The following is a 57,671-nucleotide window of genomic DNA, read 5'->3' on the forward strand; positions in this document are numbered from 1 at the left end:
TCCCAGTATGTAAGACCCCTTGGAGAACACGAGGTTGATAGGCTCGGGGTGGAAGCGCAGCAATGCGTGCAGCTGACGAGTACTAATCGGTCGAGGGCTTATCCTACTGTTCCGATCTAGGAACAAACGGCAAGCCGCACAGGCAAGAGCATTTCTAGCGCATATTCGTTTCGCATCCGGTTTTCAGGGCGCAAGCTCTGTGAACGTACTGGACAAGCTCCAGTCGAAAAGTGGCGTGGCGGCGTAGCTCAGCTGGCTAGAGCGTTCGGTTCATACCCGAAAGGTCGGGGGTTCGATCCCCTCTGCCGCTACCATACCATCTATCCCGTGGAGGCTTAGCTCAGCCGGGAGAGCATCTGCCTTACAAGCAGAGGGTCGGGGGTTCGATCCCCTCAGCCTCCACCATTGATTTAACCACATGGAGCTGTGGTGTAGAGGCCTAACATGCCTGCCTGTCACGCAGGAGACCGCGGGTTCGAATCCCGTCAGCTCCGCCATTTTAAATGGCAATCTTTACGGCTCGGTAGCTCAGTCGGTAGAGCAGAGGACTGAAAATCCTCGTGTCGGCGGTTCGATTCCGTCCCGAGCCACCATTCATTTCCGGTATAAGCAAGCCATCAGGTGTGCAAGCTACCGGGGATCGGGTTCATAACGTGGAGGCTTAGCGAAGTGGCCAAACGCGACAGACTGTAAATCTGTTCCCTCTGGGTTCGGTGGTTCGACTCCATCAGCCTCCACCAGTTTACCCGAGCCATTAGCTCAGTTGGTAGAGCACCTGACTTTTAATCAGGGTGTCGAAGGTTCGAGTCCTTCATGGCTCACCAGTTTTTAATTCTAGACAGACGCAATGACGTCTGTTTTTTTGCATTTCAGGATCATTCTCCGATTTCCTTCGAATGAACAGGCCGCCGACTAGGGAACGTTAAGCGCATCCCGACAGTCCGGAGGCATCCACATGAAATATCCGTACACATTCACCTGCGCTTTTTTAATCGTGATGATCTTGGTTCCTTTTGTTCGAATTCTGGCCTTGAAAATCGGGTTTGTCGACAGGCCTAACAGCCGCAAAATACATAAAGTGCCGATTCCCCTGAGCGGCGGCGTTGCGATCTATCTGGGTGCTGTGCTTACTTGCGCTATTTTTGTCCAGCATGCGGCTCTGTTCAGGGCGATTTCCACGGGCGGAGCGCTCCTGGTGGCGATCGGGCTTATCGACGATGCTTTTAAATCTAGAGGCAAGGATTTTCCCATATGGCCTCGACTGATCCTCTATATCCTTGTATCGTATATTCCTTGCGCCTTCGGTATCACGATCCAGGGCGTCTCGACCCCTTCCTTATCGTCGATGATTTTATTCAGCGACGGCTGGAGCATTTTGTTTACGATGCTTTGGGTATTCGCGCTTATAAATATGATGAATTTTATCGACGGCGTGGACGGGCTGGCTTCGGGCATATCCGTCATATCGGCATTGACGCTGTTCGTCGCTTCGATCGTCGGCCACCAAGAGACAACGGCATTCGCCGCGCTGGCGATCGCAGGCTCCTGTCTGGCCTTTCTCGCTTATAATTTCCATCCGGCGAGGATCTTCATGGGAGACGCGGGAGCGACCTTTTTAGGTTACATGCTGGCGGTCATCGCGATGGACGGCACTTTAAAAGGCGCGACGTTTCTGTCGCTTCTTGTGCCTCTTCTTGCGCTGGGGGTGCCGATCCTCGATACGGCGATCGTTTTCGCAAGACGTCTGATCAAGGGGAAGGGGCTGCACCAGGCCGACAATCTCCATACGCATCATAGTCTAATGAAATGGGGGCTGTCGCAGGTTCAGACGGTCTCGTTCCTGTATCTCATCGCAGCGGTGTTCGCTTTAATGTCCGTCGTGGTACTGCTCCTGCTACGAAGCGGCTGATCGACGCAGCTTGGCCCGGCCGCGAGCCGATGTGGTACAATGTGGCTAACGCCAGGCAAACGAGGGGCTCGCAGGATGAACAATACGAGGCTTCAACAGTTGCAGCAGTTGATGAACGGGTCTGTCGAGATCGATACCATATCCAAAACGGAATGGGTGAAAGCAGGGGGCGCCAAGCTTCCCGAATCCGGAGATCAGTTAGATCTGGAACAAGGCTTCTTGCTCGTAACCAAGGTAGATAACCATCATGTACAGGTTCTAAGGATGCAGGCAGAGCTTACCTTGCTGGAAAAGGAGCTGCTAAGCTGGCTGGCCAAGCAAGGATCGATGTCGAAGTCGGGCAGCACCAGCGCATCGGAGTTGGAGCGCCAAGCCCGCAAGCTGGGGGATTGGCTGCAGCAGTCGATCGACGCAGGCGAGTGGCGAGCTGAGATTCCCGAACGGTTCGAGCTGCACCACCGGCTGTTTGACGGGATGATTCCTTTTTTGTTGATGAGCGAACAGGCTGAAAACCGCGAGCCCTCTTACGTTGAATTGGAAAAGGTATTCCGCTCTTATCTGTCGGACGAAATGCTCCTCATACCGCTGCGGGAGAGAGAGTGGCTTATACTGGGGACGGACAGGCTGCTCGCAGAGGTGGAGACCAACGAAGGCGATATGATTGAACGCGGCGAGACGAAGGAAGCCCTCGTGTCCTTGGCGACCGGCCTTCACCAGATGATCACCGAGGAATGGGGCGGCGACTGCCATGTCGCGGTCGGAGAGCCGATCATCCCGACCGAGAGCCTGGTTTACGCCGTGGCGACGCTGCGGGAGACGATCAATCTGGGACGCAAGTTCCATATGGGCATGCATGTACATATGCCATGGCTGGTTCACCTGGAGCGTCTTCTCAGCGGCATTCCCGAGCCCGTGCGATCCAGATTTATGGATGAGATGTCCGGGAGGCAGGACCTCTTCACGGATCCGGAGACAGTGTCGACGCTGGATGCCTTTTTTGCCATGGACTGCAACGTGAGCGAGACGGCGAAGCGCTTGTTCATTCACCGCAATACGCTCCTATACAGGCTGGATAAGCTCAAGCAGGAAGCAGGCTTGGACGTCCGCTCCTTTAACGATGCCATATTGGTGCGTCTGCTTATGCTATTGTACAAAGTTACGAAAAGGAAATGAATTTTTTGTACGGATTGTGCATAGTCAGTCGTCACGGTCTAAGGTAAGATAAGAACGTACCTTAAACGAAGCGTTAGGGGGAACTTCCAATGGCAGGCGTACGTTTAGAGCATGTATACAAAAAATATCCGGGTTCCGACAAAGCATCGGTAACCGACTTTAATCTCGACATTGCAGACAAAGAATTCCTCGTGCTGGTCGGCCCGTCCGGCTGCGGCAAATCGACGACGCTGCGTATGATCGCAGGCCTCGAAGAAATCTCCGAAGGCAAGCTGTACATCGGCGACCGCGTCGTGAACGACGTTGCACCGAAGGACCGCGATATCGCGATGGTATTCCAGTCCTACGCGCTGTACCCGCACATGAACGTATATCAGAACATGGCATTCGGTCTTAAGCTCCGCAAGTTCCGCAAGGACGAGATCGACCGCCGCGTTCGCGAAGCTGCGCGCACGCTCGAGATCGAGCACCTGCTCGACCGCAAGCCGAAGGCGCTTTCCGGCGGTCAACGCCAACGTGTCGCCCTGGGCCGCGCAATCGTTCGCGAACCGCAAGTGTTCCTGATGGACGAACCGCTGTCGAACCTCGACGCCAAGCTGCGTACGCAGATGCGGGCGAACATCTCCAAGCTGATGAAGCGTCTTGAGACGACTTGCATCTACGTAACCCATGACCAGACGGAAGCCATGACGATGGGCGACCGTATCGTCGTCATGAAGGACGGCTTTATTCAACAAGCAGCTACGCCGGATGAGCTCTACAACCACCCGGTCAACCTGTTCGTAGCAGGCTTCATCGGCGCGCCGGCAATGAACTTCATCACCGGCCAACTGTCGGAAGAAGGCGGCGCCGTTCGCTTCAAGGCGACGGGCATCAACGTCGTTATTCCGGCCGGCAAGGCGCAACTGCTTCGTGACAAGGGCTACATCGGCCGCGAGATGATCGTAGGTATTCGTCCTGAAGATCTGCACGAAGAGCCTGTCTTCATCGAAGCATCTCCGAACTCCGTCATCAGCGCCAGCATCGAAGTTTCCGAGAACCTCGGTCACGAGATGTTCCTGTATCTGAACGGGCTTGGCAAGGACAACGTCATCGCTCGCGTCGACGGCCGTTCCCAGCTGCAAGAAGGCCAAAACATCAAGCTGGCGATCGATATGAACAAGATTCATATCTTCGACAAGGATACCGAGCTCAACATCCTTGAAGCTTAATTCTCGGCTATTATAGATGATCATCAAAAAGAAGCCCGGCTTACCAACCCTACAGGGTTAGGCAGCCGGGCTTCTTTTTGTCGTTCGTTAGATTCCCGCGCCGTCCGCGAACTGGAATTCCTCGCCGGTCTCGAATTGACTGAGCACTTTTAAGCGCAGCGCCTGGAAGTCCGGGCTCGCCTTTTTACGAGGATGGGAGAGCTCGACGGGGACGATCGCACTGATCTCGCCAGGCCTGGGCTTCAGAATGATAACGCGGTTGGCAAGGAAGATCGCTTCATCGATGTCGTGGGTGACGAAGATCATCGTCGTCTTGTTGTTGCGCCAGACTTCGAGCAACACCTCTTGCATATGGGCACGCGTAAAGGCGTCCAGCGCTCCGAAGGGCTCGTCAAGCAGCAGAATTTGAGGCTGCCTGAGCAGGGCACGCGCGATGGATACCCGCTGCGCCATCCCGCCGGACAGCTCGCGCGGATAGGCTTTCTCAAAGCCCTTGAGCCGTACAAGCTCGATCAATTCGTCTACTTTTCGACGCACTTTTTTATCATTCAGAGACAAATCGGAAGCGATATTCTTCTCCACGGTCAGCCATGGGAACAGACGATGCTCCTGAAAAATAAAGCCTTTATCGATGCCCGGCTTGACGATGGGCGAGCCATTCAGGCTGACATGCCCGGCATACTGCGTATCGAGTCCCGCAACAATGCGGAGCAAGGTGCTCTTGCCGCATCCGCTCGGACCGATGACCGTAATAAACTCGCCCTCGCGCACGTCCAGATCGACATTTCTGAGCGCGGTCACCGTCCCCTTCGCGCCGACGAATTGCTTGCTAAGATGCTTAATCTCCAGCGAGACATTTCCCATAATTTAAGCCTCCCCATGTGAAGAGTGAATATAACATACAAAGTCTATAAGAATAATATGTTAACCGTAACATCCGGGTACTTGCCCTGTCAATGAACCCATCGATAGATAATTCCTATTTTACAGCTAGGAATTAAAGTGTTTATAATCTGGGCAATACAGGAAACCAGAATTTCAGCTGAATGGGCAGGGAGGGAGCGTTGATGAACAGTCGTATAGCGGATTCGCGGGAAGCAGGGGCTCCGGGGCGCTGGGTACAGATCGGTCTGGGTCTCCTGCTGCCGGTGGCGGTCATCGCAGTATGGCAAGTGCTGGCCGAGCGGGGATATCTGTCGGAGCTCATGTTTCCCGCGCCGGCGGTCATAGCCGGTTCGTTCGTCGATCTGGCGGCATCGGGCGATTTGTGGACGAACTTCCGCTTCAGCGCGATTCGGGCGTTATCCGGATTTCTATTGGGTGGAGGGCTGGGGCTGGCATTCGGCATCCTGGTCGGTCTGTTCCGCAGATCGGAAAAGCTGCTGGACCCGACGATCCAGATGATTCGGATGGTTCCGAGTCTCGCCGTCGTGCCGCTGTTTATTCTCTGGTTCGGAATCGGTGAGGAATCGAAGGTGCTGTTGATCGCCAAGGCCGCTTTTTTCCCGATTTATATCAATTCGTTCCTCGGCATTCGGCAGGTGGACAACAAGCTGTTCGAAGTCAGCCGCGTCCTCGGGTTTAACCGTGTGCAACAAATCATGCGGCTCGTCATCCCCGCTGCGATACCGAATATTTTGCTCGGCGTAAGGCTGTCGCTGGGATTGGCTTGGCTGGGGCTGGTCGTAGCCGAACTGATCGCCTCGACATCGGGCATCGGCTACATGATATCGGATGCGCGCCAGTTCGCGGACACGCCGGTCGTGTTCGTCGGCATCTTCGTATTTGCGCTCGCCGGGCTCGTGTCGGACACGGCCGTGCGGCTGCTGGAGCGCAGAATCGTGCGTTGGAAAGACACCTACAGCGGATAAAGGAGGCGTGAGAGATGAGCGAGAGAGTCGAAGCATGGATCGCGCCGGCCGGAAAATTAAAGGAGAAACGGGTTCGAGGCGCAGCCTTTAAATTACGCGCGGCGCTGGCGGATGTCGCAACCGGTTGGCTCGTGCCGGTCGCGGTGATCGCGGTCTGGCAGCTGGCCGGAAGCCTGGGCTGGATCTCTTCGGAATTTCTGCCGGCGCCGGCGAAGATCGCGGCCGCATTCGCAGACTTGGCGGCGAACGGCAGTTTGCTCCATCACATGGGAGACAGCATACGTCGGGCGGGGATCGGATTTTTGTTCGGGGGCGGGCTGGGTCTGGGGCTTGGCATATTGACGGGCTTATTCCGGCGGGCCGAATACCTCCTCGATCCCAGCGCGCAAGTGTTGCGGCTCGTGCCGCATCTCGCGATCGCGCCGCTCATCATATTGTGGTTCGGATTCGGGGAGATCTCCAAAGTGGTCATCATCGCCGCCGGTTCGTTTTTCCCGCTGTACGTCAACACCTTCCTGGGCATTCGCCAGGTGGACAACAAGCTGTTCGAGGTGTCGCGGACGCTCAGCTTCAGCCGGTTTAAACGAATCTCAAGACTGATCCTGCCGGCGGCGTCACCGCAAATTCTGCTAGGCTTGCGTACTTCGCTCGCCGTCTCCTGGATCGGGCTGGTGGTAGCGGAGCTCATTGGTTCTACCTCGGGGATCGGCTTTCTGATCAACGAGGCCAAGCAGAACGGCCAACCGGAAGTTATTTTCGTCGGCATTCTGATCTTCGCGATCGTGGGCAAGCTGCTCGACTCAGCCGTCAAATCAGTCGAACGCCGGACGCTGAAATGGCAGGACGGATACAAAGGCTAAGCGTTCGAGGGCCGGTAAAGAGGGATCGGGCAACGCCGATTGAATGAACATCAACCATTCCGAGGAGGAACAAATATGACGAGCACAGCTACAAGAGCTTCTGTCGAACGGATCACGGACGTACTGGTAATCGGCGGCGGACCTGCGGGAACCTGGGCGGCTATATCGGCGGCTTCGAAGGGCGCGAAGGTGACGCTGGTCGACAAAGGTTACTGCGGCTCGAGCGGCGCCACCGCGCCGTCGGGCACAGGCGTCTGGTACGTCGAGCCCGAACGCGAGAAGCGCGAAGAAGCGAAAGCCAGCCGCTATGCAATGGGCGGACAGCTGGCCGAACACAGTTGGATGGACCGCGTGCTCGACCGCACGTACGAAAACATGAACAAGCTGGGCAATCTCGGCTATCCTTTCCCCGTCGATGAAAATGGCAATCCGCACAAGCGCAGCTTGCAAGGACCGGAGTACATGCGCCTCATGAGAAAGCTCGTGCAGCGCGCAGGCGTCAAAATTTTGGACCACAGCCCCGTTCTGGAGCTGCTCGCGGACGAGCACGGCGTAGGAGGCGCGGCCGGCGTGAACACGCAGACCGGCGAGACATGGGAAATACGGGCGGGCGCCGTGGTGATCGCCACCGGCGGGTGCGCCTTCCTGAGCCGCGCGCTTGGCTGCAACGTGCTTACGGGAGACGGCTATCTGTTCGCCACCGAGGCGGGAGCGGACCTGTCGGGAATGGAATTCTCGAACGCCTATGCGATCTGCCCGACGTTCTCTTCGGTTACGAAGACCGCGTATTACAGCTATGCCACCTTTTACTACGAGGACGGGACGGTCGTCGAGGGCGCAGGCTCGAAAAAGGGCCGGTCGGTCATCGCGCGCAACCTGCTGCAAGGCAAGCAAGTATACGCCAAACTCGATCAGGCGCCGGAGGACTTGAAGCCGCTGCTGCGCGTCGCGCAGACGAACTTCTTCCTGCCGTTCGACCGCAGGGGCATCGATCCGTTCAAGGATCTGTTCCCGGTCACGCTCCGGCTGGAAGGTACGGTCCGCGGCACCGGCGGCATTCGCGTCATCGATGAGACGTGCGCCACGAGCGCGCCCGGTCTGTACGCTGCCGGCGATGCGGCAACGCGCGAGTTGATCTGCGGCGGTTTTACCGGCGGAGGCAGCCATAACGCGGCTTGGGCGATGTCCTCGGGCTCGTTTGCCGGTGAAGGCGCGGCAGCTTACGCGCTGAAGCTTGGCGAGACGGCGGGATCGCGCAATCTGAGGGGCCTGTCCTCTCAATCGTTGAGAGATCACCAAGAAGCGGGCGCGGCTGCGCGTACGGAAGAATACGTGCACGCCGTGCAGGACGAGGTAAAGCCGTACGACCGCAACTTGTTCCGTACGGAGAAGGGACTCGGCGACTCGCTCGTCAGGCTCGACGATCTGTGGCGGCGCCAGCGCGAAGCGGGGATCGGGCGGACCGCCGAAGGCGTGAAGGCGCGCGAGGCCGCCGCGATGACGGCAACGGCCCGCTGGATGTACCATTCGGCGCTGGCGCGCACGGAGACGCGCGGCATGCACAAGCGAGAGGATTTCCCTACGGGCGACGCCGGCCAGCATCATCGCCTCATCAGCGGCGGACTCGACCGGGTATGGGTCAAAAAGGAAGAAGTGGCGAAGGAGCGTGTGTCGGTATGATCGAGGTCGTCAGCGAATCCCGTTGCGTATCGTGCAACCAATGCGTCTCCGTCTGCCCGACGAACGTGTTCGATCGCGGCGAGGACGGGATTCCCGTCATCGCGAGGCAGGACGATTGCCAGACTTGCTTCATGTGCGAGCTGTACTGCCCGGTCGACGCGCTCTACGTATCGCCGGATTCGGAAGGCGTGATGGGCGTTACCGAGGAGGAAATCGAGCGTCAGGGCCTGCTTGGCGGCTATCGGGAAAAAGTCGGTTGGGGCAAAGGACGCGTCCCGGTCGCGAAGCATCAATTCATGTACCAGCTGTCACGGCGATCAGGATTCTAGGGAGGAGCAATCGGAGATGAAACAGAGACAAAGACGGATCAAGGGGGGCAGCCGGCGCAGATGGTCGCTCTTGCTGCTGGGGACAATCGTGGCGCTGACGCTCGCGCTGCAAGGCTGCGGGAACAAGAACGAAGAAGGAGCCGCTTCTTCGTCGGCTGCGTCGTCGCCGTCGGCAGCCGCTTCCACGGCAGCTGCGCCCACTGCGGCTGCATCGTCGCAGGCCGCTTCGACCGCAAGCGCGGAGCCGGAGCGCCATGTGCCGGAGGTTATCAATTACGGCTACATCGGCCTGAACGACCAGAATCAGACGACGGGCGCGGAAGGCTGGGGCTTTTACAAAGGCATCATTCAAGAAGAGCTGAAGAAATACGGCGTCAAGGAAGTGAAGCTCGCGGGCTTCCCCAACGGACCGGACCAGACGGAATCGCTCATCAGCGGGAGGCTTGACTTCGGCAGTCTCGGCGACACGCCGGCGATCATCGCGCGGGCGGGCGGCGCAAAGACGCGTCTCATCACGCAGCCGGGTACCCGTACGATCGGCTATCTCATTGCCAAGAAGGACGGCCCCAAGACGCTGCAAGATCTGAAGGGCAAGACGATCGCCATTCAGAAGGGCTCCTTTATGCACCGCTATATCGTGGGACTGCTCAAGGATGCGGGCGTCACCGACTATAAGCTCGTGCACATGCTGATCCCCGACGCGCAAGCCGCGCTGGCTAACGGCAGCGTGGACGCGATGACCAATACGGGCGTTAACGCCCTGACTTCGCTGGCGAACGGGTATCCGCAGCTGGATATCTCGTCGGATCATCCCGAGCTGCTCGGCACGAGCGCGACGGTGGTGTCGGAGGCATTTCTTGAGAAGTTCCCGGATTTCCCGAAAGTATGGAACGCTGCGCGCGAGAAGGCGCTGGCCGACTTGAAGCAGCATCCGGACGAGTACTACGAATATATCGCGGGCATTCAGAAGACGACGGTCGAGAACGTGAAGAAGCTGAGTCCGATCGAGGATATCAAGGACACGGCGTTCACGGATGACGGGCTTGCGCTGATCGAAGGAACGAAGAACTTTCTGGTCGAGGAGAAGATTGCGAAAAAGGACTTCGATATTAGCGGTTGGGTGCTGAAGGCCGAATAATCGTTGAATGGGAGGAAACGTGCATGAGCGAGCAGACGATCACGACTGCAGCCTTCCGGCTGCCGCTGGATAACGGCTTGTACATCCGCGGCGAAGTGAAGACGGCCGGCGAGGGCGCAAGCAGACCGGCCGTTATCGTGAGCCACGGCTTCAGAGGGCATAAGAATTGGGCGTTCTGGCCGGAGACGACGGACCGGCTCGCCGCGGAAGGCTTCTATACGGTGAGCTTCGATTACTCCCGCGTCGCTGCGCGGGAAGCGGGTGCGAGCGAGGCGCGAATCGCGGAGGCAAGCACGCTGTCGCGCGAGCTGGAGGAGCTGACGATCGTGGCGAACGCGCTGCGGGCGGGCGAACTGCCGCTGGCCGATCAAGCCGATGCGTCGCGGCTGGGACTGATCGGGCATAGCCGGGCGGGCGGCGGCGCGATCGTGCATGCGGCGGAGCAGGACGGCATTCGGGCGCTGGTCGTCTGGAACGGCGGCTCGTCACCCGCGCGCGGCGGCGAAGAAGGAGGCCGCACCCTTCTTGAGGCGGCACTCGACGCTGACCAGGTGCGGCATGCAGACCGTTATGTGATTGAAGAGCGGTTGAAAGAGGTGCGGGCGGAGGTTCTCGTCGTGCAGGGCGGCGCGGACCGCGAGTCGCTGCTCGCGCAGAACCGGATATTCAAGCAAAATGCGCCGCACTTTCAGTTCCACGATATCGAGCGGGCGGACCATACGTTTAACGCAGTGCATCCTTATGCAGGCACGACGCCCGAGCTGGAGGAAGCGCTGGCCGTGACGATCGGCTTTTTGCGAAACCGATTGGAGCTTTAAAAGAAGCGGACACCGGCGATACGTCGACGGAAGCGAGAAAGCGGGGGGATGCGCATGACGATCGAGCCGGGAACAACGTTGACGGCTGACGTGCTGGTGCTTGGCGGCGGGCCGGCCGGCGCTTGGGCCGCCTGGAGCGCGGCTGCGGAAGGGGCAAGCGTCGTGCTGGCCGACAAAGGCTATGTCGGCACGAGCGGCGCCACGGCTCCCGGGGGCACGACGCTGCTCGTGATCCCGCCGGTCGCGGAGCTGCGCGAACGCGCGGTGCAGGCGAGGCTCAAAGCCGGCGGCTATCTGTCCGAGAACGCCTGGATTCACCGTGTCCTCGACGAGGTCGAGATCCGGCTGAGGCTGCTCGAGGATTGGGGATATCCGTTCCGCAAGGACGAGAACGGCGCGACGCTGCGCACGCATCTGCACGGACCGGAGTATATGAAGCTGATGCGCCGCGCCTTACGCAAGGCGGGGGTCCGGATCCTGGATCAGTCGCCCGCGCTGGAGCTGCTGGCGGACGAGCACGGCATCGGCGGCGCCAGAGGCATCGACCGGCTGACCGGACGTTCCTGGGAGGTCCGTGCGCATGCAGTTGTCGTCGCGACCGGGGGATGTACCTTTTTAAGCAAAGGCCTGGGCTGCAACGTGCTCACCGGGGAAGGGCTACTGATGTCGGCGGAAGCCGGGGCGGAGCTGTCAGGAATGGAGTTCAGCAGGCAGTATGCGCCAAGCTACGCGGACGGCAGCGTGACCCGAGGCCGCATGCTGGCCTGGTCGACGTTGTACGATGCGGTCGGACGGCCGCTTCACGCGGGAGACCGCACCTTCGGCAGCCTGCACAAGCTGCTGCTGGAAGGGCCGGTCTACGCTTCCATCGACTTGGCGGATACCGAAGAGAAGCGAAGGTTCCTGCGTCAGGCGCATCCGATCTTCTTCATGCCGCTCGAGCGGGCGGGCATCGATCCGTTCAAGGATAAATTTCCGCTGACGCTGCGCTACGAAGGCACGATGCGAGGCACGGGCGGACTGCGATTGACGGGGGAGGATTGCCGGACGACGGTGGCGGGCTTGTACGCGGCCGGCGATGCGGCATCGCGCGAACGCGTGATGGGCGCGGTCAGCGGAGGCGGCGCCTACAACGCGTCATGGGCGATCTGCAGCGGGAGCTGGTCGGGGCGCGGCGCAGCTCGTCATGCGCTGGCCGCGGGGAAAAGCGGCGGTCCCGATAGCCGAACGCTGCGGCCTGTCGGACGGAGAGGGCTTGAGGCCGGCCGGGAGACGGACGCGCCGATCGACGCGAAGGCGCTGGTCGAGGCTATTCAGCGGGACGTGCTGCCGCTGAACATCAATTTCTACCGCAGCGAGTCGGGCATCGCCGGTGCGCTGGGACGGCTCGACGCGCTGCGCGAGATGCTGCGCGGCAACGTGCCGGATACGGTGCAGGGGCGCGTGCGTGCGCGGGAGGCGGCCGGCATGCTGGCGGTTGCCCGCTGGATGTACACCGCCGCGCTCGCGCGCAAAGAAACGCGCGGGCTTGCGGCGCTCGCCGAATATCCGGCGCTCGATCCGGGGCAGACGCATCGCCTGGTCCTGTCGGGCATCGACGAGATTAAGGTCGGGACGGAGCGGGTGCCGCATGCGGGCGAGCTCGAACGGGCGAACGCGCATGCGAAGGGAGAAGCGTCATGATCGAGCTCGTCAGCGCGGAGCGCTGCATCGGCTGCAAGCTGTGCGTGAAGGCTTGCCCGACAAACGTCTTCGATATGGACGAAGGCGCGAAGCTTCCCGTCATCGCCCGTCTTGAGGATTGCCAGACCTGCTTCATGTGCGAAGCGTATTGTCCGGCGGACGCGCTGTATGTGGCACCGCAAGCCGAGGCCCGCGCGGAAGCCGATGAGGCCGCGTTGGCCGCGTCGGGCACGCTGGGCAGCTGGAGGAGGGAGATCGGTTGGTCCAAGGGAGCGGAGACGACGATGGCGGAGCGGGATACGACGCCTTTTTTCGAAACGTTCACCGAACGGTACCGGCAAGTTTGAGCCATGCCGCAGGGGATCGGGCGATGACGGATCCGAATAAGCCTCAAAAGCCGAGCCAGCCTCTCTTCGAGAGCGCTGGCTTTTGCATGCCCAGGCTTGCGGCTGGCGGCATGTCGTGCTCCGGATTGCCCGCAAAGACGCGGTTTACATTGATTTCCGCGCTTATTTTCGATACGATGAGGAAGATGAACAGAGCGTTGAAGGGAGCTGTACGATGGCTAAAAAAGTAAGGGTATCCGAGCTCGTGCAGCAATTTCAACTCGAGGTCGTCGCCGGCTCGGAAGGCATGCGGCGCACGATCGTGACGGACGACTTGAACCGGCCGGGCCTGGAGATGGCCGGATATTACGATTATTACCCGGCGGAGCGGACGCAGATTCTGGGCAAGACGGAGCTGGCTTTTCTCGAGAAGCTAACTTCCGAAGAACGCCTGGAGCGGATGCGGCAGATCTGCGCGGAGGAGACGCCGTGCATTATCATTACGCGCGGGCTCGATGCCCCCGAAGAGCTGATTCAGGTGGCGGAGGAGCGCCATTTTCCGGTGCTGCGTTCCACGACCGCGACGACGACGCTGCTGAGCCGCATCACCAACTTTTTGGAAAAGAAGCTGGCGCCTACGACCACGATTCATGGCGTTCTTGTGGACGTCTACGGGGTGGGCATGCTCATCACCGGCGGCAGCGGCATCGGCAAGAGCGAGACCGCGCTTGAGCTCGTGAAGCGCGGCCATCGGCTCATCGCGGACGACGCCGTAGAGATCCGGCAGACCGCGGACAACTATCTTTACGGCAGCGCACCGGAATTGATCCAGCACCTCCTCGAGATCCGGGGGCTCGGGATTCTCAACGTTATGACGCTGTTCGGGGCGGGCGCCGTGCGCAACACCAAGCAGATCGGACTCGTCATCAAGCTTGAAAATTGGCAGCAGGACAAGCAATACGACCGGCTTGGATTGGACGAGGAGACGACGCGAATCATCGACACCGATGTGCCGCTCGTGACGGTTCCCGTTCGTCCCGGACGCAACCTGGCGGTCATCCTGGAGGTAGCGGCCATGAACTTCCGTCTTAAGCGGATGGGCTACAACGCGGCCCTGCAATTTACCAACAAGCTCACCGAAGCGATCGCAGACGAAGACAACGAATAAACCGCGCTCGCGGCCTCTCGGTCGATTGCGTTAGAGACGGAGGATACTCATGTTGCTGCCCATGCGGCTCGAATCGATTGCGTTTCACCTCGGCCCGATCCCCGTGCACTGGTACGGGCTTATTCTCGGCACGGGAGCCCTCGTCGGGCTGCTGCTCGCCATCTGGGAGGGCAAGCGCTTCGGCTTGTCGGCCGACTTCTTCCTGGACCTGATGCTGTACGGCGTGCCTTCGGCCATCGTCGGCGCCAGGTTGTACTACGTGCTGTTCAAATGGGACTACTACAGCAAGCACCCGGGCGAGATCATCCAGATCTGGAACGGGGGCATCGCCATTTACGGCGCGCTGATCGGCGCCTTCGTCTGCGGATTTTTCTACTTCCGCAGCAAGGGCTATACGTTCATGCGTATCGTCGATATCTGCGTGCCGTCGCTGCTGGCAGGTCAGATGATCGGACGCTGGGGCAACTTCGTCAACCAGGAAGCCTACGGCGGAGAAGTCACGGGTACATATCTGAGCAACGAGCTTCACCTGCCGGCTTTTATCGTCAGACAGATGTATGTCATCGACGCGAACGGAGCCGGCGCCTACCACCATCCCACCTTCCTTTACGAGTCGCTGTGGAGCCTGGTCGGTCTCGTCATTCTGTTCATTTTGCGCCGTCAGAAGTTCATGCGCGTAGGAGAGATGTTTTTCTCCTATTTAATCTGGTATTCGATCGGCCGCTTCTTTATCGAGGCGCTGCGCACGGACAGCCTGGCCTTCAAGGGACCGGACTGGCTGGCTTCGCTGATCAACGGTCTGTGGACGCCGATGAAGTGGATATTCGGGGATCAAGGCTACCTCGATCCGGCATACGGCAACGTTCGCAGCTCGCAGCTGCTCGCGGTGATCCTCGTCGTCGCGAGCATCGTGGCCATTATCGTGCGCCGGGCGATGAATCCGGACAGAACGCGGTATTTGGACCCGCTCGCAAGAAACAAGGCGGTCGAAGCGGACGCGGCGGACGCGTCCCTCGCCGAAGCGCCTGCGGCTGCCGGCCGGACGGTCGAAGAGACCGTGTCGGATGCGGATCCGGCCGATACGGAAGAAGAGAGGAAGCCTGCAGATGAGTCACAATCAGACAGAAGGCAAGAACGGGACCCGGATTGACGCGGTGCTGTTCGACCTCGACGGCACGATCGTCGACACGAACGAACTGATCATCCAATCTTTTCTATATTGTCTGCAAGGGATCGTCCCGCCCGAATTCGGACGCGAGCAGATTATCCCGATCATGGGGCAGACGCTGCTCTCGCAGCTGCAGCAGTTCTCGGGGCGCGAGCAGGTCGACGATCTGATTGCAGGATACCGCGAGTACAACATCAAGCATCACGACGACATGGTGTCGCTGTTCCCCGGCGTGCTGGAGGTCGTCCCTTTATTGAAGCAGGGCGGGCTCAAGCTGGGAATCGTCACAACGAAGATGCGACTGACGACGGAGCGGGCGCTCAAGCTGCTGGGGCTGTACGAATACATGGATACGATCGTGACGCTGGACGACGTCGAGCATGCCAAGCCGCATCCGGAGCCGGTGCAAAAGGCACTGCGGGCGCTTGACGTCGCGCCGGAGCATGCGATCATGGTCGGCGACAGCACCGTGGATATGGGTTCGGCGCTGGCCGCCGGCGCTTACGCCGTCGGCGTCTCCTGGTCGCTCAAGGGAGAAGCCCCGCTGCGAGAGGCAGGCGCGCACCGCATCGTTCACGATATGCGCGAGCTGCTGCCGCTAAGCGGGTTGGAGGGATAAGCCTTGCGGAAAGTCGAGCGGTACCCGGTCGAAGGCCCCAACGCTTTATGGCAGGTGTATCGTACGGTGTCCAGGCTGAAGGCGGTCAGGAACTTTGTCTTTATCCAGATCGCACGGTACTGTCCCGAGCTCTCGGTGAAGAACTGGATCTACCGCCGCGTGCTGGGCATGAAGGTAGGCAAAGAGACGTCGTTTGCGCTGATGGTGATGGTGGACGTCTTCTTCCCTGAACGGATCACGATCGGCGACAACTGCATCGTCGGCTACAACTCCACGCTGCTGACGCACGAATACCTCATTAAAGAGTACAGGCTTGGCGATATCGTCATCGGTTCGCATGTGATGATCGGAGCCAACGTGACGATTCTGCCCGGCGTGACGATCGGAGATCATGCGGTTGTCGCGGCCGGATCGGTCGTGCACCGGGACGTACCGGCTCACGCCAGAGTCGGCGGCAATCCCCTGCGCGAGCTCGGGAGAGCTGGCGAATCTTCGGGAGATGAGCAAGGCTGACCCGGCTCGGCGCGCTTGGTGAGGTAACCAGTGAAGAACGCGTGGCAGGGACAGGCCGGACGAGCTGGGATCGGCGGGAACCGGGGTTGGCGAGCAGGCCGGCCGGCGGTTCTTTTTGCTGTCGCTTGCAGGAAACATGCCGAAGCTGCCCAGCTTGACGCTTGCAGGCGTTCGTGATAAAGTGAGACTTAAATCTTTACTTTGGCAGTATGGTAACATGGTATCGCTTTAACGTATTAAAGTTTATGAAGAAAAAGTATTGCATTAAATTGAAGTAAAAGGCGGCTTTGGCCGCCTCATTATAGCGAGGTGTTTTGTCGTGTCCAAACCCAAAGGCTTCGAAAAGCCGATCGGCGTCAAGGACTATCTGCCCCATGCGGTCGCCAAGCTGAGGCGTATCGAGCATGAGGTATTGGCGTGCATGCGAGGCTGGGGCTACGAGCAGATTCTGACCCCTACGATCGAATATTACGATACGGTAGGCGTGGCGAGCGCGACCTCTGATCAGAAGCTGTTCAAGCTGCTCAATCAGCGGGGGACGACGATCGTGCTTCGCTCCGACGTTACGGCGCCGATCGCGCGCGTTGCTTCGTCGCTGCTCAAGGATCATCCGTTTCCGCTGCGGCTCAGCTACCACGCGAACGTCTTCCGCGCCTTCGAGGAGGAAGCGGGACGCGAAGCGGAGTTTTTCCAGACCGGCGTCGAATTGATCGGCGATCCCTCCCCGGAGGCCGACGCGGAAGTGATCGCGCTCGCCATCGCCTCGCTGAAGGCCGCGGGCGTGCCTTCCTTCAAGATCGCGGTCGGCCACGTCGGCTTCCTGAACGGCCTGTTCGAGGATACGCTGCCTGGACGTGCGGAAGCGCAGGAGCGGCTGAAGGAGTGCCTGCTGCAGCGCGATTATGTCGGCTACCGGACGGCGCTTGGGGAGCTGCTGCTCGAGGAATCCGTGCATCGCGAGCTTGAGGGATTGTTGCGGCTGCGCGGCGGCCAAGAGATTTGCGAGCGGGCACTGGAGCTTCGCGTGAGCGACGGCGCGCGCGAGGCGATCCGCCATCTGTGCGAAATGTGGGACGTACTCGGCGCCTATGGCGTCCAGGACCATGTCCTCATCGACCTGACGATGATCGGCGACATTTCCTATTATACGGGCATGACGTTCGAGGGCTATGCGTCTCAGCTCGGCTTCCCGGTGTGCAGCGGCGGACGTTACGACAACCTGCTGGCGCAGTTCGGCAGGCCGGCGCCAGCGACGGGATTTGCGCTCAAGACGACGCGCATGCTCGAGGTTGCCGAGGTCGGCCAGGAAGAGCCGGTACGCGCGCTCATCCGCTACGCGCCGGCACGCAGAAGCGAAGCGCTGGAGAAGGCTGCCGGCTTGCGGGCGGAGGGGCTGGCGGTCGTGACCGAGGGCATCGCGCAGACCGGCGAGGACCGGAGCGCGGACGACGGAGCTGGAGGCGCGCTCGCCTCGGCGCAGAATGGGCGTTACGAATATAAAGGCACCGTTTACGATCAAGTGTTCACGTTCGACGAGAAGGGAGGGGATCCGCAATGACGGACGGCAACGCAGTATTGAAGGTCGCGATGCCCAAAGGGCGTATCTACAAGCAGGCGAGCAAGCTGTTCCGGCAGGCGGGACTCCCGATTCCGGAGGACTTCGACGACTCGCGCCGGCTCATCATTCCGGTGCCGGAAGCCAATATGGAGTTTATCATGGCCAAGCCCGTTGACGTGCCGACCTACGTCGAATATGGCGTCGCGGACATCGGCATCGTCGGCAAGGACGTGCTGATGGAAGAGAACAAGGATGTCTACGAGCTGCTCGATCTGGGTATCGCCAGGTGCCGGATGTCGGTCATCGGGCTGCCGGACTGGGCGCCGGACATTCATCCGCGGGTGGCGACGAAGTATCCGCGGGTAGCGTCCCAGTATTTCCGCGAGCGCGGCCAGCAGGTAGAGGTCATCAAGCTGAACGGCTCGATCGAGCTGGCGCCGCTCATCGGCCTGGCCGATCGGATCGTGGACATGGTCGAAACGGGCAAAACGCTCGAGGAGAACGGGCTGGTCGAGAGGGAGACGCTGTTCCAGGTGACAAGCCGGCTGATCGCGAATCGCGTCAGCTACAGGCTGCAGAACGCGGCCATCCAGTCGCTGTGCGACAGACTGTCCGATACGCTCGCCGCGAAGACCTAGCGCTTGGCATTGGATTGGCTTTGGCTTTGGCTTTGGCTTTGGCTGGGGGCAAGGATAAGCAATTAAGAAATGGCAGGGGGAGAGCGCATGTACAAAGGGCCTGCGAGCGGCTTTAAGCTGGAGCGGGAGAGCGATTACGGCTCGCCGGAGCAAAATGCGGCGGTCGCCGAGATCGTAGCGGCGGTCCGTTCCGAAGGAGATGCCGCGCTGCTGCGGTACACCGAGGCATTTGACCGCGTGCGGCTGGAATCATCGCAATTGCGCGTGACGGAGTCGGAGATCCAGTCCGCGTACGAACGCGTCGAGCCTGAATTTCTGGATGCGCTGCGCCGGGCGGCGGCGAACGTCACTGCGTTTCACGAGAAGCAGAAGCGTCAATCGTGGATCGACGTGCAGCCGGACGGCACGATGCTCGGGATGTCGCTGCGCCCGCTCGCTCGGGTAGGCTTGTACGTGCCCGGGGGCAAGGCGGCCTACCCGTCGTCGGTGCTCATGAACGTGCTGCCCGCCAAGGTCGCTGGCGTGCCGCAGATCGCGATGGTTACGCCGCCCGCCACGGGCGGACGCGAGGGCATCGACCCGTACATTCTCGTCGCGGCCGCCGAAGCCGGCGTCACCGAGATGTACCGGGTCGGAGGCGCCCAGGCCGTAGCCGCGCTGGCGTACGGCACGGAGAGCATCCCGGCCGTGGACAAGATCTGCGGCCCCGGCAACATCTACGTGGCGCTGGCGAAGCGCGCCGTGTTCGGCGCCGTCGACATCGATAGCATCGCCGGGCCGAGCGAGATCGTCGTGCTGGCGGACGACAGCGCGGATGCGCGCTTCGTCGCCGCAGACATGCTGTCGCAGGCAGAGCATGACGAGATGGCGTCGGCGATGCTCGTGACGCCGTCGGAGAGGCTTGCGCGCGAGGTCGAAGCGGAGCTCGCGCGGCAGGTTGCCACGCTGCCGCGGCGCGAGATCGCCGAGCGGTCGCTCGAGCAATACGGCGCGATTCTGACGGTGAACGACCTCGCGGAGGGAATCGACGTCGTGAACAAGCTGGCGCCGGAGCACCTGGAGATTATGACCGAAGATCCGCTCGAGCTGCTCGGGCGCATCGAGAACGCGGGCGCGATCTTCCTCGGCCCGTACAGCTCGGAGCCGGTCGGCGATTATTTTGCGGGACCGAACCACATTTTGCCTACGAACGGCACGGCCAGGTTCTCCTCGCCGCTGAACGTGGACGATTTCGTCAAGAAGTCGAGCCTCATCCGGTACAGCCGCGAGGCGCTGCGCCGGGACGCGGCGGGCATCGCATCGCTGGCGCGGCACGAAGGCTTGGAAGCACATGCGAGAGCGGTAGAAATTCGCTTCAAGGAAGGCGGAGATCAATAAATGGCACAGGACAACAACATCGCGGCCGGAGCTAGAAGCGCCGAAGTCGCGCGCAAGACGAACGAAACGGACATCAAGCTGGCATTCGGCGTGGACGGCTCGGGCGACGTGAACCTGGAGACGGACGTTCCTTTTCTTAACCATATGCTCGATCTGTTCGCCAAGCACGGCCAGTTCGACCTGAAGGTCGAGGCGCGCGGGGACGTCGACATCGACGATCACCACACGGTGGAAGACATCGGCATCTGCCTCGGGCAGACGCTGCGGGAAGCGCTCGGCGACAAAGCCGGCATCAAGCGCTACGCCAGCGTATTCGTGCCGATGGACGAGGCGCTTGCGCAGGTCATCGTCGACGTAAGCAACCGTCCGCACTTCGAGTACCGCGCGGAATATCCTTCGCAGACGGTGGGCAGCTTCAGCACGGAGCTCGTGCATGAATTTCTGTGGAAGCTGGCGCTCGAGTCGCGGATTACGCTGCACGTCATCGTTCACTACGGCAAAAATACGCACCATATGATCGAGGCGGTGTTCAAGGCGCTGGGACGCGCCCTGGACGAGGCAACGCAGATTGATCCGCGCGTGAAGGGCGTGCCGTCGACGAAGGGAGTGCTGTAAGATGATCGCGATCGTCGACTACGGCATGGGCAACCTGCACAGCGTGAGCAAGGCGGTCGAGCGTCTGGGGCGCGAGGCGCTGGTCACGTCTTCGCGGGAGGAGATTCTCGCGGCGGACGGCGTCATCCTGCCGGGCGTCGGCGCTTTCGGCGACGCGATGCGCAACCTGCGAGAGACCGGGCTGGACGCGGTCGTCCGCGAGTCGGCGGCTGCGGGACAGCCGCTGCTGGGCATCTGCCTGGGCATGCAGCTGCTGTTCGCGGAGAGCGAGGAGCACGGCACGCACGAGGGGCTCGGCCTGCTGCCGGGCCGAGTCGTGCGGTTCCGCGGCGACTACAAGATCCCGCATATGGGGTGGAACGAGCTTAGCTTCGAGCAGCCGTCGCATCCGCTGTTCGAGGGGCTCGCGCCGGGACATGTGTACTTCGTTCATTCGTTCCATGCGCTGCCGGAGCGGCGGGAGGATCTACTGGCGACGGCGGACTATCATCAGCCGGTGACGGCGATCGTCGGGCGGGACAATGTGAGCGGCATGCAGTTCCATCCCGAGAAAAGCGGCGATCTGGGCGTGGCGCTGCTGCGCAGGTTCGTGGAAATCGCGGAAGGCGCGAAGGCTTAAGAACGTAGCTGATGCTTGAACGTGTTATAAGCGAGAAAAGCGAGGCAGCAGAAAATCAAGCGCGCTGTAAACACAATAAGTGAGCTTGCAGTGGCTGGTCGTACGAGGGCATGTGCGCTAACCACAAAGCGCGCGGCTGCAGGCTCGAGGAATGTCAACAAGTTGGAGGTCATCCCTTTGTCCAATTTCATCATCTACCCGGCCATCGACATCCGCGGCGGCAAAGCCGTCCGTCTGGTGCAGGGCGACTATAACCGCGAGACGGTGTACAATGACGATCCGGTGTCCGCGGCCAAAGATTGGGAAGCGCAGGGCGGCGAATGGGTGCATCTCGTCGATCTGGACGGCGCCAAAGCCGGCCACCCGGTCAATGACGAGCTGATCGGCCGGATCGCGCGTTCCGTGCAAGTGCCCGTGCAAGTGGGCGGCGGCCTCCGGACCGAAGCGGACGTGGAGCGGCTGCTGTCGCTCGGCGTATCGCGCGTTATTCTGGGGACGGCGGCGATCGAGGACCGCGCCTTCGTATCGAAGGTGCTGGCGAAGCATGGCGGCAAGGTGGCGATCGGCATCGACGCGCGCGACGGCTTTGTAGCGACGCGTGGCTGGCTCGAGACGTCGCAGGTGCGCGCGGAAGATCTGGCCCAGGAACTGGCCGCCGAAGGCGCGGAGACGTTCATTTTCACCGACATCTCCCGCGACGGGATGATGGGCGGACCGAACGTCGAAGCGATCGTACGCCTGGCGCAAATATCGGGCCGCACGGTCATCGCTTCAGGCGGCGTCAGCAGGCCGGAGGATCTGGCGAACCTGTCGAAGCATGCGGCGGACGGCGTCGGCGGCGCGATCGTCGGCAAAGCGCTCTATACGGGCAGCATCTCGCTGGCTGAAGCGGTCGCTGCTTACAAATAAGCGGAGGTGCGACATGGCCGGCGCCGGACAGGCGTCGCCATATCGCAGTTAGAGCCGCGCACGACGCGGCTGACAAAACGATTAGCTGCATCACTGCAGCGTATCGCAAACGCCAGGCGTTCGCCGGACGACACGTCTTAGGCGGGCGCTTTGCGGACTGGAGGCAAGCTTATGTTGGCAAAACGCGTCATTCCCTGCCTCGACGTCAAGGACGGGCGGGTCGTCAAAGGCGTCAATTTCGTTAACCTGCGCGATGCGGGGGACCCTGTCGAGCTGGCAGAGATCTATGATCGCGAAGGCGCCGACGAGCTGGTGTTTCTCGATATCTCGGCTTCGGTCGAGGGCCGCGCCACGATGGTCGACGTCGTGCGCAGGACGGCAGGCGAGATCACGATTCCGTTTACCGTGGGCGGCGGCATCTCTACGGTCGAGGACATGAAGCGGCTGCTCCGCGCCGGAGCGGACAAGATCGGGATCAACACGGCGGCGATCCGCAATCCCGATCTCATCTCGGACGGCTCGCGCGTATTCGGCGCGCAGTGCATCGTTGTCGCCATCGACGCAAAGTACAACGTCGAGTGGGGCGAATGGGAGATCTTCACGCACGGCGGACGCAATCCGACGGGCATCCGGGCGGTCGCCTGGGCGCAAGAAGCCGAGCGGCGCGGCGCAGGCGAGCTGCTGCTGACGAGCATGGACGCCGACGGCACCAAGGACGGATTCGACAACGCGCTGACGCGCGCCGTGTCCGACAGCGTAGGCATTCCCGTCATCGCCTCGGGCGGCGCGGGCAACGCCTCGCACTTCGCGGACGCCTTCTCGCAGGGGCACGCGGACGCGGCGCTCGCCGCGAGTATTTTCCACTACAAAGAAGTGACGATCCGCGAAGTTAAGGACGCCCTGCGGAGCCAAGGAGTGAATGTGAGATGAGCGAGACGCTGACGGATTCGATCAAATGGGACGCGGACGGGCTAGTGCCTGCGATCGTGCAGGACGCAGTCAGCAAGGAAGTTCTCATGATGGCCTATATGAACAAGGAATCGCTCGCCCTGACGCTGGAAAAAGGGGAAGCGGTGTTCTGGAGCCGTTCGCGGCAGGAGCTGTGGCACAAAGGCGCGACGAGCGGCAATACCCAAAAGGTCGTGTCGCTGCGCTACGATTGCGACGGCGACACGCTGCTGGTCCAGGCGGTCCCGAACGGCCCGGCATGCCATACCGGCAGCTACAGCTGCTTCTACCGGGATGCGTCCGGCGAGCTTCCACAGGAATCGCTGCCTGCAGCCGACCGCTTCGCGCCGCTCTCCGAGCTGGAGTCGACGATCGCGAAGCGGCACGCCGAACGGCCGGAGGGCTCGTATACGACGTATCTTTTCGATAAAGGTCTGGACAAGATTCTGAAAAAGATCGGCGAGGAGACCGCGGAGGTCATCATTGGCGCGAAGAACCACGACAAGGCGGAGACGCGTGCGGAAGCGGCCGATCTCATCTTCCACTTGATGGTGCTGCTGCGCGAGGAAAACATCCCGCTCGACGATGTGCTTCAAGAGCTGGAGTTCCGCCACCGCAAGCCGACCAAAAAGAACTGACTGTGCAGCCGCCGGTCCCCATTTCCGCGAGGAGCATGGAGGCCGGCGGCTTGCCTTTGCGACGGCGATAGGACCGGATTCGACTCGCTTGGCGCGAAAAGTGACGAAAATGTGCCAATTGAATCGAATTACCAGTCGATATATGACACAGAACCCTTTGGCTATCCTACCGGCGTCATGTATAATAGAGGGGATAAATGCGGCGATGCCGCTAGTGAAAAATCTTGGAGGCGCACAATGTACAGCAGCAAGCTTCGTATTTTTTCCGGATCGTCGAATCCCGTGCTGGCGGAGAAGATCGCCGAGCAGCTCGGGCTGCCGCTAGGCAAGATTACGCTGTCTCGCTTCAAGAGCGGCGAAGTGTACGTGCACTACGAGGAGACCATCCGCAACTGCGACGTGTTCCTCGTGCAATCTTTGTCACATCCGATCAATGACTTCTTCGTAGAGCTGCTGATCATGATCGACGCGGCCAAGCGGGCATCGGCGCGTACGATCAACATTGTGCTCCCTTACTATGGATATGCCCGTCAAGAGCGCAAGGCAGCGCCGCGCGAGCCGATCTCGGCGAAGATGGTCGCGGACGTGCTGACGACGGTCGGCGCGACCCGGATCGTCACGATCGACCTGCACGCGCCGGCAATTCAAGGCTTCTTCAACATCCCGGTCGATCACTTGACCGCGCTGGATCTGATCAGCGATTATCTGCGGGCGAAGAACATCCGCAATCCGGTCATCGTATCGCCGGACGCCGGACGAGCCTCTACGGCGGAGAAGCTGGCCAACCAGCTCGATTCTCCGTTCGCGATCATGATCAAGAAGCGCCCTGCGCACAACGAATCGGTCATTACGCACGTCATCGGCGAAGTCGAGGGCTTTACCCCGATTATCATCGAGGACATGATCGACACCGGTACGACGATCGTGAACGTCGTCGAGGGTCTCAAGGAGCGCGGCTCCGAGGACGTATACGTCTGCGCGACGCATCCGCTCTTCTCCGGCAATGCCCTGCAGAAGCTCGATCATCCGAGCATCCGCGAGGTCGTCGTGACGGATTCGATCCTGCTGCCCAACGACCGCTCCGACCGCTTCAAGGTGCTGTCCGTAGCGCCTATGCTGGCCGAAGCGACCCGCATCATCACCGAAGGCGGCTCGATCAGCACGCTGTTCAAGACGGCGGGCGTCTGACCCTAAGCAAAGCATGCTAGGCGCGGCAACCTGCGCGATTTGCGCAGGGGCCGCGTTTTTATTTGCCCGGCAGCCGCAGTAGGCAAGGCAGAGACGATACGCGCTGCGCATGTTGGCGGACGAGCCGCGACACGCCCGGGCGGTCCTTTTTCATTTGATGGATGGCATTGCTGTGTTATAATCGGTTTAACCTGTTCCGGTCCGGCCGAGGACCGGCGGCTCGCCGCGTGCGGCAGCCAACGAAGTGCGATGTCTGACGCAAGACGAACAAACTATTATACGACCGGAGGGAGGTGCCTTGACGATGAATCCGCGCAAGCGTATGGTCGCCGGCCGCCGCACCAAAGTCATTCCGTTGTCGCTGGACGCGACGTTTTTCTTTGAGCGCGCCGTCCAGTCGCTGGATCGCTTTCATTACGACAAGGCGCTGAAGTATTTCCGCCGTGCCGTCGAATACGAGCCGGAGAATCCGGTGAATCATTGCAATATGGCGGGCATCCTGTCCGAGATGGGGCGCTACGAGGAGTCCAACGACATCCTGCGATCGGTGCTCGAACGCATCGATCCGGGCATGACGGAGTGCCATTATTATCTGGCGAACAACTATGCGAATATGGAGCTCTTCGAGGCGGCCGAGGAATCGCTCGTCACGTATTTGGAGAACGATCCCGACGGGCAGTTCCTCGACGAGGCGGACGAATTGCTGGACCTGCTGGTCTACGAGCTCAAGCGTCCGACCAAGCTGTCCACGATCAAGGCCAAGGAAAGTCTTTACGAGCACGACAAGGCGAGGGAGCTGCTGGAGGCGGGACGTTTCTCCGAGGCCGTGCGGCTGCTGGAGGACATCCTGGTTCAGAAGCCGGATTTTCTCGCCGCGCGCAACAATCTGGGGCTTGCCTATTACTACATGGGCTTGTTCGACAAGTCCGTGCAGACGATCGGCGAGGTACTCAAGACGGAGCCGGGCAATTTGCACGCGCTTTGCAACCTGGCTATTTTCTATCAGCACGTGAACCGGCGAGAAGATCTTGCGTCGCTGCTCAGCCTGCTGAAGAAGACGATCCCGATTCATCCCGAGCACGTATTCAAGCTGGGCACGACGATGGGAATCGTCGGCGAGCACCGCGAGGCGTACGTTCACTTCACCAGGCTGCTGCGCAAGGGCGAGCTGTCCGCGGAGCCGAGCCTGCATCACTTCGCGGCCGTCGCATCGGCGAACATCGGACGGTTCGACGAGGCGGAGCGCCATTGGCTGCAGGCGAGGCGTCTGGACGCGTCGCCTGCCGTCGCTGATTTCTATTTGGGCAAATTGGCTAAGGTAAGACAGGGAGAAGCGAGTCCGCCGACCCAGTACCACTACCATATGCCGTTCGACGAGCAGTTCCGCGAGTGGGAAAAGCACCCTGAGCGGATCTCCGAGACGCTCAAGAAGGATCCGCTCGTGCGCTCCTCGTTCTTCTGGGCGCTGCGCCACGGCGATCGCCGGACCAAGATGCAGGTCATCCAGGCGCTGGGCCTGGTCGCCGATGAAGAGGTCATTGAGGCGCTGAAGGCGTTTCTCGTCGACGCGGAGGAAGAGGACGATCTGAAGCGCGTCGCCGTGCTGGTGCTGCGCTCGATCGGCGTCGAGGACGCACTCTCGGTCGTCTTCGACGGCCGGTCGCTCATGCTCGACGCGAGGCGCAGGTCCGCCAGGCTGCCGGTATGGGACAGCGACTGGCAAGGCGTGCTCGAGCAGGCGATGGAGCGGATGGCCGGGCGGTACGACGTCGTGCAGCAGCACGACATGATGACGCTGTGGGTCGACTATCTCTCGCGCGTCTACCCGGACGTGCCCAAGCTTCGCAATGCGGCAGGGTGGGCTGCGGCGCTCGAGTATTGGACGGCGAAAATGCACCGCAGGAGCATTACATACGCCGAGCTGATGGACGTATACGGCGCTTCGCAGGCTAGCATCAGCCGTTATGCGGGACGAATCGATGAGGCTTGCGGCATTCGCGAAAAGCTGAAGCTGACGAATCGTGCATTTCAGGATCGCTCTTAATGAAGAACCGATCCCTACTATCTCAACAATAGGCCGAGGAGGACCAGGACGCATGACTATCTACAAGAGCATCGTAATCGGAACAGGACCGGCGGGCCTCACGGCCGCCATCTATTTGGCGCGCGCGAACATGAACCCGCTGGTCATCGAAGGCCCGGAGCCGGGCGGACAGCTGACCACGACGACCGAGGTCGAGAACTTTCCCGGCTTCCCCGAAGGCATTATGGGACCCGATCTGATGGCCAACATGCGCAAGCAAGCGGAGCGATTCGGCGCGCAGTTCCGCACGGGATGGATCAACTCGGTCGAGCTCGGCGAGCGGCCGTTCACGCTTCATCTTGAAGGCGGCGAGACGCTGAAGGGCGAGAGCCTCATCATCTCCACCGGCGCGTCGGCCAAGTATCTGGGCATCACCGGAGAGAAGGACAACGTCGGACGCGGCGTCAGTACTTGCGCGACCTGCGACGGATTTTTCTTCCGCAACAAGAAGATTATCGTCGTCGGCGGCGGCGACTCCGCGATGGAGGAAGCGAACTTCCTGACGCGCTTCGCCTCGGAGCTGACGCTGGTCCACCGCCGCGAAGAGCTGCGCGCTTCGAAGATCATGCAGGACCGCGCACGCGAGAATCCGAAGATCGATTGGGGACTCGACAAGACGCCGCTTGAGGTCGTTGCAGGCCCGCTGGGCGTCACCGGCCTGAAGGTCCGCGACAACAAGACGGGCGAAGAAGAAGTGCTGGCAACGGACGGCGTTTTCATTGCCATCGGCCATACGCCGAACACGAAGTTCCTCGGCGGTCAGGTCGAGACCGACGAGAACGGCTATATCGTGACGAAGCCGGGTTCTTCGGAGACGAACATTCCTGGCGTATTCGCTTGCGGCGACGTGCAGGATACCAAGTACCGTCAGGCGATCACCGCCGCGGGCAGCGGCTGCATGGCCGCGCTCGATTGCGAAAAGTACCTCGAGGGCAGCATGGTTCACGACTGGAGCCAGACGCTGGGCTGATCGGCAGTTGGAGGCGCGTCGGCCTTGGGGCCGGCGCTTCTCGCGTGATGACTTATCCAATACTTTCAAGAGGTGTCTAACACTATGTCTCAATCGCTATACGTTGGCGTCGACCTGGGCGGCACGACGATCAAGATCGGTCTTTGCAACCACCTAGGCGAGCTTTTGCGGACCTACGAAGGACCGACCGAGACCGAGCTCGGCACCGACCGCATTTTGGACAATATCGCGGCTTACGTGCATTCACTCGTACCTCCCGGCACACCGGAGTGGGAGCAGATTCACGGCATCGGCATCGGGATCGCGGGCTTCCTCGACATTCCGGGCGGCATTATCAAGTTCTCCGCCAACCTGCCTTTCCGGCAAGTGCCGTTCCGGCATATCATGGAGGAGAAGCTCGGCAAGCCGGTCAAGATCAACAACGACGCCAACGTAGCCGCTTTGGGCGAAGTATGGGGCGGCGCCGGCCGCGGCGTGCAGAATTGCGTGTGCTATACGCTCGGCACCGGCGTCGGCGGCGGCATCATCGTGAACGGCCGGCTGATCGAGGGTTTTAACGGCATGGCGGGCGAGCTGGGCCATATCTCCATCGTCCCCGACCTGGAAGCGATCCAGTGCGGCTGCGGACAGATGGGATGCCTCGAGACGGTATCTTCGGCCACGGGCATCATCCGAATGGCCAATGACGCGGTCGCGCGCGGCGACCGGACCTCGCTGTCCCTGGTCGACAAGATCATGGCGAAGGACGTATTCGACGCCGCCAAGGCAGGGGACGAGGTTTCCCAGCGCATCGTGGCGCGGGCGGCTTTCTATCTGGGCAAGTCGATGGCCGCGCTGGCGGTTATCGTCAATCCGCAGCGGTTCATCATCGGCGGCGGCGTGAGCAAGGCCGGCGAATATTTGTTCGAGCAGATCCGCGAGACATTCGAGAAGTTCTCGACGGATACGGCGAAGGAAGGCGTGGACATCGTCCCTGCCGAACTGGGCAACAACGCAGGCGTCGTCGGCGCGGCTGGACTTTTCTTATACGCTTGATTCGATTGAGAGGCGCCTGCTTGTCCGGTTAACGGCGGTCAGGCGCTTCGCATGTGGCAGGAGGGTTGCACGTGGACACTACGAACTCGACGGTATCAAGACCGACGCTCGTCATCATCACGGGAATGTCGGGCGCGGGCAAGACGATTGCGGTGCAAAGCATGGAGGACCTCGGCTTTTTTTGCGTCGACAATCTGCCTCCGGTGCTGATTCCGAAGTTTGCCGAGCTGATCGATCAATCCCAGGGCCGCATCGGAAAAGTCGCGCTTGTCATCGACCTCCGCGGCCGGGAGTTTTTCACGGCGCTGTCCGAGTCGCTGAATTATATTCGCGAGCACTACACGCTGCACTACGAGATTCTGTTCCTGGACGCGACCGATTCCGTGCTCGTTCAGCGCTACAAGGAGACGCGCCGGCGGCACCCGCTCGCGCCGGAAGGCATGCCGCTCGAAGGCATTCATGCCGAGCGCAAGCTGCTCGAGGATCTGAAGGGCTGGGCGACGCAGGTCGTCGACACGAGCAGCATCAAGCCTGCCCAGCTCAAAGACAAGATCATCTCCCGCTTTACCGAGGAAGGGCGCAATTCGCTCGCCGTCAACGTCACATCGTTCGGCTTCAAGTACGGCGTGCCGATCGACGCCGATCTGATTTTCGACGTCCGCTTTTTGCCGAACCCGCATTACGTGGAAAATCTGCGTCCCAAAACGGGGCAGGATGCCGAGGTTTACGATTACGTCATGAAGTGGCCGGAAACACAGACGTTTCTCGCGAAGCTGCTCGACATGCTGCAGTATCTCATCCCGCTGTACCACAAGGAAGGCAAGAGCCAGGTCGTGATCGGCATCGGCTGCACCGGCGGCAAGCACCGTTCCGTGGCGCTCGCCGAATATCTCGGCCGCATGCTGAGTGCAGGCGAGACCGAGGCGGTCCGCGTCAGCCATCGCGACGCAGAGAGAGACCGTCATGGCTAAGCCGGGGCAGGGCGCGAGAAAGCCGCGTATCGTCGTCATCGGCGGCGGCACGGGATTGTCCGTCATGCTGCGGGGCCTCAAGCAAAAACCGCTTGATATTACCGCGATCGTCACGGTTGCCGACGATGGGGGGAGCTCGGGCATTCTGCGCTCGGAGCTGCAGATGCCGCCGCCGGGCGATATCCGCAACGTGCTCACCGCGCTCGCGGATACCGAGCCGCTCCTGGCCGATATGCTGTCCTACCGTTTCATGGGCGGCGCGGGATTGGCCGGTCATAGCTTGGGCAATCTGATATTGGCGGCGATGACGGACATCTCGGGCGACTTCGTCGCAGGGGTGAGAGAGCTGAGTCGGGTGCTCGCCGTGCGGGGGCGCGTGCTCCCGGCCGCCAATCAGGCGATCCTGTTGAAGGCCGAGATGGAGGACGGCAGCATCGTCGAGGGCGAGTCGCAGATTCCGAAGTCTGGACTCGCGATCCGGCGCGTCTTCATCGAGCCGGCCGATGTCGAGCCGCTTGAGGAAGCCGTCGAGGCGATCGGGGAAGCGGACGCGATTCTGATCGGCCCGGGCAGCCTGTACACGAGCATCATGCCCAATCTGCTCGTGCCCAAGCTGGCGGAGGCGATCCTGAATGCGCAGGCCGTCAAGATTTTCGTATGCAACGTCATGACACAGCCCGGAGAAACCGACAACTACTCGGTCGGCGACCACCTCGATGCGATTCATGCGCATATCGGTCATCATTTATTCGACTATGTCATCGTCAACAATGGGGAGATTCCCCCGCAAGTGCACAGCATGTACGCTGAGCAGGGCTCGGCGGCCGTCCATTTGGACCTGGACGAGGTAGAACGGCGCGGATACAAAGTCATCGCCGATCGCCTGGTGCTGTTCCGAACCTATCTGCGTCATGACGCCGCCAAGCTGAGCGAGCACATCTACCAGCTGGTGGAGGACTGGATGCTGAGGAAGGAGTGAAGGCGACGTGTCGTTCGCCGCACAGACCAAAAAAGAATTGACGCTCATGGAGTCCGAAGGCTGCTGCGATATCTCCGAGCTGTCGGCGCTGATCCGGATGAACGGCGCGGTGTCGCTGACCAACAAGCGGATCGTGCTGGACATCTCGACGGAAAACGCAGCCATCGCCCGGCGTATTTATACCCTGATGAAGCGGCACTACTCCGTGCCGACCGAGCTGCTCGTTCGCAAAAAGATGCGGCTCAAGAAAAACAACGTCTATATCGTCCGCGTGCCTGCGGGCGTCGAGCAGCTGCTCGGAGAGCTGAAGATCGCGAGCGCCGGATTCCAGTTCAACTCGGATATCGACAAGGATCTCGTGCGCAAGTCCTGCTGCAAAAAAGCCTACCTGCGCGGCGCCTTCCTCGCCGGCGGATCCGTGAACAATCCGGAGGGCTCGTCTTACCATCTGGAGATCGCCTCCATGTACGAGGAGCACTGCCAAGCGCTCGTGGAACTCGCGAACAAGTTTCATCTGAACGCCAGGTTCATCGAACGCAAAAAGGGCTTCATATTGTACATCAAGGAAGGCGAGAAAATCATCGAGTTCCTTAGCATCATCGGCGCGCACCAGGCCTTGTTCAAGTTCGAGGACGTACGCATCATGCGGGACATGCGCAATTCGGTCAACCGGATCGTGAACTGCGAGACCGCGAATCTGAACAAGACGATCGGCGCGGCCGTCCGCCAGATCGACAACATCAAGCTGCTGCAAAAGGAAGTCGGACTCGAAAACATTCCCGACAAGCTGCGAGAGGTCGCGGAGATTCGCCTCATGCACCCCGACATGAACCTGAAAGAGGTCGGAGATATGCTGAAGGGACAGGTCAGCAAATCCGGCGTAAACCACCGGCTTCGCAAGATCGACGAATGGGCGGAAAAAATACGGGGCGGGGCTTTATAAGCCTGTGGCACAACCAAGCGCTCTAATGCTATAATAGATAACAAACCATGTGCGGTGGGTCCCGTGTACCGGGATGAGAACAAAGACAGGGGGATTCGTTCCATGACGAGACAGCCGGTTGTTGTTCGGCTTAAGACGGGGCTTCACGCCAGACCGGCGGCCTTATTCGTGCAAGAAGCCAATAAATTCTCCTCGGACGTGTTCGTGGAGAAGGAAGACAAGCGTGTGAACGCGAAGAGCATCATGGGTATCATGAGTCTGGCGATCAGCTCGGGCACCGAAGTATCCATTAGTGCGGAAGGTTCGGACGCAGAGCAAGCTGTAACCGCTTTAGTCCAACTGGTCAGCAAGGAAGAGCTGGAGAACCAATAACAAGCAGATGCGCGAGCTCCCGGACGGGGGCTTTTTGCTTTTTTTGGACTTTTTTTGGTTGGGCTGCAACCTTTTGCCTATAATATCCGTTGAGTAGACAAACCTGAATATGGAGGCGTCTATAATGGGTAAAAGGACCGTGCAAGTGGCACTGCTAGCCGTAACGATGGTAGCTGCAGGTTGGTTCGGAGCGACGAAGCTGGGGGCGGATCAAGCATTGGCGGAGACGACAGGCACCGTGCAGGCGGCAAGCGTTCAAAACGCGGTAACGGTAGGAGCCGAAGGCTCGATTAAGGTGGACCCGGACGTGGCTTACCTGAGCTTCGGCGTGGACGCGCGGGGCAAGACGGCGCAGGAGGCACAGCAGGCTTCGGCGGCGAAGTTCGCGGCAGTCGAGAAGACGCTGTACGACACGTACAAGATCGATAAGAAGGACGTGCAGACGACGAACTTCGGCGTGCAGCCGGAGTACAACTACACGGAGAAGGAAGGCCAGGTGCTGAAGGGCTACCTTGCTACGCATTCCGTGCGCGTCGCTTATCGCGATCTCGCCGGCATCGGCAAGCTGCTGGACGCCGTATCCGCGGCAGGCGCGAACCGCATCGACGGCGTGCAGTTCAGCACGGAGAAGCAGGATCAGTACGAGCTCGATGCGCTGAAAAAGGCAATGACCAATGCCGGCGCTAAGGCTTCGGTACTTGCGACGTCCGCCAGCCGCACGCTGGGGCCGGTCATTAACATCGTACAGGGGAATGCGGCGAACGTGCCGATCATTACGGAGAGTTTCGGCATCGTGAAATCGGCAGCGGCTTCTGACGCCGGCGCTTCCTCCTCTGTGCAAAGCGGGCAGATCGAGATCTCGGCATCCGTGACAGTGCAGTACCAGTTGAAATAATAAGCGTCGCGCGCGGCGCTGGAAGGGCCGCTCTCCGGTGGAGGGCGGTTTTTTGCACGTTGCGAGGTTTTGGGATATCGGCTAAAGGCTGAGGCGGAGATTGCCGAAAAAAAGGGGCTAACGGTGTTGACTCTCCCCTTGGAGGAGGCAGTACGATCGGAATATCCCATAGGAGGTGTCCGCATGAGATATACGGTCAAAGAAATGTCGGCCTTGTCGAAGGTGACGATCAAGGCGCTTCATCATTATCACAAGCTTGGTTTGCTCGTCCCCGTGGAGGTCAGCGAAGCCGGTTACCGGCTGTACGGCCAGGAAGAGATCGAGCGTCTACAGGAGATTCTGTTCTACAGGGAGCTGGAGTTCCCGCTGGAGGAGATCAAGCGATTGCTGGACGGGGCGCCGGACCGCCTGCACATTCTGGAAGCGCAGCGCGAGCTTATACGCGAGAGGCAGCGGCGCATGGAACGTCTGTCCGTCACCTTGGAGGCATCGATCGTTTCGGAACGGGAGGGCGCTGCTCTGCCTGCCGCGGAGTTGTTCTCCGGATTCGTTACGGCGGAGGAATGGGAAGCGGCGTTGTCGGAGCAGAACCGGCATTTGAAGGATACGTACGATTTTGAGCTGCCCGGTGCAGATGCGATCGACCCCGTGCAGCTGAATCGCCAAGCGGCCGAGGCTGCGCAGTTTATGGAGAGTATGGCAAGGGCGCTTCGAGAGGGACGCGCACATGACGACGAAGACGTGCACTCACGAATCGAACGTCATCTGGCGGTACGCGCGGAGGAGGGGCAGCCTTTAAGCCCGGACGATTTTGCGGGACAGTCCCGGTTTTTCCTGAGCGACGCCTTCCACCGGGGCATGCTGGAGTCGATGCAACCGGCCTGTCCTACTATATCTGCCTCGCCGCTGAAGCCTATGCGCAGGCTGCCCGTCACGCGTCATGAAAAAAACCTCCTGCTGATGCCGGTTTATCGGCTGGAGCAGGAGGTTTTTGCATGAATGACTCAGGCTTTGAGACGATGCTCGAGGTTGCGCAGCTCAATGGCATCCTCCAACAGCTCGATAAACTCGTTGGACAAATTCATTTTCTTCGCTTCGCGATAAACCTCGAGCAGATGCTCGTCCTTGAGCGGGCGGAGCAGGGAGGCTTTATCCTTAAGCGTACGTGCAATCATATGGCTTGATTCATCGTTAAAGGTATGAGACGGCGTAATCGGGTTCTCGGATGAGTGACGCGGCACCAGGTGCAAGGAATGATAAGATTGGTTCATGGTAAAACTCCTTTCCGGCTTGCTGTCCCATTCCAATTCCTATTCCATAGCAATATATGGGGGGAAATGGAACGACTTGTGATTATAGAATAACATGCAGAAGAGCGTCCGCAGAGGGGGCACTCGAGTTGTTAAATTTCCCTTGACGAAAATGACGACTTGTGTTAAATGATCAGTTCTTCCGCACGGAAGTGCTCCTTTCCTTGCTTACCCATATCGTCCAATCTTCCACCTGAAGTAGGCTTGGTCGCCGCGACGGAACGGGGCTGGACCGGCTCTGCGGACTGATGGCGGGCTGCCGCCTATGGTGCGGCTTCTGTCTTGAGCGGCAAGGCCAAGCGGATATTCGCGGATAATGGATTCTTGGCCGTATCCAATCCGACTTTTTCAATTCAATCGCGAACCCGCACCGAGAAGAGCGACGAGCTGTGGTCAAGATCAAGAACGATGCGCGACTGCAGTATATCCGTGGCGAGATCGACGATGCGGGCTGGAATAAAGCGGTTGTAAATGGGATGAAGGCGCGGGTCGCGGGGATTGGCGGAACTGAACGGGGATTATGTAAAAGTAAGGTTGCAGGAAAGGTGATGGAGCCGGAACGCGCTGATGCAAGCGTGTCGGAGCTGTTAATGTTTTTCGGATCGAAAAGAACTGCATATTTGCATGTATTTTATGCAGACCAATGACTCTAGATAAAATACATGCAAATATGCAGGTACATTCAAAATGATGTCCGGATTTGGAGCTGGGGCAGGAAAATAAATGCGTTTTTAGCATCCATCCTGTTTAACAGGCCCGATATGGGCCGGAAAGGATGTAAATTTGTAAATTTGCAGGCATAAGGCGAAAGGAAGACGCGGGCGAAGATGGTCGAACCACGCAAGAGGATGATCGCCCGGCCAAAGCAAAAGCCCGCATGAAGCGCCGGGATGCAGCGGTTCATGCGGGCTTTTTGCCGATGAGCGGGTTCCCCTTATACCTTCTCGATAACCTTGTCGACGAGGCCGTACTCTCTGGCCGTCTCGGCTTCCATGAAGTTGTCGCGGTCGGTATCCTTCTCAATGCGCTCAAGCGGCTGGCCCGTACGCTCGGAGAGGATGCGATTCAGCTTGTCGCGAAGCTTGAGGATGCGGCGGGCGCGGATCTCGATGTCGCTCGCCTGGCCTTCGGCGCCGCCGAGCGGCTGGTGGATCATCACTTCGGCGTTCGGCAGCGCGAAGCGCTTGCCCTTGGCGCCTGCCGCAAGCAGGAACGCGCCCATGGAGGCGGCCATGCCCACGCAGATCGTGGAGACGTCCGGCTTGATGTACTGCATCGTATCGAAGATCGCCATGCCGGCCGTAATGGAGCCGCCTGGGCTGTTGATGTATAAGTGGATGTCTTTCTCCGGATCTTCGGCCGCGAGGAACAGCATCTGCGCGATGATGGAGTTGGCGACCACATCGTTGACCTGGGTGCCCAGGAAGATGATGCGGTCCTTGAGCAGACGGGAATAGATGTCGTATGCCCGCTCTCCTCGATTAGTCTGTTCGACGACCATAGGGACAAAGCTCATTGCGTGATCCCTCCTCGGGGTTGTGAATAGTGGTGTGGCGGTCCTTGCTCCGACATCTCCCGGAAGGGCGCGGATCGACCGTGAATCCATTCTAATGGATCATGAACCCAATGTCAAAGAAAGTCAAACATAGGTCAAAAAAAAGCGCCCGTATGGCACGGGCGCGTCTGCTGTATCATAAGTTTCGGCAAAACTGCCTATTAGAGCGAATATGGCGCGCCCGTAGGGAATCGAACCCCAATCTCAGGCTCCGGAGGCCTGCGTCATATCCGTTGGACCACGGGCGCATGTCGATAACAGCAAGACTCATTATAGGCGATAGGATGTGGAAAAGCAAGGGCTTTGAAAAGGATTTGATCGGGTTAAAAAGGGTACGAGGTCTTCCCATGTCTATGCGGCTTCGCGGGGCTCGCATGCTTCGTCCGCGGTCGTATCTTGGGCTTGCATCGCGCCGGAGAATCCGATAAAATGAAAACAGGAAGTGGGACTTAAAATGTCACAGTGGGACTTAATTAGTCCCACTCCGTGATTCCCCGTCGCATTCCGGCCATATTTATACGGCATTCAAGGGAGTGACGGTAAAGGATGCGGAGCATTCTCGAGATGCAACAAAAGCTCGTGCCCGACATCATGCAGGTGCTGCAGAAGCGCTACGACATTTTGCGCCGCATCGGGGTTACGGGCACGGGCGGCAGGCGGACGCTGGCGGCCAGCCTGGAGCTGACGGAGCGGACGCTGCGGGCGGAACTCGACCTGCTCCGTTCGCAGGGCCTCATCGAGGCGGGGACGACGGGCGTCAGCCTGACCGAGCGCGGACGCCGCCTGCTGGACGAGATGGAGCCGATGGTCCGTGAGCTGTTCGGGCTGTCCGATCTGGAGGCGGCGCTTCGCAAGCGGTTCGGCCTGAAGCAGGCGGTCGTCGTTCCCGGCGACTCCGACGTTTCCGAGGAGGCCAAGCGCGAGCTGGGCCGCGCGGGCAGCAAGGTGCTGCGCCGCGTCATCGGTCCCGGCGACGTCGTCGCCGTCATGGGCGGCACGACGATGGCGCGCATGGCCTCGCAGTTCTCGGTGCCCTCGCCGCTGCGCGACAACTGGTTCGTACCGGCGCGCGGCGGTCTCGGCGAGAGCGTGGACTACCAGGCCAACACGATCGCCTCGGAGCTCGCCAAGCGGACGGGCGCCCGGTACCGGATGCTGCACGTGCCGGATCATCTGAGCGAGGACGCCTACCAGACGATCATGCAGGAGCCCAACGTGCGGGAAGTGGTGGACATGATCCGCAGCGCGCGTATCGTGGTTCACGGCATCGGGGACGCTAGCGCCATGGCTCGCCGGCGCAAGCTCGACGCCGGTACTGTTCAGGAGATTCTGCGAGACGGCGCGCTAGCGGAGGCGTTCGGCTACTATTTCGACCGGGAGGGCGCCGTCGTGCATCGCATGGCGACCGCCGGGCTCCGCCTCGAGGATATCGAGGCGGCCGAATCGGTCATCGGCATCGCCGGCGGACGCAGCAAGGGCGAGGCGATCGCCGCAGTCATGCGCTTCGGGCACGACGACATGCTCGTCACCGACGAGGCGGCCGCCGAAGAAGCGCTCAAGCATGCCGGCGTCTGACGCTGACGCCGGCACCCCAAGGACTGGCGCTCCTGCCGGTCCGGAAGCAACGTGGTCTCGGCGCTCCGTGCGCCTGACATAGATCAAATCTTATTTTCACAACCCAAGGAGGAACTATCAATGACGGTCAAAATCGGTATCAACGGCTTCGGTCGCATCGGTCGCAACGTATTCCGCGCTTCGCTCAACAACCCTGAGGTAGAAGTGGTCGCCATCAACGACCTGACGGACGTTAACACGCTGAAGCACCTGCTCAAATACGACACGACGCACGGCAAGCTGAACGCGACGGTCGAAGCGGGCGAAGGCGCGCTGATCGTAAACGGCAAGACCATCAAGGTATTCGCAGAGCGCGATCCGGGCAACCTGCCTTGGGCTTCCGTAGGCGCCGAGATCGTCGTTGAATCCACGGGTATCTTCACGGCGAAGGAAAAGGCCGAGCTTCACCTTAAGGGCGGCGCGAAGAAGGTTATCATCTCCGCTCCTGCTACGAACGAAGACATCACGATCGTTATGGGCGTTAACGAAGACAAGTACGATCCGTCCGCGCACACGATCCTCTCCAACGCTTCTTGCACCACGAACTGCCTGGCGCCTTTCGCCAAGGTTATCAACGACCAATTCGGCATCGTCAAGGGCATGATGACGACGATTCACTCCTATACGAACGACCAAAGCGTACTCGACCTGCCGCACAAGGATCTGCGCCGCGCACGCGCCGCTGCCGAGAACATCATCCCGTCCACGACGGGCGCTGCAAAGGCTGTATCGCTGGTACTGCCTGAGCTGAAGGGCAAGCTGAACGGCATGTCGTTCCGCGTACCTACGCCTAACGTTTCCGTTACCGACCTCGTAGCCGAAGTTAAGGGCAACGTTACGGTTGACGAAGTCAACGCTGCGCTGAAGGCTGCTGCAGAAGGCCCGCTGAAGGGCATTCTGAACTACTCCGACGAGCCGCTCGTATCGAGCGACTACAACGGCGACCCGGCTTCTTCCACGATCGACGCGCTGTCCACGATGGTCGTCGAAGGCAACATGGTGAAGGTCGTTTCCTGGTACGACAACGAGTGGGGCTACTCCAACCGCGTCGTGGACCTGGCTGCGTTCGTCGCTTCCAAGGGTCTGTAAGAGTTACTTCATAGATGCATGAAAACGGCAAAGAGGAGACCTGGCGCTCCTCTTTCCGTCCGTACGGGCTTTATTGAAAATCGGAGGGAGAGTCTGCCTTATGAACAAGAAGAGTGTCCGCGACGTGAACGTATCCGGACTGAAAGTATTCGTCCGCGTGGACTTCAACGTTCCGGTCGAGAACGGCGCGATCACCGACGACACGCGCATCCGGGAAACGCTGCCTACGATCAAGTACCTGATCGAAAACGGCGCAAAGGTTATCCTGGCGAGCCACTTTGGCCGTCCGAAGGGCGAAGTCGTAGAAGAGCTGCGCCTGACGCCGGTCGCTGCACGCTTGTCCGAGCTGCTCGGCAAGCCGGTCGTCAAGGCCGACGAAGCCGTAGGCGCTGACGTTCAAGCCAAGGTCGACGCGCTGCAAAACGGCGACGTGCTGCTGCTTGAAAACGTCCGCTTCTACCCGGGCGAAGAAAAGAACGATCCCGAGCTCGCGAAGCAGTTCGCGGCGCTGGCCGATCTGTTCGTCAACGACGCATTCGGCGCCGCTCACCGCGCGCACGCGTCCACCGAAGGCATCGCGCACCACCTGCCGGCCGTATCCGGCCTCCTGATGGAGAAGGAGCTCGACGTGCTGGGCAAGGCGCTTAACGATCCGGACCGCCCGTTCACGGCGATCGTCGGCGGCTCCAAGGTCAAGGACAAGATCGACGTCATCGACAAGATGATCGAGATCGCCGACAACATCATCATCGGCGGCGGCATCTCCTACACCTTCTTCAAGTCCCAAGGCTACGAGATCGGCCAATCGCTGCTCGACGAGTCCAAGCTGGAGAAGGTCAAGGAATTCGTCGAAAAGGCGAAGCAGCTCGGCAAGAAGCTGTACCTGCCGGTCGACCTCGTCATCTCCGACGACTTCAAGTCCGACAAGAATATCGAGATCGTCGGCATCGACGGCATCCGTCCCGACTGGGAAGGCGTCGACATCGGTCCGAAAACACGCGAGATCTATGCGGATGTCATCAAGAACTCCAAGCTGGTCGTCTGGAACGGGCCGATGGGCGTCTTCGAAGTCGAAGGCTTCTCGAACGGCACGCGCGCGGTCGCGCAGGCTTGCGCCGACACGTCCGCATACACCGTGATCGGCGGCGGCGACTCGGCTGCGGCAGCGGAAAAGTTTAAGCTGGCAGACAAGATGGACCATATCTCCACCGGCGGCGGCGCGTCGCTCGAATTTATGGAGGGCAAGGCGCTTCCGGGTGTCGTAGCCCTTAACGACAAGTGAGGGTGAACCCATGAGCAGAACTCCGATCATCGCAGGCAACTGGAAAATGTTCAAGACCGTCTCCGAGGCGACTGCATTCGTGTCCGAAGTAAAGGGCACGGAAGTCGCCGGCGTCGAGACCGTCGTCTGCGCGCCGTTCACGGCGCTGCCGGCGCTCGCCTCCGCGGTCAAAGGCACGTCGATCAAGGTCGGCGCGCAAAACATGCACTTCGAAGACAACGGCGCCTTCACCGGCGAGATCAGCGGCGTCTTCCTGAAGGATCTGGGCGTCGACTACGTCATCATCGGCCACTCCGAGCGCCGGCAGTACTTTGCCGAGACCGACGAGACCGTGAACAAGAAGACGCATGCGGCGTTCAAGCACGGCTTGACCCCGATCGTCTGCGTCGGCGAGAAGCTCGAAGAGCGCGAAGCCGGCAAGACCGACGAAGTCAACCGCGTACAGACGACGGCTGCGCTGGCCGGCCTTACTGCCGAGCAAGCGGCCTTGGTCGTCATCGCTTACGAGCCGATCTGGGCGATCGGCACGGGCAAGTCGTCGACGGCGACGGATGCGAACGACGCGATCAAGGCGATCCGCGGCGTCGTAGCCGAGCTGTTCGGCGCGGAAGTCGCTGCGAAGGTCCGTATCCAATACGGCGGCAGCGTCAAGCCGAACAATGTCGCCGAGTACATGGGCGAATCCGATATCGACGGCGCGCTCGTCGGCGGCGCCAGCCTGGAGCCGGCTTCCTTCATCGCCCTGGTCGAGGGGGCGAAGTAAGATGGCCGCTCCCAAGCCGGTCGCGCTCATCATTCTGGACGGATTTGGCCTTCGCGAGGAGACGCACGGCAATGCCGTTGCGCAAGCGAACAAGCCGAACTTCGACCGTCTGTGGGCGACTTACCCGCATACGCAATTAACCGCTCAAGGCGAGGCCGTCGGCCTCCCCGAGGGCCAGATGGGCAACTCCGAGGTCGGACACCTGAACATCGGCGCCGGCCGCATCGTGTACCAGGACCTGACCCGGATTACGAAGTCGATCCGCGACGGCGATTTCTTCGACAACGAGACTTTGCTCGGTGCCGTGAATCATGCCAAGCAGAACGGCAAAAAGCTGCATCTGTACGGTCTCGTATCGGACGGCGGCGTGCACAGCCATATCGCGCATCTGTTCGCGCTGCTTGAACTTGCGAAGCGCGAAGGCTTAAGCGACGTATATATTCATGCGTTCCTGGACGGGCGCGACGTGGCGCCGGACAGCGCGGTCGGCTATCTGACTCAGCTGCAGGCCAAGATCGAAGAGCTCGGCATCGGCAAAATCGCCACCGTGCAAGGGCGCTACTACGCGATGGACCGCGATAAGCGGTGGGATCGCGTCGAGAAGTCCTACCGCGCGATGGTGTACGGCGACGGACCGACGGCTGTCGATCCGATCGCGGCGGTCAAGGCTTCGTACGAAGCGTCGGTGTACGACGAGTTCGTGCTGCCGACCGTCATTGTCGGCGCAGACGGCAAGCCCGTCGGCCTGGTCGAGTCCGAAGACGCGGTCGTGTTCTTCAACTTCCGACCGGACCGCGCGATTCAGCTGTCCAACGTATTCACGAACGAAGACTTCCGCGGCTTCGAACGCGGCGAGGGACGTCCGGTCGGCCTGTACTTTGTCTGCTTGACGCTGTTCAGCGAAACGGTCGGCGGGTTCGTCGCGTACAAGCCCAAGGAGCTCGACAACACGCTGGGCGAGGTGCTCGTGCAGCAGGGCAAGACCCAGCTGCGCATCGCCGAGACCGAGAAGTACCCGCACGTCACGTTTTTCTTCAGCGGCGGGCGCGATCATCAACTGCCGGGCGAGACGCGGGTGCTGATCAACTCGCCGAAGGTCGCGACGTACGACCTGCAGCCGGAGATGAGCGCCTATGAAGTGGCGGACGCGGCGGTGAAGGAAATTGAGTCGGAGAAACACGACGCGATCATCCTGAACTTCGCGAACCCGGACATGGTCGGCCACTCCGGCATGCTGGAACCGACGATCAAGGCCGTCGAAGCGACGGACGCGTGCCTCGGCCGTGTCGTCGACGCAATCCTCGCGAAGGGCGGCGTCGCCGTCATCATCGCGGACCACGGCAACGCCGACATGGTCATCGACGAAGCGGGCCGCCCGTTCACGGCGCACACGACCAATCCGGTCCCGTGCATCGTGACCAAGCACGGCGTGACCGTGCGCGACGGCGGCATGCTGGCCGACGTCGCGCCGACGCTGCTGACGCTGCTCGAGCTGCCGCAGCCGGCCGAGATGACCGGCCGCACGCTGCTCGCGCCGCTCGGCGAGTAATTCTCGCAGGAGGGGGCGGGATCGCCCCCCTCGCCTGCAGATATCGCCTTTCGTCGAATCTGCGTACGGGCGACGGCAGGCGGGATCGCCATCTTCGTCTGCAGATATCGCCCGGTCTTCGAATCTGCGTCCGGGCGACGGCAGGCAGGATCGCCACCTTCGCCTGCCGATATCGCCCGATCGTCGAATCTGCGTCCGGGCGACGGCAGGAATTCACGCCTTGCGCGGCGAAGCTTGAGGGCAGAGTAGTGTTTAGGCTGCGGTTGTCTCCCAGTCAGCATAAAATAGCTGCATTTTGGAAGCTAATCGCTCCCGTCTGGCGTTTTCGTGCGAAATAACGGTTAAAAAGCATTTAATTTGCGCCAATTCGAGGCAATCGTCCAGAAACAACGGAATTAGCTGCTTTTTAGCAACTATTTGTCTCGATTCCGCACACACGGCGCAAATAACTGCCTTTTGACAACTATTGTGAGGTTGACAGCCGACACGCGCCGCCGCACCTTGCGCGAGGAGCTGCGCAACCGCCAGATGCAGCGCCACGCTCGCGCGGAGAGCTGCGCGACCACCAGATGCAGCGCTGCGCTCGCGCGGGGAGCTGCGCGACCACCAGATGCAGCGCTACGCTCGCGCGCCTAGCCATTGTTCGCCTGCCGCCGTGCTCCAGCTCGCGATTGAGCGCCAACTCGAGACTGCGCTCGAGCCGGCATCGCAGGTATCGGCAACAACCTATTACAACTAAACACAAACCAAGGAGTGTTCCCTCACTATGACGATTATCTCTGACGTCTATGCACGCGAAGTACTGGACTCCCGCGGCAACCCGACGGTTGAAGTAGAAGTTCGCCTGGAATCCGGCGCGTTCGGCAGCGCCATCGTACCGTCCGGCGCATCCACCGGCGCTTACGAAGCCGTTGAGCTTCGCGACGGCGACAAGGACCGCTACCTCGGCAAGGGTGTCGAGAAGGCCGTCGACAACGTCAACTCCATCATCGCGCCGGAAATCATCGGCTACGACGCGCTCGACCAAGTCGCGATCGACCGCAAGATGATCGAGCTCGACGGCACCCCGAACAAGGCGAAGCTGGGCGCCAACGCGATCCTGGCCGTCTCCATCGCCGTCGCGCGCGCTGCCGCCGACGCGCTGGACCTGCCGATCTACGCTTACCTCGGCGGCTTCAACTCCAAGACGCTGCCCGTGCCGATGATGAACATCGTCAACGGCGGCGCGCACGCCGACAACAACGTCGACGTGCAAGAGTTCATGGTGCTGCCGGTCGGCGCGCCTACCTTCAAGGAAGCGCTCCGCACGGGCGCCGAGATCTTCCACTCGCTGAAGAGCGTGCTCAAGTCGAAGGGCCTGAACACGGCTGTCGGCGACGAAGGCGGCTTCGCGCCGAACTTCGGCTCCAACGAAGAAGCGCTGTCCACGATCATCGAAGCCATCGAAAAAGCCGGCTACAAGCCGGGCGTCGACGTGTTCCTGGGCATGGACGTCGCTTCCACCGAGTTCTACAAGGACGGCAAGTACCACCTCGAGGGCGAAGGCAAGTCCTACACGTCCGCCGAGTTCGTCGACCTGCTCGCAAGCTGGGTTGACAAGTACCCGCTGATTACGATCGAAGACGGCTGCTCCGAAGACGACTGGGAAGGCTGGAAGCTGCTGACCGAGAAGCTCGGCGATAAGATCCAGCTCGTCGGCGACGACCTGTTCGTCACCAACACCGAGCGTCTGTCGAGAGGCATCGAGCAAGGCATCGGCAACTCGATCCTCGTCAAGGTCAACCAAATCGGCTCCCTGACCGAGACGTTCGAAGCAATCGAAATGGCAAAGACTGCCGGCTACACGGCCGTCATCTCCCACCGCTCCGGCGAGTCCGAAGACAGCACGATCGCCGACATCGCGGTCGCGACCAATGCCGGCCAGATCAAGACGGGCGCGCCGTCCCGTACGGACCGCGTCGCGAAGTACAATCAACTGCTTCGCATCGAAGACCGTCTCGCAGGCTCCGCCGTATACGCGGGCAAGAAGGCGTTCTACAACCTGAAGAACTTCAAGTAAGCCCGGCTCAGCCCGCCGCGGCTGCGCACATAGCATGACCTACCGATCCCCGGGGAACGATGCCTTTACGGCCGTTTTCTCGGGGATTGTTTGTTTCATGCTATAATGAAAGCCGTTCATCCAGACTGCGGAGGAGCTTTCGAAGTGCGAATCAAAAAGGTTTACCGGAACTATTTTCAGAACAATCTGTTCGTGAAAGTCATTCTGGTGTTCACCGTCATTGTCAATCTGACGATCATCGCGTTTTCTTATTTTTTGTTCCAATTCAGCTCGGCCTCTATCGTGCGGAGCCAGCTTAACAATCAGCGCGAGGCGATGGATCGCGTCAACCTGTACATGGAAGAAAAGTACGATTGGGTTCAGAATGTCGTGCAGGATATCTACAGGAATAACCTGCTGGCGGACAACGTGTCCTACCTGCTGCGGCATTCTTACCAGGAGTACATTCAATATACGCTGGGCGAAAATTACGCCAACGGCAGCGCCAGCGCGGCCAATGCGCTCGAGTACTTCGGGAACAAGCTCGGCACCGACTCCGACATCCGCAACCTGATTCTGTACAGCGCCGATCAGCAGCTCATGTACGTTTACAAATACGCCGGAAACCCGAAGCTGTACCAGACGAACGCCGCCCGCTCCTTCATTCCCGACATCATGTCGCTGGAGGGTCCCAACGCTTCGACGCCGAACGTGTGGATCCGCAAGGCGATCGGACAATGGGATACGCGGCTCTATGCGATGCGGAGCCAGATCAACGACAAAAGCACGCTCAAAAGCGTCGGTCAGCTCATGGTGTATTTCGATTCCGAGATGGTTCGCCAGGCGCTGCTGCGCGTCTCGTCGCCTTTCAAAGGCACGATCCTCGTCCTGACCCAAGACGGCAGCGTCATGTTCGACTCGTCCGGCAAGTATTACGGGCAAGCCTATCCGTATATGGACCAGGTCAACGGCTCCCAGGACACCGGCAATACGGGAGAGCCGGCCTATATCTCGCGGCTGACGCAGAACGCGGCGGGCTACACGGTCGTGGGCATCGCGCCGAAGGCGGAGATCGCGCAGGCATATGCCGGGCTGAAACGGGCAATCGTGCTCATCGGCGCCGTCTGCATCGCGTTCGCGGTCCTGATCCCGTCCCTGCTCATCGTCAACATCGCGAAGCGGACCAACAAGATCGTGCGCTTCATGAAGAAGGTCGAAGGCGGCGATCTGAGCGTTCGCCTGCAGGATGCCCGGGAGGACGAGCTCGGGCAGATCTCCCAGAGCTTCAACGAGATGGTGGAGGAGCTGAACCGGACGATCGACCGGGAGTACAAGTCGGAGATCCGCCTCAAGCAGACCGAGCTGGCCGCGCTTCAGGCGCGGGTCAATCCGCACTTCCTGTACAATACGCTGGAAGTGATCCGGATGCGGGCGATGTCCCAGGGGGCGAGCGATGTCGGGGAGATGATTTACAGCCTGGCCGCGCTGTTCCGCAACTCGGTCCGGGCAGGAGCGGACTGCACGCTCGGCGAGGAGCTGGAGACGTGCCGGCTGTACCTCGAGCTTTTCCGCATCCGGTTCAAGGACCGGTTTTCTTACGCGATCGACTGCTCGCCTGCGTACGCTTCGGTCGTGATCCCGAAGATGCTGCTGCAACCGGTGGTGGAAAATTATATCGTGCACGGCATGGAAAACGATCGCACCGACAACCGGATCGTCATCGAGGTCGCAGCCGAAGACGGTATGCTGCAGATTAGGGCGATCAACAACGGCGCTCCGATCGATCCGGAGCGCCTGCGGCAAATCCGGACCGAGCTCGACTATCCGGAGCAGCGCGAGGGCTCGTTCGGGCTTAGAAGCGTGCATGAGCGGCTGAAGCTGATGTACGGGCCGGAATATGGCATCGAGCTTGAGAGCGAGCCCGGGAAGGGAACCCGGGTAACGATCGGCATCCCGTACGCGGGATAAACGGCGAAGACCGAAGGAGGACGATGCGAAAATGTACAAGGTATTTATCGTGGACGACGAACCGTTCATCATCGAAGGCCTCATCGACTCGATCGACTGGCCGGCCTTCGGTCTCGAAGTCGTCGGCAGCGCCGAGAATGGCGAGCAGGCGCTTCGCCGCATCGGGGAGACGCCCGTCGACCTGCTGATCACCGATATTTCGATGCCCCGCATGAACGGTCTGAACCTGATCCGGGCCGCCCGCGAGAGCCGCCCCGACCTGAAGGCGATCATTCTGAGCGGGTTCAACGAATTCGATTACTTGAAGGAAGGCATGCGCCTCGGCATCGAGAACTACCTGCTCAAGCCGATCAACGTCAAGGAGCTGCACGATACGCTGAGCAACGCCGTCGAGAAGCTGAACAGCGTCCATACGGACGCGCTGCTGTCGCCGTACGACGTTCAGATCATGAAGGACAACACGCTGTATCGGTGGATCGGCGGCCGGATCTCGGAGGCGGAGTTCAACGAGCGTGCGGGCCTTCTGAATATCTCGTTGACGGATCCCTACGGCGTCATCGCCCTGCTGAGGCTCCCGTCCGCCGGCTCCGAAGCGCAGGAAGCAACGTTCGAGCGCGTCGCCCGAGCATTCGAGGGGAGCGCCTCGGTGTATCCTTTCCGCGACATGGACGGAGACGTCGTCATCGTGGCCGGCCTTCCTTCCGAAGAGGAGGCGGGGAAGGTGGAGCTGGTCCGCCGCGTACTGCCGCTGCTCGAAAAAGGCAGCCCGGGCGAATCGGCGAGGCTGTCGCTCGGCGGTGTGCATCCGCTGCGGACGGCGATCGCGTCCAGCTACGGCGAGGCGAAGAAGGCGCAGGAATATTTCATGATCTATCCGGAGCGCGAATGGATAGACTATGCGGAGACGGAGCCGTTCAAGGAAGCGGAGTCGTCCGAGTTCCCGATCGATTGGGAGGCTTGCCGCAAGCTGCTCGTCGCCAGAGACAAGGAAGGCCTGGCGACGGCCGTCGAAGCCGATCTCGAGCGGCTAAGGCGCCGGGAAGGCGTCACGCCGTCCTATCTGCTCGAAGTGGCGGTGGAGCTGATCGTCCGCTTCAAGATGGAGCTGAAGGCGATCAAGCATTCTGACGAGACGGAGATGTTCTCGCAGGGTTTTGCGCAGGTGAACGCGGCTTCGGACTATCCGGAGCTCGTCAGGGCGCTTCGATCCGTCGCGGAGCGCTGCGTGGATTCCCTGGTGAAGGACAGCCGCAGCCCGGTCGTGCTGCAGGTGCTCGAGGAGATCCACCGTCACTACGCGGACGAATTGTCCTTGAAGCAGCTCGGCGCGCGGTACCACATTCACCCGGTATACCTGGGGCAGTTGTTCCAGAAGGAGACGGGCGAGAGCTTCACGGAGTACATCAACAAATACCGGATCGAGCAGGCCAAGAAGCTGCTGAAGTCCTCCACGCTAAAGGTGCACGATATCGCTCGCCAGGCGGGCTATTGGGAGACGGGGTACTTTTACAAGCAATTCAAGAAGTACGTCGGCATCTCTCCGACCGAATTCAAAGGCCTGCATTGACGCCAATCGAGCCAATAATATCCTCCGGACTGCCAGCCGCGCAGTCCTTTCTTTATTTTGAACATGATTTATTAGGTTTGTGTTCTATTTGAAACTGCTTTCATGAATTAAAGTTGAATTGTTGCTTGAGGGAATCGAAATAAGGGAGGGCACTAGAAACATGAGTAAAATGACTAGAAAAACCGGCCTGACGGCCGCGGCGACCGTAACCGCGCTATCGCTTGCGCTGAGCGCATGCGGCGGCAACGACGCCAAATCGGACAGCGCTTCCGACAAGCCGGTCGAGCTGATCTGGTACACGATCGGCACCCCGCAGAAGGATGTCGACACCGTCATGGCGGAAGTCAGCAAGTACACCAAGGAGAAGATCAACGCCACGATCAAAATGAAAATGATCGACTGGGGCGACTACACGCAGAAGATGCAGGTACTGGTCGCATCGGGCGAGCCGATGGATATTATGTTCACCTCGGCAGGCGGCTTCGACTATGTGCAGAACGCCCGTAAAGGCGCGTTCCTCGAGCTCGACGAATTGCTGGACAAGTACGGTCAAGGCATCAAGGATACGATCGATCCGGGCTTCCTGAGCGGCTCCAAGGTCGACGGCCACAACTACGGCATCCCGGCGAACAAGGAGCTCCCGCAGCTCGAAGTATGGCGCTTCAACCAGAACCTCGTGGAAAAGTACAAGCTGGACACGTCCGGCGTCCGCACGCTGGACAGCCTCGAGCCGCTGCTGAAGACGATCAAGGCGCAGGAGCCGTCGATCACGCCGTTCGCGATGGACAAGAACTACGTGCCTTACGTGCCTTACGACTATCTCGTGACGAACATGCCGATGGCCGTCAAGCTCGACGGTACGGAGCTGAAGGTCGTCGACATCCTCGAGACGGACGAGATGAAGCAAGCGCTGAACACGATGCACAAGTACTACCAAGCGGGCTATGTCGCGCCTGAAGCCGCGACGACCGGCTCGACGCAAGACCTGATGACTTCCGGCAAATGGCTGCTCGACCGCGCGCAGACCCAGCCGCTTGCAGAGACCTCCTGGTCGGCTTCCAACGGCTATCCGATCACTTCGACGCCTGCCAGCGACGCCGTGATCACGAACACGTCGGTACAAGGCTCGATCATGGCGATCTCGGCCAACTCCGAGCACCCGGACAAGGCAATGGAATTCCTGAACCTGCTCAATACCGATCCGGTCCTCCGCAACATGGTCGACTCCGGCATCGAAGGCACGCACTACGAGAAGATCGACGACAAGCACATGAAGAACCTCGACGCTTCCCAGAACTACAACATGCCTTCGTACTCGCTGGGCAACAACATGCTGCTCTACCTGAACGAGAACGATCCGGACGACAAGTGGGAGCAATTCAAGAAATTCAACGCGGAAGGCAAAGCTTCCCCGATCCTGGGCTTCAACTTCGACAGCACGAAGGTATCCACCCAGATGACGGCCATCCAGAACGTCAAGGAGCAATTCTGGGCGTCGCTGATGACCGGTACGGTCGACCCGGCCACGTATCTGCCGAAGGCGATCGAACAGTTCAAATCGGCCGGCCTCGACAAGGTCATCGCCGAAGCGCAAACCCAGCTCGACGCTTGGGTCGCCGCCAACAAAGCATAATATTCGCAACGTAAATCGCGAGATCGGGCGGGTGAGCAATTCGCCCGATCTTTCGTTATTTTTTGTCGTATTCACAAAAGACCATAGGAGGGATTGGCGAACATGGTCGGATCCTTTTTCCGCTCGTTCAACCGCAACAAGGTTATGCTGCTCATGGTGCTTCCCGGCGCCATCTGGTTCCTTTTCTTTTCTTATCTGCCGCTCGTAGGCACGATCGCCGCGTTCAAGGAATACCGCTTCAGCCGCCACGGCTTCTGGTACAGCCTCATCCACAGCAAAAACGTCGGATGGGAAAACTTCAAATTTCTCTTCAGCACGGACGCCGCGTGGTCGATTACCCGCAACACGCTGCTTTACAATATTGCGTTTATCGTTCTTGGCCTCGTATTCTCCGTCGCCCTGGCCATTCTCCTGTCGGAGCTGGCGAACAAGAAGCTGGCCAAGCTGTATCAGACAGGCATGTTCCTTCCCTACTTCCTGTCGTGGGTCATCGTCGGCTACTTCGCGTTCAGCTTCCTGAGCATGGACCGCGGGCTGCTTAACCATACGCTCGAATACTTCGGCGTCGACCGCATGCAGTGGTACAACGATCCGAAGGTCTGGCCTTATATCCTGGTGCTGGTCTACTTGTGGAAATCGATCGGCTACAGCAGCGTCGTCTATCTGGCTTCCATCCTCGGCATCGACCGTTCGCTGTACGAAGCCGCGATGATCGACGGCGCCAGCAAGATGCAGCAAGTACGCAACATCACGCTGCCGATGCTCAAGCCGATCATTATCATCATGACGCTACTCGCCGTGGGCAAGATCTTCTACGCCGACTTCGGCCTGTTCTATCAGGTGCCGCGCGACTCGGGCACGCTCTACTCCGTGACAAACGTTATCGACACGTATGTGTACCGTGGCCTCAAGACGACCGGCGAGATCGGCATGAGCACCGCAGCGGGCCTGTATCAGTCCGTCGTCGGCTTCGTGCTCGTCATGGTGTCCAACTACGTGGTACGCAAGGTCGACAAGGACAGCGCGCTGTTCTAAATTCCTGAATCGAAAGGAGGGCATATCCGGTGCCCAACGTGATGAGAAAGAAACGCAACTTCCACCAGGCATCGCCGGGCTGGAACATCGTGTTCAACCTGATCGCCGGCATATTCGCTTTTCTGTGCGTGTTTCCGTTCGTGTTCGTCGTCATCATCTCCTTCACCGAGGAGAAGACGCTGGCGACGGACGGGTATCGCATCATTCCCAAGGCCTGGAGCCTGGATGCTTATCAATATATATTCAAAACCGGCGATACGCTGCTGCGCTCCTACGGAGTCACGATCCTCGTAACGGTCATCGGTACGGTCGTCAGCTTGCTGCTGATCTCGCTGTATGCTTACGCGGTATCGCGCCGCAGCTTTGCGTACCGCCGCTTTTTCTCCCTGTTCGCGATCTTCACGATGCTGTTCAGCGGCGGCATGATTCCGACTTATATCGTCGTGACGCAGCTGCTCGGCCTGAAGGACAGCATCTGGGCGCTCATCCTGCCACTCGCGCTCAATGCCTTCTATATCATGATCCTGCGGACGTTCTACATCACCGGCATCCCAGACGCCATCGTCGAGTCCGGCAAGATCGACGGCGCCGGCGAATTCCGCATCTTCACCCAGATCGTGCTGCCGCTGTCGCTGCCGGGCCTCGCCACGATCGGTTTGTTCAGTACGCTAGGCTACTGGAACGACTGGTTTAACGCGCTGCTGTACATCGACGATCCGAACAAGGTGCCGCTGCAGGCGATGCTGATGCGGATCGAATCGAGCATGCAGTTCATCCAGCAAAATTCGGCGAACGGCTCCATCAGCCTCGAGGTGCTGCAGTCGATGCCGCAGGATACGGCCCGCATGGCCATGGTCGTGCTGGCGACGGTGCCGATCATTTTCGCTTATCCGTTTTTCCAGCGTTACTTCGTTCAGGGTCTGACGGTCGGGGGCGTTAAAGAATAAGCGGGATCCGCTTGAAGGGCAACGTGATCTGTGTGAAGGAATAACGTGATCTGCGTGATGGAATAAGCGGGATTCAACCAATAAGCGGGATGTGAAAAGATGGATTACAAGGACCCGTCGAAGCCGCCCCGCGTACGCGCGGAGCTGCTGCTTCGGCAGATGACGGCGGAAGAAAAGGTCGGCCAGCTCGTGCAGCCGTTCGGCTGGCAGGCCTATGAGCATAAAGACGGAAACGTCGTCCTGAAGGAGACGTTCAAGGATCAGGTCGCGCGAGGCGGCGTGGGCTCGCTGTACGGCACGCTGCGCGCGGACCCGTGGACCGGCGTCACGCTGGAGACGGGGCTGTCGCCCGTGCGCGGCGCGGAGGCGATCAACGAGATCCAGCGCTATGCGATCGAGAACTCGCGTCTCGGCATCCCGCTGCTCATCGGCGAGGAGTGCTCGCACGGCCATATGGCGATCGGCGCGACGGTCTTCCCCGTGCCGCTGTCGATCGGCAGCGCATGGAACGTCGACCTGTACCGCGAGATGTGCCGCGCGGTGGCGAAGGAGACGCGCGCCCAGGGCGGCGCGGTCACGTATTCGCCGGTGCTGGACATTGTACGCGATCCGCGGTGGGGGCGGACGGAAGAGTGCTTCGGCGAGGATCCTTATCTTGTGGGCGAGCTGGCGGTCGCCGCGGTCGAGGGCATGCAGGGCGAACGTCTTGACGCGCCGGACAGTGTCGCCGTGACGCTGAAGCACTTCGTCGGCTACGGCAGCTCGGAGGGCGGCCGTAATGCCGGTCCCGTCCATATGGGCTGGCGCGAGCTGCTCGAGGTCGACCTGCATCCGTTCCGCAAGGCGGTGGAGGCAGGCGCGGCGTCGATCATGCCGGCCTACAACGAGATCGACGGCGTTCCTTGCACGACCAACGCGAAGCTGCTGGAAGAGGTGCTGGTCCGGGACTGGGGCTTCGACGGCATGATCATCACCGACTGCGGCGCGATCGATATGCTCGCGGCGGGTCATGACACGGCGGAAGACGGCATGGAAGCCGCGGTCCGGGCGCTCGAAGCCGGCATCGATATAGAGATGTCGGGCGAAATGTTCGGGAAGTACCTGCTGCAGGCGCTTGGCGAGGGCAAGCTGAACGAGGCGGCGCTCGACCGCGCGGTCGAACGCGTCCTGGCGCTCAAGTTCAAGCTCGGCCTGTTCGAGCGGCCTTACGTCGATGCGCAGCTCGCCGCCTACGCGATCGGCGCGGATGCGCATGTCGCACTGGCGCGGCAGCTGGCGGCCGAAGGCGTCGTGCTGCTGAAGAACGAGGGCGGCGCGCTGCCGCTGGATGCTGCGGGCGGCATGGTCGCTGTCATCGGCCCGAACGCCGACCTCGGCTACAACCAGTTGGGCGACTATACGTCGCCCCAGCCTGCGGACAAGGTCGCCACGGTGCTCGCTGGCATTCGCGCTAAGCTGGGCGAGGAGCGCGTGCTGTATGCGCCGGGCTGCCGGATCCGCGGCGAAGACCGGGACGGCTTCCCGGTCGCGCTCGAGATTGTGCGGCAGGCGGACACCGTCGTCATGGTCGTCGGCGGCTCCAGCGCGCGGGACTTCGGCGACGGCACGATCGACCTGCGGACCGGAGCGTCTAAGGTGACCGAGGACGCCTGGAACGACATGGACTGCGGCGAAGGCATCGACCGCATGTCGCTGCGTCTCTCCGGCGTACAGCTGGAGCTGATCCAGGAAGTTCATAAGCTGGGCAAGCGACTCGTGGTCGTCTACATTAACGGCCGGCCGATCGCGGAGCCTTGGATCGACGCGAATGCGGACGCGATCCTCGAGGCATGGTATCCTGGGCAGGAGGGCGGGCATGCGATTGCCGACATCCTGTTCGGAGACGTGAATCCGTCCGGGCGCTTAACGGTATCGATTCCGAGAGATGTCGGGCAGTTGCCCGTGTATTACAACGGCAAGCGCTCGCGGGGCAAGCGTTATCTGGAGAGCGATTCGAAGCCGTTGTATCCGTTTGGCTACGGACTCAGCTATACGAACTACGAATACGCGAACCTGGCGGTGACGCCCGCCGCGATCGGACCCGATGGAGAAGCGATCGTCTCCGTTGATGTGACCAACGCGGGCGGCGTCGCCGGTTCCGAGGTCGTGCAGTTGTATATATCCGATGTCGCGAGCGCGGTCACGCGGCCTGCGTTGGAGCTGAAAGGCTTCGAGAAAATCGGACTGGCGCCGGGAGAAACGCGTACCGTGCAGTTTCGGGTAGGGAGAGAACAGCTTGAATACGTAGGCCCGGCTTACGAGCGGGTCGTCGAAGCGGGATGGTTCAAGGTGCTGGTCGGGCGGCATTCGGCCGACACGCTGGCAGCCGATCTGCTCGTCAAGGAGGACGGAAACCGATGAACGCAAAAGACATTCTGGAACGTCTGCGCCGCTTCCTTCGCGAGCTGTCCGAGGCACAATGGCTGGAACGAGCGGAAGTGAGCGATTGGGCGATCGACCGGGCGACCTACGTGCTGCCGGGGCAGTATGAGGAGAGCGCTCCCTATAAGACGGAGGGACTTGCCCCGTTTCCGAGCAAGCAGGGGAACACTTACTTTTTTCGCAAAAAGCTGGAGCTGCCCGGAGACTGGATCGCGTCGGGCGGTAACGTCGGGCTCATATTCGAATCCGGCGGCGAGGGGTTGCTCCGCGTCAACGGCGCTTCGTTTCAAGGGCTTGATCGCAACCATACGTTCGTAACGCTCGATGCCGCTCGCATCGGCACGTCGCCCGAGCTGGAGATCGAGCTGTACGACCCGATCCCGGAGCCGGTCGACCCGCTCAACCGGCAGGCGGTCATCCAGCCGCCGATCACCGCGATCCGCAGCGAGCTGGTGCTGGCGAATGGCCCGGTGCAACGGCTCCTGTACGCCGCAACGGTCGTGCGCGATGCGGCCGTGCTGCTGCCGGATACGGACTTCCGCAAGGCGCGGCTGCTTGAAGCGCTGCTTCGCGCGATGGACGCGTATGTGTCCCTGAGCGATGGGGATATTCGCGAGGGCGCGTTGGTTGCGGGAATTGAGGCGCAGCTGGCGGACGAGGTTCGCGCGATCGGCGGCAACGCCGAAGGCGTCCAGCACATGGTCGGACAGTCGCATATCGACGTCGCCTGGCTGTGGCCGGTGCGGGAGACCGTGCGCAAGACGAGCCGGACGTTCTCGACGGTCGACGCGCTCATGCGCGAATATCCGGACTTCCGGTACGCCCAGAGCCAGCCGCTGCTGTTCGAGTTTTTGAAGAACAACGATCCGGAGCTTTATGGGCGGGTGAAGTCGCGGATCGCCGAGGGCCGCTGGGAGCTTGTCGGGGGTATGTACGTCGAGCCCGACTTGAACATTCCGAGTGGGGAGTCGCTTATGCGGCAGATGCTGTATGGCCAGCGTTTCTACCAAGAGGAGTTCGGGCGCGTCTCCCACATCGAGTGGCTGCCGGATACATTCGGCTACTGCGCGTCGCTGCCTCAGATTCTGAAGCACGGCGGCGTCCGCTACTTCATGACGACCAAGCTCAACTGGAACGATACGAACGTGTTCCCTTACGACCTTTTCCGCTGGGTCGGCATCGACGGCACGCCGATGCTGTCGTATCTGAACCACGGCATCAACGAACACACGACGCCCAAGGATATCCACGAGCACTGGCAATCGTACCGGCAAAAGGATGTTTATCCCGAGCAGATGCTGCTGTATGGGCACGGTGACGGGGGCGGCGGCGTGACGCGCGAGATGCTCGAGTACGTCGATCTTGCGGAACTGATGGTCGGGCAGCCGGCGAGCAAGCACAGCACGGCCGCCGATTTCTTCGCGGGCGCGGAGGAGAAACGGGAAGACGTGCCGGAATGGCACGGCGATCTGTATCTTGAGCTGCACCGCGGCACGTACACGACCCACGGCCGCAACAAGCGCGCTAACCGCAAGGCCGAGGTGCTGTATCGCGAGGCCGAGCTGTGGCATGCGCTCGCGCTGCCTCGGCTGGACGCGGGACTGGACGGAAGGCTGCGCGGCGACCTGCATGAAGGCTGGAAGCTGATCCTGCTCAATCAGTTCCACGACATCATCCCGGGATCGGCGATTACAGAAGCGTATGTGACGTCGGAGAAGGAATATGGGACGATTTTCGAAAAAGGACGCACGAGCCTGCGCGCGATTCTGCCGGCGCTCGTCGGCGGGGTGGATACGACGGCCGGCGAAGGCGTGCCTTATGTTGTATTTAACGGACTTGGCTGGGCGCGGGACGTGCAGGCTGAGCTGGCGGCAGAAGGGTTGTCCGCGGGCGGGCTTGCCGCTTATGACGTGGACGGCATCCGTTTGAACGCCGATTCGGTCGGCGAAGATCGTCTGGCCGTGCGCGTGCCGGCGGTGCCGGCGTTCGGCTATAAGACAATCTGGCTGCGCGAGCAGAACGAGGCGGGCGCTGCCGCTGCGGACGCCAGGGCTCGCACGCTTGGCGACAGCTGGGAAACCGGAGCTTACCGCGTCCGGTTCAATGCGCGGGGCGAGATCGTCAGCCTGTTCGACAAGGCGGCCGGACGGGAGATCGTCAAGGACGGCGAAGCCGCGAACCGCTTCGGCTTCTACCACGACCGTCCGACGCTGTGGGACGCCTGGGATATCGACGAGCGCTACGAGCTGCAGCCGGCCGGAGAGGCCGTGCTGCTGGAGAAGTGCGTCGTGCTGCAGGGCGAGACGATGGACATTCTGCGCTTTCGCTGGCGGCTCCATCAGTCGGAGATCAGCCAGGACGTCGTATTCTACCATGGCGACCGGCGCATCGACTTCCGCACCTTCGTCGTCTGGAACGAGGCGCACAAGCTGCTGAAGGTCGGCTTCCCGATCGACGTCGTGGCGAGCAAGGCGACGTACGAGATTCCGTACGGCGCGCTCGAACGTCCGACGCATCGCAACACAAGCTGGGAGCAGGCCCAATACGAGGTTTGCGGCCACCGGTTCGTCGACGTGTCGGAGCACGGCTACGGCGTCAGCCTGCTGAACGACTGCAAATACGGCTACGACGTTCAAGGCACGACGATTCGCCTGTCCCTGCTCCGCGCCCCCAAGTGGCCGGACGTCACCGCCGATTTGGGCGAGCATGAATTCACGTATTCGCTCTATCCGCACGAGGGCGACTGGCGGACCGCGCATACGGCGCGCCGCGCGGCAGAGCTCAACGCGGAGGAAATCATTGTCTCGGCGGACCGTCAGAGCGGTACGCTCCCGGCAACCGGGGCGCTGCTGTCGTTCGAGAGCGAGCATGTCGTGCTCGACTCGGTCAAGCCCGCCGAGGACGGCGACGGCATCGTGCTGCGTATGTACGAATCTTCCGGCGGCCGTGGCCGCGCGGAGCTGAACTGGCCGCGTCCGTTCGCGCGCGCCGTGCTCTCGAATGCGCTCGAGGCGAACGGAGAGGCGCTTGCGGCCGAGAACGGCCGGATCGCGCTGTCGTTCGCGCCGTTTGAGATTAAGACCGTTAAGCTTTTAAATCGCTAATTTAGCGTGGCGAGATGGGCGGTTCGTGACGTAATAGCGATGCGTTGGAATCGGCGGTACGAGGCGGAATAACGATGTGCCAGCGTCTTATTTCGTTGAAATCGGCGGATCGCGGCGGAATAACGATGTGCCAGCGTCTTATTTCGTTGAAATCGGCGGATCGCGGCGGAATAACGATGTGTCAGCGTCTTATTTCGTTGGAATCGGCGGTGCGAGGCGGAATAGCGGTGTGCCAGCGTCTTATATTAGTGGAAGACGGTATGCCCGAGCGCTTATAGCGGCAAGGAATGCCGCTATCACAAGCAACCGCGCCGCTTCCAGGTTCGTTAGCGGCACGGAATGCCCTTAACGGATGCCCATCATGCCGATCAAGCGCCCATAGCGGCACGAAATGCCTTTAAGGGATGCCATCATGCCGATCGAAGTCCCATAGCGGCACGAATTGCCGCTATCACAAGCGACCGCGACGTTTCGACCTCGTTAGCGGCACGGAATGCCGCTAACAGACGCCATCATGCCGATCGAAGTCCCGTAGCGGCACCAAATGCCGCTAACACACGCCGCCGTTCGCTCCGAGATGTCTAGAGGTAAG

At 60.5% G+C, this 57,671-nt stretch carries 50 protein-coding genes, 7 tRNA genes and 1 rRNA gene; 54 read left to right on the forward strand and 4 right to left on the reverse strand.

What is annotated here, in order from left to right:
• From ACFSR7_RS33725 to ACFSR7_RS33770, 10 genes are all read left to right on the forward strand, one after another.
• Positions 1 to 106, forward strand: a 23S ribosomal RNA gene (locus tag ACFSR7_RS33725); the annotation flags it as partial.
• Between the two features lie 131 nt (positions 107 to 237).
• Positions 238 to 314, forward strand: a tRNA-Met gene (locus ACFSR7_RS33730).
• Between the two features lie 15 nt (positions 315 to 329).
• A tRNA-Val gene (locus ACFSR7_RS33735) sits at positions 330 to 405 on the forward strand.
• Between the two features lie 15 nt (positions 406 to 420).
• Positions 421 to 497, forward strand: a tRNA-Asp gene (locus ACFSR7_RS33740).
• Positions 498 to 517: 20 nt separating this feature from the next.
• Positions 518 to 593, forward strand: a tRNA-Phe gene (locus ACFSR7_RS33745).
• A gap of 62 nt (positions 594 to 655) precedes the next feature.
• Positions 656 to 740: transfer RNA gene (locus ACFSR7_RS33750), tRNA-Tyr, on the forward strand.
• Positions 741 to 748: 8 nt separating this feature from the next.
• Positions 749 to 824 (forward strand) — tRNA-Lys (locus ACFSR7_RS33755).
• Between the two features lie 131 nt (positions 825 to 955).
• Positions 956 to 1,909, forward strand: coding sequence for an MraY family glycosyltransferase (locus ACFSR7_RS33760; RefSeq protein ID WP_378169038.1), 954 nt, complete (start codon positions 956 to 958; stop codon positions 1,907 to 1,909).
• A 75-nt stretch (positions 1,910 to 1,984) separates the two neighbouring features.
• On the forward strand, positions 1,985 to 3,082 hold the full coding sequence (locus tag ACFSR7_RS33765; protein WP_378169039.1) for a PucR family transcriptional regulator: 1,098 nt from the start codon (positions 1,985 to 1,987) through the stop codon (positions 3,080 to 3,082).
• A gap of 89 nt (positions 3,083 to 3,171) precedes the next feature.
• Positions 3,172 to 4,293, forward strand: a complete 1,122-nt coding sequence (locus ACFSR7_RS33770; RefSeq protein WP_090117100.1) for an ABC transporter ATP-binding protein — start codon at positions 3,172 to 3,174, stop codon at positions 4,291 to 4,293.
• An 87-nt stretch (positions 4,294 to 4,380) separates the two neighbouring features.
• On the opposite strand, the gene ACFSR7_RS33775 is transcribed toward ACFSR7_RS33770, so the two are convergent.
• On the reverse strand, positions 4,381 to 5,157 hold the full coding sequence (locus ACFSR7_RS33775; RefSeq protein WP_378169040.1) for an ABC transporter ATP-binding protein: 777 nt from the start codon (positions 5,155 to 5,157) through the stop codon (positions 4,381 to 4,383).
• A gap of 203 nt (positions 5,158 to 5,360) precedes the next feature.
• Between ACFSR7_RS33775 and ACFSR7_RS33780 the strand changes: the two genes are divergently transcribed.
• The 30 genes from ACFSR7_RS33780 (at position 5,361) to ACFSR7_RS33925 (ending at position 34,203) form a co-directional block, all read left to right on the forward strand.
• Positions 5,361 to 6,164, forward strand: coding sequence for an ABC transporter permease (locus ACFSR7_RS33780; protein WP_378169041.1), 804 nt, complete (start codon positions 5,361 to 5,363; stop codon positions 6,162 to 6,164).
• Between the two features lie 14 nt (positions 6,165 to 6,178).
• Positions 6,179 to 7,024 carry an ABC transporter permease gene (locus ACFSR7_RS33785; RefSeq protein WP_378169042.1) on the forward strand — a complete coding sequence of 282 codons (846 nt, stop codon included), beginning with the start codon at positions 6,179 to 6,181 and terminating at the stop codon, positions 7,022 to 7,024.
• Positions 7,025 to 7,099: 75 nt separating this feature from the next.
• Entirely contained in the window at positions 7,100 to 8,704 is a 1,605-nt protein-coding gene (locus ACFSR7_RS33790) for an FAD-dependent oxidoreductase (RefSeq protein ID WP_378169043.1), read from the forward strand.
• On the forward strand, positions 8,701 to 9,033 hold the full coding sequence (locus ACFSR7_RS33795; RefSeq protein WP_378117590.1) for a 4Fe-4S binding protein: 333 nt from the start codon (positions 8,701 to 8,703) through the stop codon (positions 9,031 to 9,033). Before ACFSR7_RS33790 ends, ACFSR7_RS33795 begins: the two co-directional genes overlap by 4 nt.
• Before the next feature lie 16 nt (positions 9,034 to 9,049).
• The gene (locus tag ACFSR7_RS33800; protein ID WP_378169044.1) at positions 9,050 to 10,171 is read left to right on the forward strand and encodes an ABC transporter substrate-binding protein; all 1,122 of its coding nucleotides are present in this window, start codon (positions 9,050 to 9,052) and stop codon (positions 10,169 to 10,171) included.
• 23 nt (positions 10,172 to 10,194) lie between these two features.
• Positions 10,195 to 10,989: an alpha/beta hydrolase family protein gene (locus ACFSR7_RS33805; RefSeq protein WP_378169045.1), complete on the forward strand. Its 795-nt coding sequence runs from the start codon at positions 10,195 to 10,197 to the stop codon at positions 10,987 to 10,989.
• Positions 10,990 to 11,043: 54 nt separating this feature from the next.
• The gene (locus ACFSR7_RS33810; protein WP_378169046.1) at positions 11,044 to 12,672 is read left to right on the forward strand and encodes an FAD-binding protein; all 1,629 of its coding nucleotides are present in this window, start codon (positions 11,044 to 11,046) and stop codon (positions 12,670 to 12,672) included.
• On the forward strand, positions 12,669 to 13,019 hold the full coding sequence (locus ACFSR7_RS33815; protein WP_378169047.1) for a 4Fe-4S dicluster domain-containing protein: 351 nt from the start codon (positions 12,669 to 12,671) through the stop codon (positions 13,017 to 13,019). The genes ACFSR7_RS33810 and ACFSR7_RS33815 overlap by 4 nt, the downstream gene beginning before the upstream one ends.
• A gap of 214 nt (positions 13,020 to 13,233) precedes the next feature.
• Positions 13,234 to 14,166, forward strand: coding sequence for an HPr(Ser) kinase/phosphatase (hprK, locus tag ACFSR7_RS33820; RefSeq protein WP_378169048.1), 933 nt, complete (start codon positions 13,234 to 13,236; stop codon positions 14,164 to 14,166).
• A 49-nt stretch (positions 14,167 to 14,215) separates the two neighbouring features.
• The gene (lgt, locus tag ACFSR7_RS33825) at positions 14,216 to 15,316 is read left to right on the forward strand and encodes a prolipoprotein diacylglyceryl transferase (RefSeq protein WP_378169049.1); all 1,101 of its coding nucleotides are present in this window, start codon (positions 14,216 to 14,218) and stop codon (positions 15,314 to 15,316) included.
• Positions 15,273 to 15,953 carry a pyrophosphatase PpaX gene (ppaX, locus tag ACFSR7_RS33830; RefSeq protein WP_378169050.1) on the forward strand — a complete coding sequence of 227 codons (681 nt, stop codon included), beginning with the start codon at positions 15,273 to 15,275 and terminating at the stop codon, positions 15,951 to 15,953. The genes lgt and ppaX overlap by 44 nt, the downstream gene beginning before the upstream one ends.
• Positions 15,954 to 15,956: 3 nt before the next feature.
• Positions 15,957 to 16,466 (forward strand): acyltransferase, encoded by a 510-nt coding sequence (locus ACFSR7_RS33835; protein ID WP_378169051.1) that lies wholly within the window; start codon positions 15,957 to 15,959, stop codon positions 16,464 to 16,466.
• A 319-nt stretch (positions 16,467 to 16,785) separates the two neighbouring features.
• Complete coding sequence (locus tag ACFSR7_RS33840; protein ID WP_378169052.1) at positions 16,786 to 18,024, forward strand: ATP phosphoribosyltransferase regulatory subunit; 1,239 nt, start codon at positions 16,786 to 16,788, stop codon at positions 18,022 to 18,024.
• Positions 18,021 to 18,662: an ATP phosphoribosyltransferase gene (gene hisG, locus ACFSR7_RS33845; RefSeq protein WP_378169053.1), complete on the forward strand. Its 642-nt coding sequence runs from the start codon at positions 18,021 to 18,023 to the stop codon at positions 18,660 to 18,662. Before ACFSR7_RS33840 ends, hisG begins: the two co-directional genes overlap by 4 nt.
• Before the next feature lie 87 nt (positions 18,663 to 18,749).
• On the forward strand, positions 18,750 to 20,039 hold the full coding sequence (gene hisD / locus ACFSR7_RS33850; protein WP_378169054.1) for a histidinol dehydrogenase: 1,290 nt from the start codon (positions 18,750 to 18,752) through the stop codon (positions 20,037 to 20,039).
• Positions 20,040 to 20,654, forward strand: a complete 615-nt coding sequence (hisB, locus tag ACFSR7_RS33855) for an imidazoleglycerol-phosphate dehydratase HisB (protein WP_378169055.1) — start codon at positions 20,040 to 20,042, stop codon at positions 20,652 to 20,654.
• A 1-nt stretch (position 20,655) separates the two neighbouring features.
• Complete coding sequence (gene hisH / locus ACFSR7_RS33860) at positions 20,656 to 21,273, forward strand: imidazole glycerol phosphate synthase subunit HisH (protein ID WP_378169056.1); 618 nt, start codon at positions 20,656 to 20,658, stop codon at positions 21,271 to 21,273.
• A gap of 177 nt (positions 21,274 to 21,450) precedes the next feature.
• Entirely contained in the window at positions 21,451 to 22,182 is a 732-nt protein-coding gene (gene hisA / locus ACFSR7_RS33865) for a 1-(5-phosphoribosyl)-5-[(5-phosphoribosylamino)methylideneamino]imidazole-4-carboxamide isomerase (protein WP_378169057.1), read from the forward strand.
• A 171-nt stretch (positions 22,183 to 22,353) separates the two neighbouring features.
• Positions 22,354 to 23,112, forward strand: coding sequence for an imidazole glycerol phosphate synthase subunit HisF (gene hisF / locus ACFSR7_RS33870; RefSeq protein ID WP_378169058.1), 759 nt, complete (start codon positions 22,354 to 22,356; stop codon positions 23,110 to 23,112).
• Positions 23,109 to 23,768, forward strand: a complete 660-nt coding sequence (gene hisIE / locus ACFSR7_RS33875) for a bifunctional phosphoribosyl-AMP cyclohydrolase/phosphoribosyl-ATP diphosphatase HisIE (protein WP_378169059.1) — start codon at positions 23,109 to 23,111, stop codon at positions 23,766 to 23,768. Before hisF ends, hisIE begins: the two co-directional genes overlap by 4 nt.
• Positions 23,769 to 24,005: 237 nt before the next feature.
• A complete protein-coding gene (locus ACFSR7_RS33880) occupies positions 24,006 to 24,956 on the forward strand; it encodes a ribose-phosphate diphosphokinase (RefSeq protein WP_378117623.1) in 951 nt (316 codons plus the stop codon).
• A gap of 304 nt (positions 24,957 to 25,260) precedes the next feature.
• Positions 25,261 to 27,000: a tetratricopeptide repeat protein gene (locus ACFSR7_RS33885; RefSeq protein ID WP_378169060.1), complete on the forward strand. Its 1,740-nt coding sequence runs from the start codon at positions 25,261 to 25,263 to the stop codon at positions 26,998 to 27,000.
• 58 nt (positions 27,001 to 27,058) lie between these two features.
• A complete protein-coding gene (gene trxB / locus ACFSR7_RS33890; RefSeq protein WP_378169082.1) occupies positions 27,059 to 28,009 on the forward strand; it encodes a thioredoxin-disulfide reductase in 951 nt (316 codons plus the stop codon).
• 84 nt (positions 28,010 to 28,093) lie between these two features.
• Positions 28,094 to 29,044 (forward strand): ROK family glucokinase, encoded by a 951-nt coding sequence (locus ACFSR7_RS33895; RefSeq protein ID WP_378169061.1) that lies wholly within the window; start codon positions 28,094 to 28,096, stop codon positions 29,042 to 29,044.
• Between the two features lie 71 nt (positions 29,045 to 29,115).
• Positions 29,116 to 30,015 (forward strand): RNase adapter RapZ, encoded by a 900-nt coding sequence (rapZ, locus tag ACFSR7_RS33900; RefSeq protein ID WP_378117629.1) that lies wholly within the window; start codon positions 29,116 to 29,118, stop codon positions 30,013 to 30,015.
• On the forward strand, positions 30,008 to 30,994 hold the full coding sequence (locus ACFSR7_RS33905; RefSeq protein WP_378169062.1) for a gluconeogenesis factor YvcK family protein: 987 nt from the start codon (positions 30,008 to 30,010) through the stop codon (positions 30,992 to 30,994). Before rapZ ends, ACFSR7_RS33905 begins: the two co-directional genes overlap by 8 nt.
• Before the next feature lie 7 nt (positions 30,995 to 31,001).
• Positions 31,002 to 31,937, forward strand: coding sequence for a DNA-binding protein WhiA (whiA, locus tag ACFSR7_RS33910; RefSeq protein WP_378169063.1), 936 nt, complete (start codon positions 31,002 to 31,004; stop codon positions 31,935 to 31,937).
• 102 nt (positions 31,938 to 32,039) lie between these two features.
• Positions 32,040 to 32,309 carry an HPr family phosphocarrier protein gene (locus ACFSR7_RS33915; protein WP_090117078.1) on the forward strand — a complete coding sequence of 90 codons (270 nt, stop codon included), beginning with the start codon at positions 32,040 to 32,042 and terminating at the stop codon, positions 32,307 to 32,309.
• 124 nt (positions 32,310 to 32,433) lie between these two features.
• Positions 32,434 to 33,204: an SIMPL domain-containing protein gene (locus tag ACFSR7_RS33920; protein WP_378169064.1), complete on the forward strand. Its 771-nt coding sequence runs from the start codon at positions 32,434 to 32,436 to the stop codon at positions 33,202 to 33,204.
• Positions 33,205 to 33,387: 183 nt separating this feature from the next.
• Positions 33,388 to 34,203 carry a MerR family transcriptional regulator gene (locus ACFSR7_RS33925; protein ID WP_378169065.1) on the forward strand — a complete coding sequence of 272 codons (816 nt, stop codon included), beginning with the start codon at positions 33,388 to 33,390 and terminating at the stop codon, positions 34,201 to 34,203.
• Between the two features lie 5 nt (positions 34,204 to 34,208).
• On the opposite strand, the gene sda is transcribed toward ACFSR7_RS33925, so the two are convergent.
• Positions 34,209 to 34,475, reverse strand: a complete 267-nt coding sequence (sda, locus tag ACFSR7_RS33930) for a sporulation histidine kinase inhibitor Sda (protein WP_378169066.1) — start codon at positions 34,473 to 34,475, stop codon at positions 34,209 to 34,211.
• A 428-nt stretch (positions 34,476 to 34,903) separates the two neighbouring features.
• On the opposite strand from sda, the gene ACFSR7_RS33935 reads away from it, so the two are divergent.
• Positions 34,904 to 35,161, forward strand: coding sequence for a hypothetical protein (locus ACFSR7_RS33935; protein WP_378169067.1), 258 nt, complete (start codon positions 34,904 to 34,906; stop codon positions 35,159 to 35,161).
• A 287-nt stretch (positions 35,162 to 35,448) separates the two neighbouring features.
• Here the strand turns inward: ACFSR7_RS33935 and clpP are convergent, their stop codons facing one another.
• Together clpP and ACFSR7_RS33945 are read right to left on the reverse strand one after the other, a co-directional pair.
• Complete coding sequence (gene clpP, locus ACFSR7_RS33940; RefSeq protein WP_090117073.1) at positions 35,449 to 36,030, reverse strand: ATP-dependent Clp endopeptidase proteolytic subunit ClpP; 582 nt, start codon at positions 36,028 to 36,030, stop codon at positions 35,449 to 35,451.
• 212 nt (positions 36,031 to 36,242) lie between these two features.
• A tRNA-Arg gene (locus ACFSR7_RS33945) sits at positions 36,243 to 36,317 on the reverse strand.
• Between the two features lie 298 nt (positions 36,318 to 36,615).
• On the opposite strand from ACFSR7_RS33945, the gene ACFSR7_RS33950 reads away from it, so the two are divergent.
• From ACFSR7_RS33950 to ACFSR7_RS34010, 13 genes are all read left to right on the forward strand, one after another.
• On the forward strand, positions 36,616 to 37,644 hold the full coding sequence (locus ACFSR7_RS33950; RefSeq protein ID WP_378169068.1) for a sugar-binding transcriptional regulator: 1,029 nt from the start codon (positions 36,616 to 36,618) through the stop codon (positions 37,642 to 37,644).
• 120 nt (positions 37,645 to 37,764) lie between these two features.
• A complete protein-coding gene (gene gap / locus ACFSR7_RS33955) occupies positions 37,765 to 38,772 on the forward strand; it encodes a type I glyceraldehyde-3-phosphate dehydrogenase (RefSeq protein WP_090117071.1) in 1,008 nt (335 codons plus the stop codon).
• Between the two features lie 100 nt (positions 38,773 to 38,872).
• A complete protein-coding gene (locus tag ACFSR7_RS33960) occupies positions 38,873 to 40,054 on the forward strand; it encodes a phosphoglycerate kinase (RefSeq protein WP_378169069.1) in 1,182 nt (393 codons plus the stop codon).
• Positions 40,055 to 40,064: 10 nt separating this feature from the next.
• On the forward strand, positions 40,065 to 40,817 hold the full coding sequence (tpiA, locus tag ACFSR7_RS33965) for a triose-phosphate isomerase (protein ID WP_378169070.1): 753 nt from the start codon (positions 40,065 to 40,067) through the stop codon (positions 40,815 to 40,817).
• 1 nt (position 40,818) lies between these two features.
• Entirely contained in the window at positions 40,819 to 42,366 is a 1,548-nt protein-coding gene (gpmI, locus tag ACFSR7_RS33970; protein WP_378169071.1) for a 2,3-bisphosphoglycerate-independent phosphoglycerate mutase, read from the forward strand.
• Between the two features lie 766 nt (positions 42,367 to 43,132).
• A complete protein-coding gene (gene eno / locus ACFSR7_RS33975) occupies positions 43,133 to 44,425 on the forward strand; it encodes a phosphopyruvate hydratase (RefSeq protein WP_378117656.1) in 1,293 nt (430 codons plus the stop codon).
• 144 nt (positions 44,426 to 44,569) lie between these two features.
• A complete protein-coding gene (locus tag ACFSR7_RS33980; protein WP_378169072.1) occupies positions 44,570 to 46,372 on the forward strand; it encodes a sensor histidine kinase in 1,803 nt (600 codons plus the stop codon).
• A 31-nt stretch (positions 46,373 to 46,403) separates the two neighbouring features.
• Positions 46,404 to 47,939, forward strand: a complete 1,536-nt coding sequence (locus ACFSR7_RS33985; protein WP_378169073.1) for a response regulator — start codon at positions 46,404 to 46,406, stop codon at positions 47,937 to 47,939.
• Between the two features lie 160 nt (positions 47,940 to 48,099).
• Positions 48,100 to 49,572, forward strand: coding sequence for an ABC transporter substrate-binding protein (locus ACFSR7_RS33990; protein ID WP_378169074.1), 1,473 nt, complete (start codon positions 48,100 to 48,102; stop codon positions 49,570 to 49,572).
• Between the two features lie 102 nt (positions 49,573 to 49,674).
• On the forward strand, positions 49,675 to 50,607 hold the full coding sequence (locus ACFSR7_RS33995) for an ABC transporter permease (RefSeq protein ID WP_378169075.1): 933 nt from the start codon (positions 49,675 to 49,677) through the stop codon (positions 50,605 to 50,607).
• Between the two features lie 41 nt (positions 50,608 to 50,648).
• Complete coding sequence (locus ACFSR7_RS34000; protein ID WP_378169083.1) at positions 50,649 to 51,554, forward strand: carbohydrate ABC transporter permease; 906 nt, start codon at positions 50,649 to 50,651, stop codon at positions 51,552 to 51,554.
• Positions 51,555 to 51,653: 99 nt separating this feature from the next.
• Positions 51,654 to 53,954, forward strand: a complete 2,301-nt coding sequence (locus ACFSR7_RS34005) for a glycoside hydrolase family 3 N-terminal domain-containing protein (protein ID WP_378169076.1) — start codon at positions 51,654 to 51,656, stop codon at positions 53,952 to 53,954.
• 14 nt (positions 53,955 to 53,968) lie between these two features.
• Positions 53,969 to 57,079 (forward strand): alpha-mannosidase, encoded by a 3,111-nt coding sequence (locus tag ACFSR7_RS34010; RefSeq protein ID WP_378169084.1) that lies wholly within the window; start codon positions 53,969 to 53,971, stop codon positions 57,077 to 57,079.
• Positions 57,080 to 57,671: the final 592 nt, after the last annotated feature.

The sequence above is a fragment of the Cohnella sp. GCM10020058 genome (assembly GCF_042683485.1).
Lineage (GTDB): Bacteria > Bacillota > Bacilli > Paenibacillales > Paenibacillaceae > Cohnella.

Excerpts from the sequence above, each read along its gene's own strand:
- ACFSR7_RS33760 (WP_378169038.1), top strand. The coding sequence starts at position 956 with ATGAAATATCCGTACACATTCACCTGCGCTTTTTTAATCGTGATGATC.
- ACFSR7_RS33765 (WP_378169039.1), top strand. The coding sequence starts at position 1,985 with ATGAACAATACGAGGCTTCAACAGTTGCAGCAGTTGATGAACGGGTCT.
- ACFSR7_RS33770 (WP_090117100.1), top strand. The coding sequence starts at position 3,172 with ATGGCAGGCGTACGTTTAGAGCATGTATACAAAAAATATCCGGGTTCC.
- ACFSR7_RS33775 (WP_378169040.1), bottom strand. The coding sequence starts at position 5,157 with ATGGGAAATGTCTCGCTGGAGATTAAGCATCTTAGCAAGCAATTCGTC.
- ACFSR7_RS33780 (WP_378169041.1), top strand. The coding sequence starts at position 5,361 with ATGAACAGTCGTATAGCGGATTCGCGGGAAGCAGGGGCTCCGGGGCGC.
- ACFSR7_RS33785 (WP_378169042.1), top strand. The coding sequence starts at position 6,179 with ATGAGCGAGAGAGTCGAAGCATGGATCGCGCCGGCCGGAAAATTAAAG.
- ACFSR7_RS33790 (WP_378169043.1), top strand. The coding sequence starts at position 7,100 with ATGACGAGCACAGCTACAAGAGCTTCTGTCGAACGGATCACGGACGTA.
- ACFSR7_RS33795 (WP_378117590.1), top strand. The coding sequence starts at position 8,701 with ATGATCGAGGTCGTCAGCGAATCCCGTTGCGTATCGTGCAACCAATGC.
- ACFSR7_RS33800 (WP_378169044.1), top strand. The coding sequence starts at position 9,050 with ATGAAACAGAGACAAAGACGGATCAAGGGGGGCAGCCGGCGCAGATGG.
- ACFSR7_RS33805 (WP_378169045.1), top strand. The coding sequence starts at position 10,195 with ATGAGCGAGCAGACGATCACGACTGCAGCCTTCCGGCTGCCGCTGGAT.
- ACFSR7_RS33810 (WP_378169046.1), top strand. The coding sequence starts at position 11,044 with ATGACGATCGAGCCGGGAACAACGTTGACGGCTGACGTGCTGGTGCTT.
- ACFSR7_RS33815 (WP_378169047.1), top strand. The coding sequence starts at position 12,669 with ATGATCGAGCTCGTCAGCGCGGAGCGCTGCATCGGCTGCAAGCTGTGC.
- hprK (WP_378169048.1), top strand. The coding sequence starts at position 13,234 with ATGGCTAAAAAAGTAAGGGTATCCGAGCTCGTGCAGCAATTTCAACTC.
- lgt (WP_378169049.1), top strand. The coding sequence starts at position 14,216 with ATGTTGCTGCCCATGCGGCTCGAATCGATTGCGTTTCACCTCGGCCCG.
- ppaX (WP_378169050.1), top strand. The coding sequence starts at position 15,273 with ATGAGTCACAATCAGACAGAAGGCAAGAACGGGACCCGGATTGACGCG.
- hisG (WP_378169053.1), top strand. The coding sequence starts at position 18,021 with ATGACGGACGGCAACGCAGTATTGAAGGTCGCGATGCCCAAAGGGCGT.
- hisD (WP_378169054.1), top strand. The coding sequence starts at position 18,750 with ATGTACAAAGGGCCTGCGAGCGGCTTTAAGCTGGAGCGGGAGAGCGAT.
- hisB (WP_378169055.1), top strand. The coding sequence starts at position 20,040 with ATGGCACAGGACAACAACATCGCGGCCGGAGCTAGAAGCGCCGAAGTC.
- hisH (WP_378169056.1), top strand. The coding sequence starts at position 20,656 with ATGATCGCGATCGTCGACTACGGCATGGGCAACCTGCACAGCGTGAGC.
- hisF (WP_378169058.1), top strand. The coding sequence starts at position 22,354 with ATGTTGGCAAAACGCGTCATTCCCTGCCTCGACGTCAAGGACGGGCGG.
- hisIE (WP_378169059.1), top strand. The coding sequence starts at position 23,109 with ATGAGCGAGACGCTGACGGATTCGATCAAATGGGACGCGGACGGGCTA.
- ACFSR7_RS33880 (WP_378117623.1), top strand. The coding sequence starts at position 24,006 with ATGTACAGCAGCAAGCTTCGTATTTTTTCCGGATCGTCGAATCCCGTG.
- ACFSR7_RS33885 (WP_378169060.1), top strand. The coding sequence starts at position 25,261 with ATGAATCCGCGCAAGCGTATGGTCGCCGGCCGCCGCACCAAAGTCATT.
- ACFSR7_RS33895 (WP_378169061.1), top strand. The coding sequence starts at position 28,094 with ATGTCTCAATCGCTATACGTTGGCGTCGACCTGGGCGGCACGACGATC.
- ACFSR7_RS33905 (WP_378169062.1), top strand. The coding sequence starts at position 30,008 with ATGGCTAAGCCGGGGCAGGGCGCGAGAAAGCCGCGTATCGTCGTCATC.
- ACFSR7_RS33915 (WP_090117078.1), top strand. The coding sequence starts at position 32,040 with ATGACGAGACAGCCGGTTGTTGTTCGGCTTAAGACGGGGCTTCACGCC.
- ACFSR7_RS33920 (WP_378169064.1), top strand. The coding sequence starts at position 32,434 with ATGGGTAAAAGGACCGTGCAAGTGGCACTGCTAGCCGTAACGATGGTA.
- ACFSR7_RS33925 (WP_378169065.1), top strand. The coding sequence starts at position 33,388 with ATGAGATATACGGTCAAAGAAATGTCGGCCTTGTCGAAGGTGACGATC.
- sda (WP_378169066.1), bottom strand. The coding sequence starts at position 34,475 with ATGAACCAATCTTATCATTCCTTGCACCTGGTGCCGCGTCACTCATCC.
- clpP (WP_090117073.1), bottom strand. The coding sequence starts at position 36,030 with ATGAGCTTTGTCCCTATGGTCGTCGAACAGACTAATCGAGGAGAGCGG.
- ACFSR7_RS33950 (WP_378169068.1), top strand. The coding sequence starts at position 36,616 with ATGCGGAGCATTCTCGAGATGCAACAAAAGCTCGTGCCCGACATCATG.
- gap (WP_090117071.1), top strand. The coding sequence starts at position 37,765 with ATGACGGTCAAAATCGGTATCAACGGCTTCGGTCGCATCGGTCGCAAC.
- ACFSR7_RS33960 (WP_378169069.1), top strand. The coding sequence starts at position 38,873 with ATGAACAAGAAGAGTGTCCGCGACGTGAACGTATCCGGACTGAAAGTA.
- tpiA (WP_378169070.1), top strand. The coding sequence starts at position 40,065 with ATGAGCAGAACTCCGATCATCGCAGGCAACTGGAAAATGTTCAAGACC.
- gpmI (WP_378169071.1), top strand. The coding sequence starts at position 40,819 with ATGGCCGCTCCCAAGCCGGTCGCGCTCATCATTCTGGACGGATTTGGC.
- eno (WP_378117656.1), top strand. The coding sequence starts at position 43,133 with ATGACGATTATCTCTGACGTCTATGCACGCGAAGTACTGGACTCCCGC.
- ACFSR7_RS33985 (WP_378169073.1), top strand. The coding sequence starts at position 46,404 with ATGTACAAGGTATTTATCGTGGACGACGAACCGTTCATCATCGAAGGC.
- ACFSR7_RS33990 (WP_378169074.1), top strand. The coding sequence starts at position 48,100 with ATGAGTAAAATGACTAGAAAAACCGGCCTGACGGCCGCGGCGACCGTA.
- ACFSR7_RS33995 (WP_378169075.1), top strand. The coding sequence starts at position 49,675 with ATGGTCGGATCCTTTTTCCGCTCGTTCAACCGCAACAAGGTTATGCTG.
- ACFSR7_RS34000 (WP_378169083.1), top strand. The coding sequence starts at position 50,649 with ATGAGAAAGAAACGCAACTTCCACCAGGCATCGCCGGGCTGGAACATC.
- ACFSR7_RS34005 (WP_378169076.1), top strand. The coding sequence starts at position 51,654 with ATGGATTACAAGGACCCGTCGAAGCCGCCCCGCGTACGCGCGGAGCTG.